At 48.6% G+C, this 57,671-nt stretch carries 46 protein-coding genes (2 of these 46 cut by a window edge); 19 read left to right on the top strand and 27 right to left on the bottom strand.

Translation table 11 applies throughout. The features are described from left to right. A protein-coding gene (gene recA, locus K0504_RS01805; RefSeq protein ID WP_220102420.1) for a recombinase RecA crosses the window boundary here: on the bottom strand, positions 1–258 show its 5' portion. 780 nt of this gene lie to the left of the window's left edge; only the first 258 of its 1,038 coding nucleotides appear in the window; the start codon lies at positions 256–258; its stop codon lies off the left edge, out of view. A gap of 300 nt (positions 259–558) precedes the next feature. Here recA and mutS point away from each other — a divergent pair, with 300 nt between their 5' ends. Continuing rightward, positions 559–3,105, top strand: a complete 2,547-nt coding sequence (gene mutS, locus K0504_RS01800) for a DNA mismatch repair protein MutS (protein ID WP_220102452.1) — start codon at positions 559–561, stop codon at positions 3,103–3,105. Positions 3,106–3,108: 3 nt separating this feature from the next. Here the strand turns inward: mutS and K0504_RS18530 are convergent, their stop codons facing one another. Then, positions 3,109–4,851 (bottom strand): HD domain-containing phosphohydrolase, encoded by a 1,743-nt coding sequence (locus K0504_RS18530; protein ID WP_220102419.1) that lies wholly within the window; start codon positions 4,849–4,851, stop codon positions 3,109–3,111. A 285-nt stretch (positions 4,852–5,136) separates the two neighbouring features. On the opposite strand from K0504_RS18530, the gene K0504_RS01790 reads away from it, so the two are divergent. Further along, a complete protein-coding gene (locus K0504_RS01790) occupies positions 5,137–5,799 on the top strand; it encodes a DUF1707 domain-containing protein (RefSeq protein WP_220102418.1) in 663 nt (220 codons plus the stop codon). A gap of 306 nt (positions 5,800–6,105) precedes the next feature. Here the strand turns inward: K0504_RS01790 and K0504_RS01785 are convergent, their stop codons facing one another. From K0504_RS01785 to K0504_RS01765, 5 genes are all read right to left on the bottom strand, one after another. Continuing rightward, positions 6,106–7,110, bottom strand: a complete 1,005-nt coding sequence (locus tag K0504_RS01785; protein ID WP_220102417.1) for an isoaspartyl peptidase/L-asparaginase family protein — start codon at positions 7,108–7,110, stop codon at positions 6,106–6,108. A 325-nt stretch (positions 7,111–7,435) separates the two neighbouring features. After that, positions 7,436–8,905, bottom strand: a complete 1,470-nt coding sequence (locus K0504_RS01780; RefSeq protein WP_220102416.1) for a glycoside hydrolase 5 family protein — start codon at positions 8,903–8,905, stop codon at positions 7,436–7,438. A 9-nt stretch (positions 8,906–8,914) separates the two neighbouring features. Further along, on the bottom strand, positions 8,915–10,153 hold the full coding sequence (locus tag K0504_RS01775; RefSeq protein WP_220102415.1) for an AGE family epimerase/isomerase: 1,239 nt from the start codon (positions 10,151–10,153) through the stop codon (positions 8,915–8,917). Beyond that, positions 10,153–11,337, bottom strand: coding sequence for a glycoside hydrolase family 130 protein (locus tag K0504_RS01770; RefSeq protein WP_318837908.1), 1,185 nt, complete (start codon positions 11,335–11,337; stop codon positions 10,153–10,155). Before K0504_RS01770 ends, K0504_RS01775 begins: the two co-directional genes overlap by 1 nt. 119 nt (positions 11,338–11,456) lie before the next feature. Next, positions 11,457–12,854 (bottom strand): MFS transporter, encoded by a 1,398-nt coding sequence (locus K0504_RS01765; RefSeq protein ID WP_220102414.1) that lies wholly within the window; start codon positions 12,852–12,854, stop codon positions 11,457–11,459. A gap of 383 nt (positions 12,855–13,237) precedes the next feature. On the opposite strand from K0504_RS01765, the gene K0504_RS01760 reads away from it, so the two are divergent. From K0504_RS01760 to K0504_RS01745, 4 genes are all read left to right on the top strand, one after another. After that, positions 13,238–14,239 carry a LacI family DNA-binding transcriptional regulator gene (locus K0504_RS01760; protein ID WP_220102413.1) on the top strand — a complete coding sequence of 334 codons (1,002 nt, stop codon included), beginning with the start codon at positions 13,238–13,240 and terminating at the stop codon, positions 14,237–14,239. A gap of 249 nt (positions 14,240–14,488) precedes the next feature. Continuing rightward, the gene (locus K0504_RS01755; RefSeq protein ID WP_220102412.1) at positions 14,489–15,655 is read left to right on the top strand and encodes an AGE family epimerase/isomerase; all 1,167 of its coding nucleotides are present in this window, start codon (positions 14,489–14,491) and stop codon (positions 15,653–15,655) included. Between the two features lie 9 nt (positions 15,656–15,664). Then, on the top strand, positions 15,665–17,005 hold the full coding sequence (locus K0504_RS01750) for a glycoside hydrolase 5 family protein (RefSeq protein ID WP_220102411.1): 1,341 nt from the start codon (positions 15,665–15,667) through the stop codon (positions 17,003–17,005). A gap of 137 nt (positions 17,006–17,142) precedes the next feature. Further along, positions 17,143–17,658 (top strand): NUDIX hydrolase, encoded by a 516-nt coding sequence (locus tag K0504_RS01745; protein ID WP_220102410.1) that lies wholly within the window; start codon positions 17,143–17,145, stop codon positions 17,656–17,658. Here K0504_RS01745 and K0504_RS01740 read toward each other — a convergent pair. From K0504_RS01740 to K0504_RS01715, 6 genes are all read right to left on the bottom strand, one after another. Next, positions 17,655–18,386, bottom strand: a complete 732-nt coding sequence (locus K0504_RS01740; RefSeq protein WP_220102409.1) for a substrate-binding periplasmic protein — start codon at positions 18,384–18,386, stop codon at positions 17,655–17,657. The two genes, K0504_RS01745 and K0504_RS01740, sit on opposite strands and share 4 nt — an antisense overlap. A 354-nt stretch (positions 18,387–18,740) precedes the next feature. Next, positions 18,741–20,021, bottom strand: coding sequence for a sensor histidine kinase (locus K0504_RS01735; protein WP_220102408.1), 1,281 nt, complete (start codon positions 20,019–20,021; stop codon positions 18,741–18,743). Further along, a complete protein-coding gene (locus K0504_RS01730) occupies positions 20,018–20,698 on the bottom strand; it encodes a response regulator transcription factor (protein WP_318837907.1) in 681 nt (226 codons plus the stop codon). Before K0504_RS01730 ends, K0504_RS01735 begins: the two co-directional genes overlap by 4 nt. 11 nt (positions 20,699–20,709) lie before the next feature. Then, positions 20,710–23,907, bottom strand: a complete 3,198-nt coding sequence (locus K0504_RS01725; RefSeq protein WP_220102407.1) for an efflux RND transporter permease subunit — start codon at positions 23,905–23,907, stop codon at positions 20,710–20,712. Next, on the bottom strand, positions 23,904–25,100 hold the full coding sequence (locus K0504_RS01720; protein WP_220102406.1) for an efflux RND transporter periplasmic adaptor subunit: 1,197 nt from the start codon (positions 25,098–25,100) through the stop codon (positions 23,904–23,906). The genes K0504_RS01725 and K0504_RS01720 overlap by 4 nt, the downstream gene beginning before the upstream one ends. Next, entirely contained in the window at positions 25,097–26,491 is a 1,395-nt protein-coding gene (locus K0504_RS01715; RefSeq protein ID WP_220102405.1) for a TolC family protein, read from the bottom strand. The genes K0504_RS01720 and K0504_RS01715 overlap by 4 nt, the downstream gene beginning before the upstream one ends. A 463-nt stretch (positions 26,492–26,954) precedes the next feature. On the opposite strand from K0504_RS01715, the gene K0504_RS01710 reads away from it, so the two are divergent. From K0504_RS01710 to K0504_RS01690, 5 genes are all read left to right on the top strand, one after another. Next, positions 26,955–27,437: a hypothetical protein gene (locus K0504_RS01710; RefSeq protein WP_220102404.1), complete on the top strand. Its 483-nt coding sequence runs from the start codon at positions 26,955–26,957 to the stop codon at positions 27,435–27,437. Between the two features lie 95 nt (positions 27,438–27,532). Continuing rightward, positions 27,533–27,874, top strand: a complete 342-nt coding sequence (locus tag K0504_RS01705) for a Fis family transcriptional regulator (RefSeq protein ID WP_220102403.1) — start codon at positions 27,533–27,535, stop codon at positions 27,872–27,874. Between the two features lie 120 nt (positions 27,875–27,994). Continuing rightward, positions 27,995–28,312, top strand: a complete 318-nt coding sequence (locus tag K0504_RS01700; protein WP_220102402.1) for an antibiotic biosynthesis monooxygenase family protein — start codon at positions 27,995–27,997, stop codon at positions 28,310–28,312. 112 nt (positions 28,313–28,424) lie between these two features. Further along, the gene (locus K0504_RS01695) at positions 28,425–28,715 is read left to right on the top strand and encodes a carboxymuconolactone decarboxylase family protein (RefSeq protein WP_220102401.1); all 291 of its coding nucleotides are present in this window, start codon (positions 28,425–28,427) and stop codon (positions 28,713–28,715) included. A 63-nt stretch (positions 28,716–28,778) separates the two neighbouring features. Further along, entirely contained in the window at positions 28,779–29,348 is a 570-nt protein-coding gene (locus tag K0504_RS01690; RefSeq protein WP_225917895.1) for a DUF7010 family protein, read from the top strand. A 241-nt stretch (positions 29,349–29,589) separates the two neighbouring features. Here the strand turns inward: K0504_RS01690 and K0504_RS01685 are convergent, their stop codons facing one another. Next, complete coding sequence (locus tag K0504_RS01685) at positions 29,590–30,603, bottom strand: LacI family DNA-binding transcriptional regulator (protein WP_220102400.1); 1,014 nt, start codon at positions 30,601–30,603, stop codon at positions 29,590–29,592. A gap of 257 nt (positions 30,604–30,860) precedes the next feature. Between K0504_RS01685 and manD the strand changes: the two genes are divergently transcribed. From manD to K0504_RS01665, 4 genes are all read left to right on the top strand, one after another. Next, positions 30,861–32,078, top strand: coding sequence for a D-mannonate dehydratase ManD (manD, locus tag K0504_RS01680; protein ID WP_220102399.1), 1,218 nt, complete (start codon positions 30,861–30,863; stop codon positions 32,076–32,078). Positions 32,079–32,152: 74 nt separating this feature from the next. Further along, positions 32,153–33,292, top strand: a complete 1,140-nt coding sequence (locus K0504_RS01675) for a Gfo/Idh/MocA family protein (protein ID WP_220102398.1) — start codon at positions 32,153–32,155, stop codon at positions 33,290–33,292. Between the two features lie 11 nt (positions 33,293–33,303). Beyond that, complete coding sequence (locus tag K0504_RS01670) at positions 33,304–35,085, top strand: sodium:solute symporter family transporter (RefSeq protein ID WP_220102397.1); 1,782 nt, start codon at positions 33,304–33,306, stop codon at positions 35,083–35,085. Continuing rightward, a complete protein-coding gene (locus K0504_RS01665) occupies positions 35,082–35,939 on the top strand; it encodes a hypothetical protein (RefSeq protein WP_220102396.1) in 858 nt (285 codons plus the stop codon). Before K0504_RS01670 ends, K0504_RS01665 begins: the two co-directional genes overlap by 4 nt. Before the next feature lie 123 nt (positions 35,940–36,062). Here the strand turns inward: K0504_RS01665 and K0504_RS01660 are convergent, their stop codons facing one another. Together K0504_RS01660 and K0504_RS01655 are read right to left on the bottom strand one after the other, a co-directional pair. Continuing rightward, positions 36,063–37,496: a hypothetical protein gene (locus K0504_RS01660; RefSeq protein WP_220102395.1), complete on the bottom strand. Its 1,434-nt coding sequence runs from the start codon at positions 37,494–37,496 to the stop codon at positions 36,063–36,065. Beyond that, positions 37,496–38,581: a hypothetical protein gene (locus K0504_RS01655; RefSeq protein WP_220102394.1), complete on the bottom strand. Its 1,086-nt coding sequence runs from the start codon at positions 38,579–38,581 to the stop codon at positions 37,496–37,498. Before K0504_RS01655 ends, K0504_RS01660 begins: the two co-directional genes overlap by 1 nt. Before the next feature lie 257 nt (positions 38,582–38,838). Here K0504_RS01655 and K0504_RS01650 point away from each other — a divergent pair, with 257 nt between their 5' ends. After that, positions 38,839–41,619, top strand: coding sequence for an AAA family ATPase (locus K0504_RS01650; RefSeq protein WP_220102393.1), 2,781 nt, complete (start codon positions 38,839–38,841; stop codon positions 41,617–41,619). A gap of 152 nt (positions 41,620–41,771) precedes the next feature. Here the strand turns inward: K0504_RS01650 and K0504_RS01645 are convergent, their stop codons facing one another. From K0504_RS01645 to K0504_RS01625, 5 genes are all read right to left on the bottom strand, one after another. Next, positions 41,772–43,175 (bottom strand): MATE family efflux transporter, encoded by a 1,404-nt coding sequence (locus K0504_RS01645; protein WP_225917894.1) that lies wholly within the window; start codon positions 43,173–43,175, stop codon positions 41,772–41,774. 188 nt (positions 43,176–43,363) lie between these two features. Next, on the bottom strand, positions 43,364–44,953 hold the full coding sequence (locus K0504_RS01640; RefSeq protein ID WP_220102392.1) for an ABC-F family ATPase: 1,590 nt from the start codon (positions 44,951–44,953) through the stop codon (positions 43,364–43,366). A 231-nt stretch (positions 44,954–45,184) separates the two neighbouring features. Further along, positions 45,185–46,225, bottom strand: coding sequence for a TRAP transporter substrate-binding protein (locus K0504_RS01635; protein ID WP_220102391.1), 1,041 nt, complete (start codon positions 46,223–46,225; stop codon positions 45,185–45,187). Positions 46,226–46,321: 96 nt separating this feature from the next. Continuing rightward, a complete protein-coding gene (locus K0504_RS01630) occupies positions 46,322–47,644 on the bottom strand; it encodes a TRAP transporter large permease (protein ID WP_220102390.1) in 1,323 nt (440 codons plus the stop codon). Then, entirely contained in the window at positions 47,641–48,150 is a 510-nt protein-coding gene (locus K0504_RS01625) for a TRAP transporter small permease subunit (protein WP_220102389.1), read from the bottom strand. Before K0504_RS01625 ends, K0504_RS01630 begins: the two co-directional genes overlap by 4 nt. Positions 48,151–48,705: 555 nt before the next feature. Here K0504_RS01625 and K0504_RS01620 point away from each other — a divergent pair. From K0504_RS01620 to ald, 3 genes are all read left to right on the top strand, one after another. After that, positions 48,706–50,106: an ethanolamine ammonia-lyase subunit EutB gene (locus K0504_RS01620; RefSeq protein ID WP_220102388.1), complete on the top strand. Its 1,401-nt coding sequence runs from the start codon at positions 48,706–48,708 to the stop codon at positions 50,104–50,106. Further along, the gene (eutC, locus tag K0504_RS01615; protein ID WP_220102387.1) at positions 50,106–50,912 is read left to right on the top strand and encodes an ethanolamine ammonia-lyase subunit EutC; all 807 of its coding nucleotides are present in this window, start codon (positions 50,106–50,108) and stop codon (positions 50,910–50,912) included. The genes K0504_RS01620 and eutC overlap by 1 nt, the downstream gene beginning before the upstream one ends. Before the next feature lie 278 nt (positions 50,913–51,190). Continuing rightward, positions 51,191–52,306: an alanine dehydrogenase gene (ald, locus tag K0504_RS01610; RefSeq protein ID WP_220102386.1), complete on the top strand. Its 1,116-nt coding sequence runs from the start codon at positions 51,191–51,193 to the stop codon at positions 52,304–52,306. A gap of 63 nt (positions 52,307–52,369) precedes the next feature. On the opposite strand, the gene K0504_RS01605 is transcribed toward ald, so the two are convergent. The 6 genes from K0504_RS01605 to parE form a co-directional block, all read right to left on the bottom strand. Next, entirely contained in the window at positions 52,370–53,032 is a 663-nt protein-coding gene (locus K0504_RS01605; RefSeq protein WP_220102385.1) for a sulfotransferase family 2 domain-containing protein, read from the bottom strand. 171 nt (positions 53,033–53,203) lie between these two features. Beyond that, positions 53,204–53,455, bottom strand: coding sequence for an RNA recognition motif domain-containing protein (locus K0504_RS01600; RefSeq protein WP_220102384.1), 252 nt, complete (start codon positions 53,453–53,455; stop codon positions 53,204–53,206). Between the two features lie 200 nt (positions 53,456–53,655). Next, entirely contained in the window at positions 53,656–54,042 is a 387-nt protein-coding gene (gene rraB, locus K0504_RS01595) for a ribonuclease E inhibitor RraB (RefSeq protein ID WP_220102383.1), read from the bottom strand. A gap of 25 nt (positions 54,043–54,067) precedes the next feature. Further along, positions 54,068–54,784, bottom strand: a complete 717-nt coding sequence (locus K0504_RS01590; protein WP_220102382.1) for a lysophospholipid acyltransferase family protein — start codon at positions 54,782–54,784, stop codon at positions 54,068–54,070. A 131-nt stretch (positions 54,785–54,915) separates the two neighbouring features. After that, on the bottom strand, positions 54,916–57,210 hold the full coding sequence (gene parC / locus K0504_RS01585) for a DNA topoisomerase IV subunit A (RefSeq protein ID WP_220102381.1): 2,295 nt from the start codon (positions 57,208–57,210) through the stop codon (positions 54,916–54,918). A gap of 81 nt (positions 57,211–57,291) precedes the next feature. Then, a protein-coding gene (gene parE / locus K0504_RS01580) for a DNA topoisomerase IV subunit B (RefSeq protein ID WP_220102380.1) crosses the window boundary here: on the bottom strand, positions 57,292–57,671 show its final stretch. It continues 1,510 nt past the right edge of the window; the window shows 380 of its 1,890 coding nt (coding positions 1,511–1,890); its start codon lies beyond the right edge, outside the window — the gene reads right to left on this strand; it ends in the stop codon at positions 57,292–57,294.

Below are 57,671 nucleotides of genomic sequence, written 5' to 3'. Positions count from 1 at the left end.
ACCTTGACGTTGTGCTTCTGCAACGACCTGTAGCGTTAGGGTCGTTTTACCACTAGATTCAGGGCCGTAAATTTCAACAACTCGGCCGTATGGCAAGCCGCCAATACCCAGCGCGATATCCAATGTCAGAGAGCCTGTAGGGACGCTATCAATGTCCAAAATGTTACTATCGCCCAAACGCATGATGGAGCCTTTACCAAACTGACGTTCAATTTGGCCTAATGCTGCGTCTAACGCTTTTTTCTTATTGCTTTCCATTGTTCTCTCCAACCGTTTTTGCTTTGGGCTGTTCAATTCAATTAACTTGAAGTTCAGTATACTGGTCATTCATACAGTATCAACCCCTGTATAAATAATTTTTCCCTAAGCTTAAAAACTTTCTTTGTATCTCATTTAGTTATCACAACATTTAGTTGTGTTTGGTTTTAGTGGTCGCAATCACTTGAAGGTGCTTTTACCAAGTTGATACCATCGTGCTCCGTTTGACATTTCAACATTTCCGAGGCTTGTGTGAGCAGCAATTCAGAACCCGTTCTTGATCTAGCATCCCATACCCCAATGATGCAGCAATATTTGCGAATCAAGGCGGAGCATCCAAATATTTTGCTGTTTTATCGGATGGGCGACTTTTACGAATTGTTTTTCAGTGATGCCGCCAAAGCGTCTGAATTATTAGATATTTCTCTGACCAAACGCGGTAAGTCTGGCGGTAATGCGATTCCAATGGCTGGCGTGCCCTTCCATGCCGTTGAAGGCTACTTAGCTCGCTTAGTGCAGTTAGGCGAATCGGTTGCGATTTGCGAACAAATTGGCGATCCCGCCACGAGTAAAGGCCCCGTCGAACGAAAAGTGACTCGTATCATCACCCCCGGTACGGTGAGTGATGAAGCTTTACTACATGAACGCTCTGATAATTTACTCGCCGCAGTGTACTTCCAAAGTGGCCAATTTGGCATCGCAACCTTAGACATCAGCAGTGGCCGTTTTCAGGTGATGCAGGCAAGTTCACCTGACGAATTAGCATCGCAGCTACAACGCGCCAACCCTGCTGAATTGCTTCACCCCGAAGATTTTCCTTACATGGCACTGCTCCAGCCCTATGCAGGGTTGCGCCGGCGTCCGGTGTGGGAGTTTGAAGCGGACAGCGCACGCGAGCAGCTTTGTCGGCAGTTCAAGACCTCGTCACTCGATGCTTATGAAATCGTGGACTTTCCGCTTGGCATCGCCGCGGCAGGTTGCGTATTGCAGTACATAAAAGATACCCAGCGCACTGCCTTACCGCATATCCGTAGTATCCAGCCTCATCACTCGTCAGACTCGGTACAGCTTGATGCCGCCACTCGGCGAAATTTAGAGTTAACCCAAAGCTTAAGTGGCGATGTTAGCCACTGTTTGTCGGCCGTCATCGACAAAACCGCCACCGCCATGGGCAGCCGGTTACTCAAACGCTGGCTGCACGATCCGTTGGCGGATCACGGGCGCTTGCAACAGCGCCAACAAACCATTGCCGAACTCATTGACCATGCTTTGCCGGAGCAATTGGCGCCGACATTAAAAAACATTGGCGATGTTGAACGTATTCTTGCCCGAGTTGCCCTGCAAAGTGCACGCCCCCGCGACTTCGCTCGCCTCCGACTCGCTCTGCAACAGCTGCCAGAATTACAACAGCAACTCGCTCAAGCCAGCAGCGTCAAGCTACAGGCATTGGCGCAGCGCTGCCCGGTTCAACCTGAGTTACAAGCGTTGCTAGAGCGCGCCATTATTGACAACCCGCCGGTCGTGATCCGCGATGGCGGCGTGATTGCACCGGGCTTTGATGAACAGCTCGATAAGCTCCGCGCGCTTAGCCAACATGCCAACAATTACTTGGTGGAGCTTGAAGAAAGAGAAAAACAACGCACCGGCATTGCTACATTAAAAGTCGGCTACAACAAGGTTCATGGCTACTTCATTGAAGTCAGCCGCAGCTATGCTGATCAAGTCCCTGCTGATTACATCCGCCGACAAACGCTAAAAAACAACGAGCGCTTCATTTTGCCTGAACTCAAGGCCTATGAAGATGAAGTGCTAACCAGCCAAAGCCGAGCGCTCGCACTAGAGAAGCGTCTTTATGAGCAGCTTTTCGATACCATACTGCCGCATTTAGAAGCGTTGCAAACACTGGCTGGCGCCATCGCCGAGCTGGATGTTTTACAATGCTTTGCCGAGCGAGCTACGACCTTAAACTACACCTGCCCGCAGCTCACTAGCGAACCAGGTATTCACATTGAAGGTGGGCGCCACCCGGTCGTCGAAGCTCTAAATGACGAGCCGTTTATCGCGAACCCTTTGATGATCACCCCCGCGCAGCGCATGTTGATTGTGACAGGCCCCAACATGGGTGGTAAATCGACCTACATGCGGCAAACGGCATTGATTGTATTGCTGGCTCACATTGGCAGTTACGTCCCAGCAGAAGCCGCCACTATTGGCCCAATTGATCGCATTTTCACCCGCATAGGCGCCTCGGATGATCTCGCCAGCGGCCGTTCTACGTTTATGGTGGAAATGACCGAAACCGCCGCCATTCTTAATCATGCCACGGCCAACAGCTTAGTATTGATGGACGAAATTGGTCGCGGCACCAGCACCTATGACGGCCTGTCGTTAGCCTGGGCCTGTGCTGAGCAGCTTGCACAACAGCATCAAGCCATGACCCTTTTTGCAACCCACTATTTTGAACTCACTAAGTTACCTGAGTTGTACCCAAGCATTTGTAATGTCCACCTCGACGCCGTTGAACATGATGATGGCATTGTGTTTATGCATGCGGTGCAGCAGGGCCCTGCGAGTAAGAGCTATGGTATTCAGGTTGCCCAATTAGCGGGCGTACCAAATCAAGTGTTACAACGGGCTAAGCAGAAGTTACATGAGTTAGAACAAGCAGGCAGTCAGCAAACAACCGACACTAACGATGCCAAGCCAGCTAATGTTCAGTTACCTATATTGCCAGAAGCATCGCCTGTGTTAGATGAATTGAAACAGTTGCAGCTCGATGAGCTAACGCCACGTCAGGCGCTCGCAGTGCTATATCGCTGGCAGCAATCAGTAAACGAAAAGGGCTAAGTGCTACAGGTATTGATTGCGTAAGGCTCGAATTTCATCGAAGTTGCTGAGAAAAACATCGACCAGCTTAGGTTCGAAAATGGCGCCGCGGTTTTCTTTGATGTAACCCAGCACTTCTTGCTCCGACCAAGCGGGTTTATAACACCGCTCCGATGACACAGCATCGTATATATCGGCCAGCGCGGTAATACGCGCAAAGGGATCAATATCGTCCCCCGAGCGCTGCTGCGGGTAGCCAGTGCCATCCCATCGTTCATGGTGCTGGTGAGCAATCTTGCTGGCCATCACCAACAATGGGCGCTCCGAATTAGACAAGATTTGGTAGCCAATCTGAGCATGCTGCTGCATCAGGTGATATTCTGCCGGAGTCAGCTTTCCTGGCTTATGTAAAATCTCTTCGGGGATGCCAATTTTGCCAACGTCATGCATCGGTGATGCCGCTTCCAGTAAGTCTAACGTCGGCTCGTCATAACCGAGTTTACCCGCTAAATAGCGCGATATTTTTGCGACCCGAATGACATGGTTGCGGGTTTCGTGAGAGCGTACTTCAATGACTTCACCCAGAGTTGCCACCAGCTCCTGCTGGGTTTCAATCACTTCTCGGTCCAAGGCCATCATTTGCTGATTGGTATGGTTAAGCGCTCGTTGCTTTTTAAGGTTCATCCAAACGAGCAACAATAGCAGCGACAAAATGGTGATCACGACCAACGCAGGCACAATAACTTGCTTATGCTGTTGCCAAAATGTTTGAGGCTGATTAATCACAATGGCATCGGGGGGCAAACGATGCAGGCTGAGACCAAAACGACGCAGCGTATCGTAATCGAAGACCGCTTCGCTCAGTGCTAAATTGGCCTGAAAGCTGGCCACATGCTCCGATCGAAGTAAGCGCAGTAAACTCATTGCCGACTGGCGCCCAATATTGGCTCCCGAGACCAACTGCCCGCCCATGACTCCGGTCACCATTTGAAAATTCCACGAGGCAAACAAAGCGGCTGGAGAGGTGGCTGCAACGGCCTTGGTCACTTGCGATTGTTGGTAGGTTTCACCATTGTTAGCACGAAAATAAGGGCCAATATAAACAATGTCGCGGCGGTCAAATTCAGCCACTTTCGCCATTAATTCGGCCATCGGTAAGCCATGCAAATAATGAAATGTTGCTGAGCCAGCCATATTCTGGGCAATGTCTTTCAGCTCTTCTTGCAGGGCAAGGCCAGTTGTTGAGTGGTCGGTAATGACATAAATATTGCTAGCATTTGGGCGCAATGCTAAGGCGTGCTGAAAAGTGCGTTCATGCTCTAGCACTTCCGCAATCACACTATTAACCGGAGAATGAAGCGGTGGCGGCATCGCTCGATTAATGCCACCTGCAACGACTTTTGCGTTGGGGAATAAATCGCGGCCATAACGGTTAAAAAAGGCCATGGCGTTATTGTCAGATAAGATCACGCCATCTGGTGGTTTGTCTCGGTATTTATAGCGGTAGAGTTCCGCTAAATAGGCTAGGTAATCAGCGTGATAAATATTCTTGGTATCCATGAATTCAACACGGATATGACTGCTAGGGGATTGTGTATCTAAGACGTCATGAATGCCGTGATGAATATCTTGGGTCCACTCGAAATCGGTGGAATAAGAATGAAGAACCAGAATCTCAAATTGTTCGTCTTGGTTTGCTTGGCTCGATGGCGCCCACCAAAACCAACACCACAGCACAGCGACGAAGCAAAATTTACAACTCCTCACAGAACAAGCCACCCTCACGAGCTACGTCTCATATAATTCATGATGATACCCTATCGAGTAAATTGCCCAAATAATACCCTTTTTGTTGATCTGCCCCCGACTCTAGCCAGCACCCAAAGCAGGTGCATTTGACTAACAATCGGCATAATTCACAATGAGTCAATAATGCAGCTTATTTAGTTTCATAAAAAACAAACAGTTACATTTTGGAACAATTTCTGCTTTACCTCATCGTTCGATCATCAATTACACTCATTTCGGACTACAGAGCACAAGGACAACGCGATGCCGGTAAAACTAGAAGACCGCCCGATAGAAAAACTACGACAAGAAACCATTGATCAGTTGATCATGAACTACAGTCACGGCGAAATTTCACTGGATGCCTTTGAGCGGCGGCTCGATGTGGCAAGTAACACCGACTCTCACCAGTCACTAGCTGCTCTGACCGAAGATCTCGAGTTACAAGTCGATCAGGATTTTAGCGAACAAAAAGCTGACTTATTTCATTCCAATTACAAGCCCGGCGAAGCGAAAGATAGCGAATACATGGTGAATGTATTTAGTGGCAGCGATAGCGCCTACAGTGGTGATTTGCCCAAGGAAATTAGGTCCATTGAGATTTTTTCCGGTTCGACGATCGATTTAACAGAAGCCTGTTTTCGTCAACATCGGTTGACCATTCGTACCATCTGCGTGTTCTCTGGGCCAACCATTTACATTCCTGAAAATGTTCGAGTGGTGTCCAAGGTGTTTAGTATTTTTGGTGCACTGACCAATAAATCAACATTGGGCCACACGTCGCCGCAAGGATCGGCTTTGGATATGCCGACCATTTACGTTGAAGGTATCATTCTGTTTAGTGGTCTTGATATCAAGCTAAAAAGAACAATCAAAGAGCGCTTTATTGGTTTTGCTGAAAACCTAAAGCGCAACTTAGGAATCTAACACTGGCAAACCAGTAACGGCGGTTGCTTGCTGACAACAACCGCCAATTTTTATCGTTTTATTCTTATTCCAACAGCGATAGTAATTCAGCTGTTTTATCAAGCACCTCACATCAAAGCTGCACTCGACCAAGCACAATTGGCCAACCACCGTGTGATTCAAATTAGCAACCCGAACCTAAGCGCTGCGACACCGTTAGACCATAAATAACTCTGGTTAGATATCAGTAAAACCATGTAGCGGAACCACTAAATTCTTTCCCCCAACATTTGCCCCTGCGCAATTATTGCCAGGGGATTTTTTTGGTTAGTGCTGCCAGATACGAACGTCAGCTTGCTCACCTTCGGAGCGCGAAGCGCGATACATGCCAGAGGTATTAAACGGCATAGTAATCGCGCCTTGATGATCAATCACAATGACGCCTCCAGTGCCGCCAGCAGGTAACAGCACATCGTGAATCACCTCAGCAGCGGCTTTCTCTACCGGTTTGTTCTGGTACTTCATGCGAGCACAAATATCCGCCGCAACCTGATAACGAATAAAATACTCGCCATGGCCGGTTGCCGACACGGCACAGCTATCATTGTCAGCCCAGGTACCTGCGCCAATCACCGGCGAATCACCAATACGGCCATAGCGCTTGGCTGTCATACCACCAGTTGAGGTGCCGGCAGCTAGGTTGCCATGAGCATCTAACGCAACGGCCCCCACGGTGCCATATAAATAGCTTTTCGGTAATGCGTCACGCGCAGCCTGTTCATCTTCAACGGCATTAATTTTTGCTTTGGCACGCTCTAGCGCTTTGAACCGACTCGGCGTATCAAAGCTGCTGTTGTCTACAAATTCAAATCCTTGGCGCGCTGCAAACTGTTCGGCTCCGGCACCTGACAACATCACATGCACGGATTCATCCATTACCTCGCGGGCTAAATCAATGGGATTTTTTATACGTTTTACACCAGCCACTGCACCAGCATTGCGAGTCGCACCATCCATGATCGAAGCGTCAAGCTCATGTTCGCCATCGAAGGTATACACAGCGCCTTTGCCTGCGTTAAAAAATGGGCTGTCTTCTAGTACGTTAATGGCAATGGTCACGGCATCAAGGCTTTTGCCGCCGTTAGCTAATACCGCATAGCCTACGTCCACAGCCTGTTTTAGCTTGGCGCGATAAGCGGCTTGTTGGGCTTCGGTAAGGTTGGCTTTGTTGATGGTGCCCGCGCCACCGTGAATGGCGATGCCGACTTTAGCTTGAGTGGTAAAGCTGATGGCAGCCAGCGCGATGGTGAATACTGTAGAAAACAAGCGCATGCTAAAACTCCGTTTATATTGAAGCGCTTATTAATACCGACAAACGACAGTCAAGAACAGCGCTTGGATCATTGCTGCTGTTATTTTTCAAAAAAAGCCCGCTCAAGGCGGGCTCGACTAAAACGTCGAAGGGAAGTTGGCTCATTGCCAACACGTTGCTCAAGAATTATCACCACTATTCCCAGCACTATCACCACCACAAGGCGATAACTGGCTGCTTCATGTGCAATGTTGCAGCCCCTGACAATCAATGACGCAATGTCAGGTACACCACCATCCTTGGCGGCAGACGCACACGGAAATACACTCGCTAATTACGGGCAAACTAAGGCTCTAGGTACTGCTCGACATTTGATGGCGCAGAATTACCAGACTCATTAAAGGCGATGACGCGATAGTAATAAGTTTGACCCGATTGGCGCGCATGTGGGTCGGCAAACAACACATCACTTGCCGGATCAAAGCGATTTCGACCATCAGAGATCCCCTCCCCAATAACCTGCCAAGGCCCGATTGGTTTGGTCGCACGTTCAAATCGATACCAACGCGCAACGGGAGCCCCGAGCCACCTGATGTTATTTGGTGTTTCAATGACGCGTAAGGTCGGCGGCTGCGGCGCCGGCAATGGCGCCATCGATTCGTCTCCATCCATTTGCGCCATGGCTTTGCGCACCAAGTCAACCACAGCTAATTCTTCGTTGGCATCATTTTCAGGGAACCCCGGCAAGTGGTAGCTATAGTTGCCTGTGTATTCACGGTGCCAATAAAAACCACCATTGTGGCGGCGGCCACGAAAACCCCAGATAAAAGTGCCGGCAGCTTGGGCACCATTGTATTCTTCATGCACCGCGGCTTGCATTACCGAGTCCAAAAATGCGGCGGGCTCTAGGCCGAATTCACCCACAAAGTAAACTTTTTTACCATCGATAGCCTTTAGGTTATCCCGTACTTCTTGCGGAGAATTGTTGTTGTTTACCGTATAGAAGTGATTGGAAATGATATCGACGTTGGGGTCAGTCTTTGAAAACTCGTTAATCTTCAGATAAGTGCCATCCATCACCAATTGGTTGGGAGCCAACGACTTGATATGGGCCGCAGTTTGGCGAACGAAAGCCTCGGTCGACATTTTCAGTTCATTGCCCGATTCCCATGCCATGATGGCTTTTTCATCTTTGTATTGGCGGCCAGTATAGGTATTGGTGCGATTGATGACTTGCTCAATAATATTTAAGTAAGCGGCAAACGTTTTGCTGTTGCTGTCATAAAAATCATCTTCATGCTCGCCATAAAACGCAGCTAACTGTTCGCGTCCCCCCCACCACTGCCAGTGATCGATGAATGGCAAAATCAACCGCAAACCATGTTGGTGTGACAAGGCAATCATACGGTCGTAATGCACCATCGCAGTTTCATTTAAGCGCGGCATGCCGCCCTGCTCTAAGGGCGGCAAAATATGGGTTTCCCGCTCACAAGCTTGGTCATAAGGCGTTGCCACTGACAACACGTAAACGCGCATCGCTTTATGGCCTGTCAGCACTAAGGATTGAATCCAATTATCTTGCTCATCGGCAGTTGGCCATTTGAAGTATTGGCCCCAGCCACGTGGGTCCTCTTTGCAAGTGCCGCGGGCATCATCTTCAATTCGATGGAGCTCTGGCGCATGAACACCTGCAAATCGAAAGACTTGTTCGCCATCTTTAAGCTGATGGCCATCGCGACTGATGAAGTGCTCAAAAGCCATTGCAGGCACGGAAATCAAAGTCGCCAAAACACAAACAAGCGTCAACTGTTTCATGAGAGCACCTTAATGTTGGTTGTGAGTGGTGTTGAGGATCCGGTCAACTAATTTGCTGACCTCCATCATGGCTCGCCCATTGTGATAGGGGGCTTTCCAGCCTCCGGCTTTATAAACCGGCGGATGATTTGGCTGATCAACCGTTGCAAGCCAATGCCATTCACCAAACTCCACATCCTTGTGGAAGTTGCAGATAAACTGCCAAATGCCTTCATAAAGCGGCAATAACGCCTCTTCGCCATTGAGATAGAACGCATTCAAGAACCCCACCATTGCTTCTGCCTGAACCCACCAATGGCTTTCTGGGTGATTGAATTTTCCGACACGATCATATTGATCAAAGACTTGACCATGCTGACCAATACCTTCTTTGAAGGTGGTGTCGGCCAGCTTAAGTACCACCGGCGTGAGTTGTTCTAATCGCGTTTGATCACCAAGAGCTTCTAATGCTTCAAACAACAACCAACTGCATTCGATATCGTGACCGTATGACCATAGGGTCGATTTATCGGTCCAATCCATTTCCATGAACAAGCGCAAATGGCCACTTTTGTGATCGATAATTTTGTCATTAAAAATGTCAACCAAATTGGCCAGAGCTTCGGTGGTTTGCTCGGTCGGCGCCACCACATGCAAGGCTGTATAGGCTTCAAGCACATGCAAGTGGGTGTTCATTGTTTTGGGGAGATTGTCATCTTTATCACTTAAGCGCACATCATCCATCGGCTGCCAATCTTGACTCAACGCCTCGATGTAGCCGACTTGCAAGTAGTCACGCGCATGTTTTTCGAGTAACGAAAAATAATCCTGCGCTTTGCTCAATGCCTGCGGATCTGCGGTGAGCTTGTAGTAGGCCGACAGCGCATAAATGGCGAAGCTAATGGCATAGGTTTGCTTCTTGCTATCGGTTACTTTGCCTTGATGATCGAGCATCCACACCACGCCGCCGTGCTGAGGATCATCAAAATATTGAAGTAAGTATTGATACGCGCGCGTGGCTAACTTTTGGTATCGCTCCGATCCTGAGAACAGCGCGTATTCGGCAAAGAACCATAAAATTCTGGTGTTCTGAATAATGCATTTTTCAGACTCAATGACCGGCACATTATTACGCCCGACTTCACCGTAGAATCCGCCGTGATGCTCATCGACCGTATAGTTTGCCCACCAGTCAGCAATCGCTTCGGCCTCTTGATGAGCACTTTTCTGCCAACTTAATAAGCGCGTTGAAAGAGTCTGATTCATCATTATTTACCGCCGTTCAGGTATGCCAAATTGGCATCAATGAGTTCATTGCGAACGGCAACAGAATGCGCTGACCGCAGTCCGTCTTCTGGCGTGTTTTGACAATAATCAACCAACTGATCGACGGTAGATGTAGCCACGTGCATACGCGTATCCGACGAGGCGTAGTAAATGAAAACATCGTTGTTTTCGTTCACGACCCAACCATTGGCAAATGCCACGTTAGAGACATCACCAACGCGCTCGGCACCTTCTGGCGCAATAAAGTGGCCAGCTGGCATATGAGTGACTTTCCATGGTTGGTTTAGGTCAGTCATGAACATATACAATACGTAACGCAAACCCGCGGCAGTGTTACGAACACCATGTGCCAAATGTAGCCAGCCGTGAGCCGTTTTAATTGGGGCGGGGCCTTGGCCATTTTTGATTTCTTTGATGGTGTGATACACCTTGCCATCAACAATCTGCTCGTTTTTTACCTCGGCATTTTCCATGCTGTCAGTCAGCCCCCAGCCAATACCACCGCCGCTACCAACGGAAATGAATCCGTCTTGCGGGCGAGTATATAAGGCATATTTGCCGTCAACGAATTCAGGATGCAAAACCACGTTGCGTTGCTGGCCTGAATAGGTAATCAGATCAGGCAAACGTTCCCAAGTCACTAAGTCTTTGCTACGCGCAATACCGCATTGAGCTTCGGCCGCTGATAGGTCATTTGGTTGCGCTTCATCTTTACGTTCGGTGCAGAACAAACCATAGATATATCCGTCTTCATGAGCGGTTAAGCGCATGTCGTAAACATTAGTATCAGGGCGATCGGTTTCCGGCATGGTGACGGGATGCGACCAAAATTTGAAGTTATCAACGCCGTTGGGGCTTTCAGCGACAGCAAAGAAGGATTTACGATCATTGCCTTCAACCCGAACCACCATCAGGTACTTACCATCTTTATAAATAGCGCCAGCGTTGAGAGTCGCATTAATGCCCTGACGTTCCATCAAAAATGGATTGGTTGCTGGATTCAAGTCATAGCGCCATGTCACCGGGACGTGGGCACGCGTCACAATTGGATTTTGCCAGCGCTGATAAATCCCGTTGCCCTGTGTTTTGGGCGCATTGGGTCGCGCCAACAACTCATCTTGCTGGGCAAACAATTCATTAACTAAGGCTTTGTAATCACTCATCATTTGTATCTCTATGTTTGATATATACGTTCACCAACCAGGCGGAAAACGTAACCGTTTACATTTTAATCTAAATTTTGTTGTTCGCTAGGAGTTCTAGCCCACAAGTTTAGTCTTTCACATTAGGAATTCTGCGATGCCCGCCGAGCATCAAGCTCTTCACTCACCGACAACATGTAGTGATCGGTAAGTTTGTAGAAAATCATGAACAAGCCAGATAATGCCGCGCCAATCGCCGGCAAGAAGCTCACCATGTAACGTAACCCTTCTTTGGCAAACTCGGTTTGTTCAGCATTGGCCTCATATCCGAAAAATGCCAAGGTCCAACCCGTTAGAGCGCCACCAAGAGTCCAGCCCATTTTTTGCGAGAACGACGATGACGAGAAAATCAGGCCAGTAGAGCGTCGCCCCGTTTCAAATTCAGAGTAATCGGCAATATCTGCATACATCGACCACAGCAACGGGAATACAATCCCAGCACAGGCACTGATCACAACCTGCAACACCAACATCATCATGATTTGATCTTTGGTGAGGAAAAAGAACACACCGCTCAACGCCGCTGCGGCGAACATGGCCAACATAAAGGTATTACGCTTGCCAATTAATAATGAAATAGGTTGAGCAAGCACCACGCCTATGATGTTGGCAGCTTGGCCAAGTACCAAATAGGCAGTCGTCATCCCAACGGACATGCCAAGAATTGCCACGTCATCGGCTTGCACAAAATACTTAAAATAGAATACCGCTGCGCCATCGCGCATGCTGTTGAAAATAAGTGTCGATAACGCAGCACCAAGCAAAATAAACCAAGGTTTATTCGTCGCTAGGTTTCGTAAATCTTCTTTCAAATTGGTTTTCTGAGTCGCCGGCGGCGCAATCCGTTCGCGGGTCCACGCAAAGGTCATGTAGAAGAAAAATGCAGCAATGCACCCGTATACCATCATGGTGAGCATCCAGCCCATTTGCGGGTTTGGCGTATCAGAAATATTTGTAAAGTAACTGGTTAACGGATCCACTAAAACAAAGGCGAAAATACTTCCGACAAAGGCAAACACCATACGGAAAGACGCCAATGACGTACGGTCAGCGCTGCTCGATGACATCACCCCGAGCAACGACGCATACGGCACATTCACTGCGGTATAGGCCATCATCATCAAGGTATAAGTTACGTAGGCGTAAACCAGCTTACCCGTTGGTGACCAATCTGGCGTCGTGAAAGTCAGGACGCCAATCACCGCAAAGGGAATGGCTCCCCATAATAGGAAAGGACGAAATTTCCCCCAGCGTGTGTCTGTGCGATCGGCCAGCACGCCCATCACGGGATCATTCGCGGTATCCCAAATACGGGTCAGCAAAAACATCGTACCAACTGCAGCAGCGGAAATGCCGAACACATCGGTATAGAAGATCAGCAAGTAAACGGAAAACATCTTCCAAAACATGGAGGATGCGAAATCACCGAAACCATAACCTACTTTCTCTTTAAATTTTAGTGGCTTAATTGCTGAAGTCATATCACTATTTACTGCCAAGCAAAGTTAAATAAAGACCGTATAAACTCATCGGCCGACGATGACGCAGAGACTCCGAGCAATTTTGAGAGTTTCATCACAAAACAATGAAACAACAAGCCCCTCGATTGTTACCCTATGCCAACTTCCTTGCTGCATCCAACAACAACAGAAAAACAAACATATAGATTAATATCAACAAGTTACCTTTTCTACCAGCATTACCCCACGTGCATTACTGGCAAACCTTAACCGGTTACATTTTTAATTTCTAGCCTTTTCAGGGCAGCGAAACGGAAATTTGTGAGATCGGTGTAATATGTTACATTCTGTGGTTATTAGCGCCGATTTAATCTAACTCATGGCTTTGTCAGAGAAGAGAATTTATGTCCAATATTCGTGATGTAGCAAAGGTTGCAGGGGTCTCCATCGCAACAGTTTCACGAGCCCTTAGCGCACCGGAAACGGTTTCAAAAAAGAGCTTAAAGAAAGTCCACGAAGCCATTGAACAAGTCCAATATAAACCCAACATGTTGGCCCGTAACTTTCGTCGCCACCGCGCCTTTACTATCGTCGTTTTAGTTCCCAACATGGCCAACACCTTTTTTGCCAACGTGGTTCGCGGTATTGAAGACATCATGCAGCAACATGGGTTTGGTGTTTTGCTAGGTGACACTCGCGATCAACGGAAGCGCGAAGAAGAGTATTTAAAGCTTGTCGAAACACGACAAGCCGATGGCGTGATTCAGCTACGCCCTTATCTGGAAGGCGATTCCATTCTGCCAAAAAACGACATCATTGCGGTTAATGCTGCAGGGTGCGAAAACACCCCCTACCCTTGCGTTCGAATCGATAATGCCGGTGCGGCCAAGACAGCGACGGATTATTTGATTTCTCTTGGCCATCAACGTATTGGCGTCATCACAGGTTTGGCAAACAACCCGCATACCGTCGACCGACTAAAAGGCTACCAGCAGTCCTTAACCGCTGCCGGAATTGAGTTTTGCGAAGACTGGGTAGCAGAAGGCGAATTTACCATGTGGTCTGGTTTAAACGCCGCCCAGCATTTTGTGCGACTGCCCGAAGACGAACGACCCACAGCGATTCTGTCGATGAATGACGAAATGGCCATTGGTGCCATTAAAGGCTTCCGGACTGCAGGAATAAACATACCGGGCGACCTATCGATTGTCGGCTTCGATGATATTGAAGTATCTCGCTATACGGAACCCGCGTTAACCACCATTGCTCAACCCGCTGAAGAAATTGGCAAAGCGGCAGCCAATATGCTGCTTAAGTTGCTCGATGGTAATGAGCTGCGCAATCTTGATTACGTCTTGCCGTATGAGTTTGTTGTGCGCTCCAGTTCAGTTCCTAAATCTAACTAACTGAATCTAAATACGTTCACTCCTTACCCGTGCAACAAGGAGTGAACGCCTCATGACTGATCTTTGTGATCTCCAACACGCCGACCTGTAAAGTTGTTTGATTCAAAAACGTAACCGTTTACAATAAACAAAACTGTAAACGGTTACAGTTTTGTTTAGATGATGATTTTTGAGTTGATTAGGCCACCACCTTGCAGCTTAAAACGTCGATGTCATCGCAGCTCATTACCGTTTAAACGGAACAAACACATGCAACAGCAACGTTCACTAGAGCAGCAAGTCGCCCGATTCCAAAGCTGGATGACCGATCAAGCCCTGCCACTTTGGACCACCAAAGGTATTGAACCCAATAGTCACGCCGCTTACGAGCGACTGACCTTTGCCGGCGAGCCCGACGCGAACGTGACCAAGCGAGTCCGAGTACAAGCGCGCCAAATGTTCAGCTTTTGCGTCGCCGAAGAATTTGGTTGGAGCGCTAACAATCGCCGCATCGTCAATGATATTTGGCGATTTTCACGGTTGTACGGCAAGCATCCACAACACCCCAACACCTACATCCATTTGCTAGCAGCCAACAACGAAGTGGCCGATGCGAAACAAGATCTATACGACATCGCCTTCCACTTGCTAGCTGCAGGGACTCGCTATCGCCTGTATCGGCAAGAACGAGATATTGAACACGCGAAGCAATTACTGCATCACCTAGATACAAATTTTGCGGCCGACAACGGCGGCTGGTTTGAAGGTGATTACGACGCGCCCGTTCGGCGCCAAAACCCACACATGCATTTGTTTGAAGCCTTTATGACCTTATACGAAGCCAGCGGCGATGGGCTTTGGTTGGCAAAAGCAGGGCAGATCTTCAGTTTGTTTCAGCAAGTATTTTATGATCATGACAACGGCGTATTGCTGGAGTTTTTTGATAGCCAATGGCAACCCACATTGGTTGATGGCAACACCGTTATAGAGCCCGGCCACCTGTTTGAGTGGGTTTGGTTACTCGACTGGTACAGCCGCCTGACCGGCATTTCAGTGCGCCACTTTTGTGAGCGTTTGTATCGAAACGGGCTACTGATAGGTAAAGAGTCGAGCACTGGCCTGATTTACGATGCAACCACACCGCAAGGCGAAATTATTCACGCCACCAAACGCAGTTGGCCAATGACCGAGCTCATCAAAGCCAGTCTTGTGATGGCCCAATGGCAGCCGGAAATTTATGAATCAAAAGCGGCACAAGCCATCGATCTTTTATTCACCTATTACATTGAGCCAGCAGCAAGCGGCGCTTATGTCGACCAACTCGATGACAGCAACGCCATTTGCTCTGATGTAGCGCCAGCAAGCACCTTTTATCACCTCATTGTGGCACTGGCAGAATCCGTTCGTTATTTAGATCGCTCCGGTATCGCGGCGTAAGGACTTACGATGAAACGTTCCATAACACTATTGGCAAGCCTAGCCTTGGCGAGCCTGATGGGCTGTCAAAGCCAACCCACTCAAATTCAAACCCCCGATGATCGCTATATTCGCGTTGAACAAGGCGAATTTGTACGCGATGGTCAGCCCTATCAATTTGTGGGTTTCAACTACTGGTATGGGCCACTACTTGGTACCAGTGATGAAGGCAAAGCGCGAATGATTCGCGAACTCGATCTGATGCAGCAATACGGCATCACTAACTTGCGAGTCCTCGCTGGCGGTGATGGTGGCCAAACCGATTCGATGGTTAACCCGGCATTGCAATATGAGCAAGGTCAATACAATCAAGACTTGCTGCAAGGGTTAGACGTACTACTTGCAGAAATGGCCAAGCGCGACATGGTTGCGGTGCTCTATTTAACCAACAACTGGATCTGGTCTGGCGGTTTTGCTCAGTATTTGGAATGGAATGACTATGGCGATATTCCCAATCCGTTTGTAGCCCCTTATGACTGGGATAAATTTCAGGACTACACCATGCAGTTTCACACGTGTGAGCCTTGTATGGATTCATTCGCTAATCATGTTGAGTTTATTGTTGGCCGCACCAATAGTGTTACCGGCGTAAAATACACCGACGATCCAACCATTATGTCGTGGCAAATCGCCAATGAACCGCGAGTAAGAAACGCCGAGCATGAACCCGCCTTTACCGCTTGGATTAACCGGACCGTGGCCCAAATCAACAAGTTAGCTCCCAACCAACTGATTTCCACTGGCGCCGAAGGCGAAGCTGGCACTTTTCGCGAAGACCCAAATGCCAAAGGCACTTATGGTGACATCAATGTATGGAAACGCATCCATCGCAATCCTGATATTGACTACCTGACCATGCACGTTTGGCCAAAGAATTGGTCTTGGTACGATCCCAATGATGAACAGCCATCAACCCAGTTGGCCATTAACAACGCCAAAGATTACATCCAGCGTCACTTAGACGTTGCCAAAGCGCAGCAGCGGCCAATTGTGTTGTCAGAGTTTGGTTTTCCTCGTAATAAGGAATCACTCAGCCGAACCGCCGAAGTTACCTATCGTAATCAATTTTTCCGCGCTGTTTTTGACGAGCTGTTGGCCACTCAGGACCGCACATTTGCTGGCGTGAATATCTGGGGGTTTGGCGGCGAAGCGCAGCCAGCACAAGATATGAACACAGGTAAATGGCAAACTGGCGATGACTTTTCAGGCGATCCACCACAAGAGCCACAAGGGTTAAATTCGGTGTTTTCCACCGACACCAGCACCTTGGAATTGATCCGTGAATTCAACCAAAACATGCAGCAACGCTAATTCAATGATGACATGTTACATTCGCGCGATTTTACTCGCCGCTGCCGCCCTGCTATTCATTAGATGAGTTTGCATCCCAGCAACCGAAGGCGTTACAGTTTGTTGAACCGGTAACGCCTTCCAACTTGGTTTGTCACATGCAAGAGTTCTCCCCAACCTATTGCCCACAGTGCGGCGCTGCGAGTTTCGCTTGCAAGCAAGGTACTTGCTACGTCTGTACGTCTTGCCAATTTGAGTATTTCCACAATACCGCAGCGGCGGTAGCCGGGTTAATCGAATGCAATGGCGAGTACTTACTGACGCGCCGCGCCAAAGAACCGGGGAAAAATAGCCTTGATTTACCCGGTGGCTTTATCGATCCCAAGGAATCACTGGAGCAAGGCTTGAGCCGCGAAGTGTTTGAAGAGTTGGGCATTCATGTCGAACATTGGCAATATTTTGCGTCTGCGCCGAATCAATATTTATATAAAAACGTCCGCTACAACACCCTGGATACACTGTTCGGTTGTTCATTAAGCCAAAAGCCAACCTTACAACTAGAACAAGCAGAAATACTTGAAGCCGTGTGGGTCTCCAGAGACGACTTTGATCCACAAATTCTTTTCTTCGACTCACTTAAGCGCTTGGCCAAACAGTATTTAGCTGCCAACTAGTGAGCTGTGTTGTCAGTGGCGCAGTCGATCTGATATTCGGGAATAGAATCTGACAACTGCCATTTTTGGTATAAGGCGTCGAGTTCGCCCGAGCAATAAAGGCGTTGGATACCTTGATCAAACAACCTACGAATATTTTCACCACGTTCAGAGCGATGAAATCGCCAATAGGAATCGACGGTGTACAGCCGCTCTATTTGGTAGTGCTGTGCTAAATCTGGCGCAATCGTCATGGAAGCAATGGTCTGACGCATTTGCGGTTCATTGTCCAAGTAATAATCGGCGCCATGATCCCGCGCCATAATTAACACCGCTTGTTTTCGCGTCTCAACACCTCGCCCATGGAGGATGCCAGTAAAGGCCTTAGGAATGGTGTAACCACGAACCCATACGCCTGATTTGTCGCGCAAACTATCAACACCGAGCCATGGTTCAATCTTATGCGGCTTAAACAACACACTCTCAATATCCTTGATTACAGGGTAGCTTGATAGTAAGCATTCCGAGGAATAAACCACCGCGCCAGTCATGTCTGCCGAACCGGCTTCAACGCTGGCCAATGCGCGCTTCCAGGGCATATATTGACGAATGAGGGGGATGCCTAGCGGATCAAATATCCGATCCAGAATCTCGTGATACAAACCAGAGCCGTCCCTGTCGGTATAATCTGGCCATGCAGGCGTCGCCCACACGATTTGTTCAATCGGCTCGGCTTGAGACGAAGTCATTAGCAACAAATTAGCCATCAGCCAAAAGAGGCTTCCCCTAGGCGGGGTGAAGCTCATCAATTACGCCTCCTATCCTTTGGTACGGCATCAGTATCGAATTGGCTATTATTGAATCAGAGTAAGGCTTGTGGTTAATAATGTCGAATTTACCAATAAGTTCCCCCTAATGTGATGATGCTGCTAGCTCCCTAAGCTGATTCACAATTATTGGCTGGTGTCTTGGATTTGCCGCGTTCCTTTGTCTCAGCATAGCCCCAATGACGGCTACCTAACGCCTGCAATAACAGCGATTCATCGCACGTTCCGTGTTGGAATGTGCTCGGTAAAAATGCTTCCGCGGCAATTCAATAACTGTTAGAGGCTGGTATCTGGGCCATTATCAAACACCACTTCAACGCGGCGGCCATCTTCCAGCTCAGTGGTGCGATAGTGCCAACCAAAGCGTTGAATGAGTCGTTCGGCCAGCTGTAAGCCCAGCCCAAATCCTAATTCTTGCTGACCGGCATGTTCCTCACTGTGGTTGGTAATAAACACACTACCACCAAACTGAGTAATAATGATTTCGCCCTGATTGGTGTGCTGAAAGGCGTTGCGAATCAAATTGGCAAGCACCACTCGGCAAGCGGTTAAAGGCAATGCCATGGCAAACGGCTCAAATGTGCGGGTCACTCGGCATGACTTGCCTTGCAACAGGTATTCATGCTCTTCAACCAGATCCTTCACAAACACATCCAGTTGCACGTCCTCAAATTCAATATTCGCCTGATCGTTACGGCTTAGCCACAGCAAGGTTTCGGTAAGGTTTGCCATGGTCAGGCTTGCGCGTTCGATGCGCTCTAACACTTGTCGCTGCTTGTCGCTCATGGGCTCTTTTTCATCGAGCCGCTTGAGTAACTCAACGTTCGTTTTGGTCACCGCAATCGGCGTTCGTAACTCATGGCTAGCATGGCTTAAGAACTCTTTTTCACGAGCAAGGCCTTGCTGCACTTGCTGCAAGCTCGATTGAATCATGCCCGCTAGGCTGTTGAGCTCGGAATATTTAAAATCAGGCGGCGGTTGTCGCAGCGATTCGGCCGACAAGGATCTGGCCCACGTGCGCAAGCGCTCAATCGGATTGGCAATTTGCCGCATCACCAACAATAGCGAGCCAATAAACGCCACCAAGGCCAACCCGCCGATAATGGCAATGGTCTTGACCATAGACGGCTGTTTCGCTTCTTCATAGCGGCTAAAGCTAGGCGGCGGACCAAATGAGCGTGCGACGAAGCGAATCTCACCATCGATGGTTTTAGCTTTCACCAAAAAGTGAACCATCTTAGGCCGAGCTAAAAAGCCACCCGACACCATTTCCTTGTTGACCTGAAACAGTTTGGTTGGCGGTTGTTGGAAGATTTCTCGGATATCCTCCGGCAGATCTTGCCAACGCGACGCGATATGAAAACTCAACACTTCGGCCGGTTGACCATCAGCCACCGGTGTATTGTCTACCACATCTTGCGCGGTGCCCTGCAAGCTTTTGTCGAGCCCTTCAATAAAGTAATAACCGCTTAAAAATGAATAACCAACGGTCATGCATAAGGCTAAAAAGAAAACCGTCGCAATGATGTATAAACGCAAGCTCGCGCGGATCTTCATGGGCAACTCTTCGCATCAGTTAACGCGAACCCAAAGCCTACAACCGTGGTCAGCAACTCAGTTTGGTTCGGTTTGTCGATTTGTTTGCGCAGGTTATGAATATGAACTTTGAGGGCGTTGCTATCAGGTTGTTCATCGCCCCAAACATGTTGTATCAGCGCTTGCCGCGACACCGCCGCAGGGCTTTGACGCATGAGTAGCTCTAACAGCTTTAACGCAATGGGCGACAACTTAAGCGGCTGTCCGTCGCGAGTCGCTTGTTTGAGTTGTAAATCCAATTCAAGATCGGCCACGTGTAGCTTTTTCACCTGGCCGCTGCGACGTTTGGCCAGCGCTTGCAAACGAACAATCAGCTCAGCCATGGCAAATGGTTTCACCAAATAGTCGTCTGCGCCAACACCAAAGCCTGTTACTTTGTCATCTAAGGTGTCGCGTGCAGTTAGCATGATCACGGGCGTATCATTGCCCTCGCTGCGCATTTCATTGCACACCTTCAGGCCATCCATTTTGGGCAAATTTAAGTCGAGAATGATCACTTGGTAGGCATGGCTTTGAATCAGGCTTAAGCCTGCAACGCCATTGGCAGCATGATCGCATTGGATATCTTCCAGCGCTAAATAATCCACCACCGCGGTTGCCAAATCGATATCGTCTTCAACCAATAAAACCTGCAACATCAGCCTTTGCCTTATGCCATTCCTAGCAATCTAGTTTGCGCCCGCTGCCAACCGTTTTGCAACGCCGCTTTGCATTCCAGTTGAATGGTTAGTAGCGCCGGGATCAACACCAAGGTGATCAACGTAGCGAATAAAATACCATAGCCTAAAGACGCCGCAGCCGGAATTAGGAACTGAGCCTGCATCGAGGTTTCACTCAGCAATGGCGCTAAGCCAGCAAAGGTAGTGACTGACGTTAGCAAGACCGCCCGCAATCGACCACGACAAGCTTCAACAATGGCATCGTGAATCGAAATATCTCGCTCGCGACGGATCTGATTAAACCGCGACACCAACAACAAACTGTCGTTCACCACCACGCCGCTAAGCGCCAAAATGCCATTTAATGACAAAATGCTAATGGTCAGATCGTTTAACCAGTGGCCCAAAATCGCACCAACAATACCGAACGGAATGGCCAGCATGATCAGCACCGGCTGAATGTAAGACTTCAGCGGAATAGCCAGCAGCACATAAATAGCCAACAAGGCCATCACAAACATCTGTGACATGGAGCTTGTGGCTTCCTGTTGATGTTCTGCTTCACCGGCAAAGTCGATGGTTAAATCTGGATACTGCGCCAGCAATTCCGGCACCAGCGATTGTTGCAAGCGATCAACTAATTCATTGGACGCGAGAACCGAACTATCAACCACCGCACTGATATAGGCGGCGCGCAGGTTGTCGATTCGAGTAATGGAATCTTGTTGGTATTCGGTCGAAATACGAGCCACCGTATTCATCGACACCACGGTGCCGTCGGTTAACCGAATATGCGACTGTTCAATATCCGCCAGCGTCTGGCGCTTTTCTTGCGGCAGCCGAACCCGAACTTTGACTTCATCTTTATTGCGTTGATAGCGCTGAACAATGTCACCACCAAAGGTGCGCAACAAGTGTTGTGACAAGGTCGCCGTGTCCAGCCCTAACGCTCGCCCCTGCTCGGTCAGTTCAAATTTAAGTTGTGGTTGCCCTGGGTCTAAATTGTCATCAATACCACTGATGCCATTCATGCTCGCCAACACGTCTTTAAAACGTTCGCCGGCTGCCGTCACGGTTTGTTCATCCCACGACTTCAGTTCGACTTTGAAGTTATCGACCATTTCTTTTTTCGACAAAAACTTAAGCTTACGCACGCCTTCTAGCGAACCGGTGAGTTGTTGCCAAACTTTGCCGTATTCACGCGAACTATAAGCAGAGTCGCTTGCCAACTCGACTTTCACTTCGCCCTCCAAATCGCCGGTTGCCAATACTTGTAAGCTGGTCAAAGAGCTTTCCTCAAGCTGGTATTTGTCCATCAGCTGAGCGTCGGCTTGCAAGGCGGCTTGTTCAATCCGACCCAAGTTGGTTTCGGTTTGGCCAAAGCTGGCATCGTTTTGCATCGACACCGTTGCCACCACCAAATCACCAGCAATGTCGGGAAAGAAGCCAACCCGCACTGCGCCAGTCATCGGCATGCCAACCACCAGAATGAACAGGGTCACAAATGCTAGCAGTACGGCGTATCGCAACCGTAACGACCATTCAATGATTGGCCGATAGACACGATCATTAAACCACTGCAGGCCGGCATCGGCGCCGTGTTGGATCTTGCTCCAATACCCCAAAACGCCTTTTTTAATGGTGCGGTGAGTGTTCAGGTGGGCTAAATGGCACGGCAAGATCAACTTAGATTCAACCACCGACAGCAACAAACAAATGGTCACTACCGATGCAAATTGGGCATAAATCTGCCCCAACCGGCCAGTCACATTAGACAACGCCACAAAAGCAGCCACGGTGGTTAATACGCCAAACAAGGTAGGCACAGCCACTTGCATGGTGCCGCGAATGGTATTGGCGAGCGAGTCGCCCTGACGTTTACGCGAGTCGTAAATACTCTCGCCCACCACCACGGCGTCATCCACCACAATGCCTAGCGCCATGATAAAACCAAAGGTGGTCAGCTCGTTGATGGTTAACCCAACAAAGCTGTCGCCCATAAAAAACAAGGTGCCGCAGAAAATGAATGGCAGTCCGGCCGCCACCCAAAACGCGACGGTAAGGTTGAGAAACAACGCCAGCACAATAAAGACCAAGGCAATACCGGTGATGGCATTTTTACTCAGCAACGACAAGCGTTCTTTAATCAAATCGCTTTGATCATACCAAGTCAGCAACTCAACGTTGTTGGGCAAAATGCCGCGCTCGTTCCAGTTATCAACCACCTCTTGTGCTTGTTGCACAATGTCGATGACATCGCTTTGCTCATCCATCACGATCTGGATGCCCATACCGTTTTGCTGGTTGTAGTGCGACAGCGAGTACACATCATCTTCAAAGGTGTCGGTCACTAACGCCACATCGCCCAACCGGATCACGCTGCCGTTGGCCGTGGTGAACAGTGGAATATCGGCAAACGCCTTTTGCCGATAGGCTTGCTCGGATGCTTTTAAGCGCAGCACTTTTTCTTGATAGCGCAGGCTGGTGCTCAATGGCGTTGACGATTCAGCATTAACTGCATCGGCCACATCGCCCATAGTCAGGCCATAAGACAGCAATTTAGCTTCATCAATTTCTATAGAAATGAGCGGATCTTGCTTGGCAGAAATCGATAAATCACTAATGGCCGACTTGGCCAACAAGTCTGATTTCAATCGCTCGGCCAGCTCTTGCAAGGTGCCCATGTCGGCATCACCGTACAACTGAACCCAAATGGCATGATCCTGACGGCGGGCTTTTTCAATGACGGGGTTTTCCGCGTCCACCGGCAAGTTGTAAATGGCATCGACTTCGTTTTTGACATCGGTCAGCAAAGTATCGAGTGAGTAATCGGTTTTCTTTTCGATCATCACTGTACTGCCATAGGCATTCGAGGTAGACGTAATGCGCTTAATACCGGGCACAGTTTCCAGTGCTTCTTCAACTTTGAGGGCAATGCCTTCTTCAGCCAATAAGGCATCGCCGCTGTCGTAATTCATCGACACCGTAATGCGATCAGGCTCGAGCGACGGAAAGGCTTCTTTGCGCAGCTGGCCAGCCGCCAGCACGCCTAAGATCAATACACTGATCAGCAACAAATTAGCGGCTACTGGGTTTTGTGCAAACCAACTGATGAGTCCGCTGCCAGCAATGGCGTCATTCGTTGAGGGTAAAGGCCCGCTTGAATGGGGCGGTTGCGACTGGCTCATAAGGTAGGCTCCACTTGGGCATGAACACGCATTCCAGCAACATAAGTAATTAATGGGCGAGCAACGACAAGCGCTTGTGTTAAGCCAGCAACAGGACGGACATACACATATTCGCCATGAGCAAATTGCTGCTCGGCTTGGGTATTTGCCAACAACTGCTCTTTGCCATCGGCGCTAGTTTGCACATACCAAATCTCGCCAGCTTGCGAAATGGCCGATGCCGGCAGCTGCCACAGCCCGTCAACTACTCGGCCTTCAATCTGAGCAGTTACAAATTCGCCTGCCATCAACGGCGTGGGCTGACTTAACGGCTCGTCTACGACCACAACAACAGAGCGCTGACGACTTGTTTCATCCAAGTGCAATTCAGTGCGTTCAATATACCCCTGCCACTGACGCTGCTTGTCATTGCTCAATAGCGTCACTGCAATCAGAGCATCGCTTGGCGCCGATTCATTGGCCAATACCGGTAAGTTTTGCCATTGCTGCTCCGAGAGCGGCACCGCCACTTCAATACGGTCGGTGCTGTACAGCGTAGCGATGGTTTCGCCCGTTTGCAGATAGCGACCAGGTTGGACTTCTCGTGACACCACTACGGCATCAAATGGCGCGCTGATGCGCGTTTGCGCCAAGTCGTATTCGGCGCTCGCCAGTTGCTTTTGAGCCAACTGCAAGGTGGCTTCTGCAGCAGCCAATTGTGGCTTGCGTAATACCAGTGGCGAATCAGGATCACCTGTCATGCCCGAGCGCTGCCATTCAAGTTCAGCTTGCTCGCCTAATCGTTGTTCTTCCAATAGCGCTAACTGCGCGTCGGCCAATGCAACTTGGGCATCGGCAACGGCTTGTTGGTAACTTAGCGGATTGATTTGTGCTAATTGCTGCCCCTTCGCAAATACAGCGCCGGTTTTAAAATGATTGCTCAGTGCCGTCAGTTGGCCACTCACCTCAGCCACAAGCTCAAGTTCAAATTGTGATTTGGCTTCACCGTAGCCAACAATCATGGCTTGATGGCGCTGAGCAAGCGCCTCAATAACCGACACTTCTTGCAACTGTATCGGGTGTTTGTCGTTTGCCATTGATTCCATATGGTGTGTTCTGGCAGCGCGCATTTGTGCGCCGTTAAATAAAATGGCCGCAACAATAGAAACAGCCGCAACCAAGGTTGCAACGCGGGTTAGCGTTTTACGATTCATGAAGATACTCCGAGGCCTAACGCCAATCCTAAATCAATGCGATTTACCAAACGGTTATAAGTGGTTTCAATCAGTTGAGCTTCTAAATCAAAGGTTTGCTGCTGAACAGTGAGCAAATCTAGAATGTCGACCAAGCCCTGACGGTATTTAACTTGGTAGTTGTCAAAACTGCGCTCAGCGCTATGCAGCGATACCGTTAAATGTTCTTGTTGACGGCTAAGTGAGTGCTCTTGGCCCAACGCGTTTTCAACTTCGTACACAGCGTTCAGCAGGGTTTCTTGATAGCCCCAAAACGCTTGTTCTGCGGTCAGTTCGGCAATTTCAGCTTGCGCTCGCAAAGTGCCGCCTTGAAACAGTGGCGCGGTGATCTGCCCCAATAAGCTCCACGCGGGGCTTTTGAACAAGGCATCACTCGGGTTTGACGCAACTTCGGTTAACGATGCCGACAAGTTAAATGATGGCAACAGCGCCTTGTACGCCACATCGGTACGATATTGTTCGGCCACAATGCTGTAGTAGGCATTTTGCAGGTCGGGACGGCGCGCTAAATCTTGCTCCGGTAGGGTCGAAAGCGGCTGTATAACGTCTGGAAAGCCTGCGTCCACCTCAATTGCCTGTGGCTGTTCGGCACCTAGCAGCAGGGTTAAACTGCGCTGCGCTTGCGCCAATTGTTCTTGATAATTCGCTAACGTTGCACGAGCACTGGCCGACGATGATTTGGCGGTATCTAGGGTTTCTAAATCGCCCAGCCCCACGCGATAACGCTGCACAATAAAGGCTTCATTATCTTCGAGCGTTTTTAGCCGCTGGGACTCAACCACAAGCCGTTGTTTCAAATAATTAATTTGTAGCCAGTTGCGCATGATACTGGCGGCCAGGGCATCTTTTGCCGCCTGCACACTAGCCTGACTGCTGGCAATGTCCATTTCGGCAGCACTGGCGTTGTCGCTGAGCTTTTGCCACAAATCCAATTCCCAGCTCACGGTTAAATCGGCGCTGTAACTGTCATCGGCATCTTCTGCGCGTTCACCGCTAAAACCGGCATTGACCTGTGGCCGAGAATCACCCACGGTTGCTGCATGTTGGGCATAGGCAATTTTTAGCGCAATGACGGTTTGCTGAAGGTTGGGGTTATTCGCCATAGCCTGCGTCACTAACTCGGTCAGCGGCTGCAGCTCAATTAAATCGGTGATTTGCTGGGCAGTGCTGGCACCTACTTGCTGTTGCTGCCAACGCTCCTGCGTTTTCAACTGCTGCTCAGCTTGCTGATTAAAGTCGAGTTCGGACGTTGTTGTACAACCGAGTAAGCTTAAGCTAATGCACAAGCTTAACGGCAACAACACAGCCGAACGACGCGGGCGCCGAGCTTTATTTGGCAAGGAATGGGTCATCTAAAAACGGCTCAAAGTAATGGATCTGGCGGCAGCATACACAGCCGCAGGTTAAGGCTGGGTTAAGAGCCAATTGCCCGCAGTGAACTGGCTAAACTGAGCGAGTGCCGGAGATGACAGAGAATACTTAGCAGATGATTTAAAACAGTTTTTAGGATTAAAGGTAAGCATATGAGCGAGTGGCAAGCGCGTTTGAAAACGCAAACTAACCACGCTAAAACGCTAACATATTGATTAAATAATGAAAAACTTTCCCTTTAGCATTTAATAGGAAACAAACTTGGTCTCGATACATCAGGTCTCGCTTGGTTTTGCAGAGGTTGTTCATAGCAAAAATAGAAACATGATCTTAACCACTTAAAATCAATGTGTTAGGTTCAACATGAAAGAATTTGGTTTAGCGAATGCTGATTTACATATGCTGCATTCTCGATAATAAGCGTTAAGTGTCTAAGGAGAGAATGTGCGTTTACTCAGTTTTGTGATTGTGCTTCTGCCATTTTTTTCCTTTGCAGGTGATGATGCTAGTGGTCCTATTCCTTACGAGATGGACCTGTCGAAACCTTATTCAGCATATGAGCTCAACCAAAAAGATATACGCTGGTCTAGCTCTTTGGTTACTAACTTTGGGTATAAAGGCAAAGTCTTTCACTTCGTCAGAACCACCGTAAAGTTGGTTACTCCGGACGGAGTCAAAAATACGAGCGTTTATCAATGCATAGAAAAGCCAAGTAAGTTCTACGTTGTAGATGGCGATCTAATGTTTACAATAGGCGACGAGTACCCACTAAGCCCCGGTGTAGGAGGCTTTTCTATGCACAGGCCCAGCTCGGGTAACTTCATCGTTTGTCTTAATTGCTTTTCCGGAGGCGTTCCTGCAACCAGAAGCACTCCTGTAAAAATGGGCCTTATTAGGTGGCATGGTGGCGAGTTTGCTAGGTTTTAAAACAACACTTAACAAGTGACTGTGGTCTTCCGTCAATCTAATTTTAGCCAATCTTTACCAACCCCTTATTTAGGTACAAGGCAACATTTCAGATTATGCGTAAATCAGATAAAAAAATAGATAACCAACTTCGCATTATTTTAACAGGAATTTGCGAAACAGCTTTGACGGACATTAAAGGGTTTCAATGGCTAACTCACACAGTGAATTACTCAAATTTCCCTAAGAGTCTAAAAGTAGTATGCGTATTTGATACAAATGAAAACCTAGATAGCTATTTAACATCGGTAAACAACAATCTACTTCAGTCATTGGTTAAATCTGAACTTAGTGAAATTGGAATTAATTTTAAAAACATTGTAAATCATGTTTTATTTGATACCGAAGAAAACTGTGACAATCAACATAATGGTAACTGGGCTAGTAGGCTTAGTTAAATGGATCCTAATAAGCCGCTTAAGCGGGACTTAAAACAGTTTTTTAGTTCACTTTCACTCACCACTTTAGCCAACTATTAATCAGCCTAGTAATAAGGCGTCATAAACCTAGGAGCTCCAATGTCACTTATCGCAAACACTCCTGCCCCTCCATATTTTGCAGTCATCTTTACATCGACTCGAACAGAGGGAGATAACGGTTATAGTGAAATGGCAACTCGTATGGTTGAGCTCGCCGCGCAACAACATGGATTTTTAGGAATGGAATCGGCTAGAGAAGATGTAGGTATAACGGTTTCATATTGGTCTGATTTAGAGTCAATTAAAAATTGGAAAGCGAACGCTGAGCATATAGAAGCTCAAAAGACGGGACGTAAGTCGTGGTATGACTCATTTAAAGTTCGCATCTCAAAAGTAGAGCGAGAATACGGTATATAACAATAAAATTGAGCGGGATTGGTAACAGTTTGCTCGGTTCCGCTTCGATACACATTTTAGCAAGCTATTATCTGCTCCTTCGTAGGGGCGTTGATTCAACAAAGGTTTCCCCATGCTAGGAAAGCATCAGAAGCACTACCAAGATTTCTATCACTCGACTCATGAAAACGATCATTTGGATTCCAAAACGGAGCTTTTGGTGGGGCTTGCGGCGGCCATGGCGATGAACTGCTTGCCGTGTATCAACTATTACCTTAATCAGGCAAAGCAAGCGGGCATAACAAAGGGCGAGGTTTCCGATGTGACGGCCAAAGTCATGGCGGTAGCTGCCGGTCAGAAGAAGCTTCAAATGCAAGAAGTTCTCGCTAACTACAAAATCGACCTAGACTCATTTGATCAATAATTTCAAACAATAAAAACAATTAAGCACTCGCCCATATGTTGGGCACCACGTAGCTAAATAATAATGAGCATCGCTCAAATCAAGGAGAGAAATATTTTGACATTAGATGATTACAGACGTGAGTTTGAGCAGTCTTCAAACCGCTCGGTATCCATGCCAATTGCAGGGACGATAATTTGGGCTGTTGTCGCAGTTTTAAGTACACAACTTAATGAAGGAACGGCTGTCTACATTTTGCTTTTCGCTACGGGCGCCATTTTTCCTACAGCGTTAATGATTGCTAAAATTCGAAATGAAAACTTAGTTTCCCCCTCAAATCCCCTCGCAAAACTGATGGGGCTCTGCATTTTAATGGTTAACCTGCTTTGGGTTGTGCACATTCCATTACTTTTAAATGCGCCTGAATTTGTTCCATTGAGTTTGGGCGTTGGCTTGGGGCTTCATTGGGTCGTTTATTCATGGATTGTTAACCATCCTGTCGGGTTAATCCATGCAATATTGCGAAGTGTTCTAATCGTAGCGGCTTGGTATCTATTTCCTAATGACGGAATTTTGGCTATTTCTTGCGCCATTATTTTTGCTTATTTAATAAGCATTTATCAAATGTTAACGCGAGAACTAAAGCCCGCATAACTTGGCCGTTGGCAGCGAATGCTTCGTCGTTGGCGCGAGCAACTATTCGTGATTATTGCTAAGCAGTGACCCGTCTCTAAGTGACTCGCCTGTAAATGAGGCGAGTCATCAACGTATTCGACTCCAAGTCGCTGCCTAGCGTCTGTCAGGACGCGGAGTTTGCAAGCTCAGATCCCCTCTCCTCCGGCTTGTTTTATTCTCACCGTTTTTTATCGCTCAGCCTTTGCAGGTAGCGCTAGACCTAACCCAACTGCCTGCACGATTGCCGCTTAATCAGCTCACAGCCAACGGTGATCCGTTGTTGGGTTTGGGTTTTATCCTGCACTTGCTTAAGAAGTAATTCCGCCGACTGGTAGCCAATTTGGTAGGGCTGCTGTTTCACCACTGTTACCGGCACTTTGAAAAATTCAGCCATGGGCAATTCGTCAAACCCAATCAGTGACACATCTTCAGGAATACTGAGCTGCGCTTGTTCAAACGCTTTGAGTAAGTCGGTGGTTACCGCTAAGTGTTGGCTGAAAATGGCAGTGGCACCGCTGGCTGTTATGAGTTGCTGTGGCGTTTGCTGCAAGCCGCCATCGCGCTGCCAATATAAAATGAGCGCCGGATCAACGGTTATATCATGTTGTGCCAACGCAGCTTGGTAACCCAGAAAGCGCTCGTTGCGCGATTTCACATCCTGAAAGTCTTGCGTGGCAAAGCAAATTCGCTGGTGACCAAGTTGAATTAGATAGTCCGTCGCCTCATAAGCGGCTTGGTAGTAATCCGACAGCACAATGTTTTTAGCGCGTTCATTGTGCTCTAACTGAAACTGCACAACCGGCAGACCTTTACTTTCGTAATCAGCAATCAGCGCATCATTCTGCCCTGAAGAGGCGATAATCAAACCGTCCACCCGCAATTCACTTAACGATTTAAGCGAGCGCGCTTCAACCTCAGGATCAAAGTCTGAATTGTAAATAATGACGTTATAGCCACTGGTTTTGCAGTAGTCGTCTATGCCCCGAATAGCGCGGCTGGTGTAGTGGCCGGTCACATCACGCACCACCACGCCAATGGTTTTGGTGGTATCGGTTTTGAGGCTCCGCGCAATGGGGTTTGGCGCGTAATTGAGCTCTTTTACCGCCGCTTCAATCCGTTCTCGAGTTTTACTCGACATGAATTCGAAGCGCCCATTGAGGTATTGCGACGCGGTACTTTTAGACACGCCAGCTAACTCGGCAACATCAATTAGTCTTACTTTGGCTTTGGCCATAACTTCTTCAAATCTGTGATCGTCGGAACATTCTAACAAGACTGGCGCGGGGATCGATTGACAGTCTCCATTTGCGTGGTATTTTAAATAACTAAACCGGTTTAGTAAACCGTTTTATATAATCAGAAATGATTAGCCCTTTGCCTTATAGGCAGGTGTATGAGGGGCATGAATTGAGTTAAGCAACAGCAGCGTTCGGATCGGAAACCGCTTAAAAGTCGTCCGGCATGAAATGCCTGTGAAATTGAGGTGTTCAGTTGAAAATCAAACAGATTAAAGTGTTTGTCTGCAGTCCAGGACGGAACTTTGTAACGGTCAAAGTCATCACCGAATGCGGCATTTACGGTGTGGGTGATGCCACCTTAAATGGCCGCGAGCAGGCCGTAGCAACCTACTTGCAAGAACATGTTGCGCCCTGCCTGATTGGTCGTAGCGCACACGATATTGAAGATATTTGGCAGTATTTATATCGCGGCGTTTACTGGCGCAAAGGCGCGGTGAACATGGCTGCAATTGCCGCCATTGATATGGCGTTATGGGACATCAAAGGCAAGGCCGCAGGCTTGCCGGTATACCAATTGTTAGGTGGCAAAAGCCGCAAAGGCGTGACCTTGTATGCTCATGCCAACGGCGAGAACATTGCAGATACCCTCGACAAAGCCGAGCAACTCAAAAATGCAGGCTTCAAAGCCATTCGCCTGCAGTCGGCGATCCCTGGGTTAGCTGTCACGTATGGCGTGCTTGGCGATAAGAAAGATTACTTTGAGCTGCAAGGCAATCGCCCGCTGCCGCCCGAAGAAGAATGGTCAACGCAAAAGTACTTTGCCATGGTAGGTGATTTGTTTGCACAGGCTCGCGCTCGTTTAGGCAATGATGTTGAATTGCTGCACGATGTGCACAGCCGCTTAACGCCTATTGAGTCGGCGCGCTTGGGCAAAATGCTTGAACCCTACAACCTGATGTTCTTAGAAGATGCCTCTATGGCAGAAAACCAAGACAACTATCAGGTTATTCGCCAGCACACCACCATTCCACTGGCCATTGGTGAAACCTACAACACCATCTGGGATTGTAAGGATCTCATTCAGAATCAATTGATCGACTACATCCGCGTGGCGGCAACTCATGCTGGCGGCATTACATCGCTGCGTCGCATTGCCGATTTTGCCAGCTTGTATAACGTCAAAATGGCGCCTCACGGTGCGCCTGATTTGTCCCCCATCTGCTTTGCCGCGCACAGCCATTTGAATATTTGGGCACCTAATTTTGGTATTCAGGAATTTGTTGGGCTTGGCAATGAACAAAGCCAGCAGCTATTCCAGCAGAGCATTACCGTTGAAAACGGCATGGCTTACGTTAGTGATGCGCCGGGCTTAGGCGTCGATTTTAATGAAGAAGCTGCCGAACAATTCCCATACAAACGTTCTTATCTGCCGGTCAGTCGGCTCGAAGATGGCACGCTTTGGAACTGGTAATAAACAACGACATGGCTGGCACTAAATGCCAGCACTACAGTCAAAACGATGAATCAATTTAGTCAGGTAACACGATGAGCAATAAAGTAAAAGTTTTAGTACACGGAACAGGTTTTGCGGGTCAGGGTCATGCTGAAGCATTTCGTTATGCCGGTGCCGAAATTGTCGGCATTGTCGGTCGTACCGAAAGTGTGGTGAACGAAGTGGCCAAAAAAATGGGCATTCCTTATGCGGGCACCGATTGGCAGCAAGCACTGCAAGATTGTAAACCCGATGCCGTCACCATTGCTACGCCGGGCGGTGCGCACTACGACCCAATTACTCAAGCAATTGAATTTGGCTGCCATGTGTTTTGCGACAAACCACTAACGCAGAGCGGCGAAACCGCCAAAGCACTGCACGATCTGGCGGTGGCCAAGGGCGTTAAAACGGCGTTTGCTGCCAGCTTCCGTTATATGCCCGATGTGATGCATGCCAAACGGTTAGTGGCCGAGGGAGCCATTGGAGAGCCGCTGGAAGTGGAGTGTATTTCACATTTTAATCTTGAGCGCGATATTCCATTTGGCTGGTCACATCGCAAAGAAGATGGCGGTGGCCGCCTGAACAACAACTTCACCCACAAGCTGTCGATTGTCACCTCCGTAATCGGTGAGAAAATCCTCTCGATCAATGGCGAAGTACGTGACGATTTAGGCAAAGCGCCCATCGTTGAAGGTGTTCATAACTTTAAAACCCGCCGTGATTTCATTCCAAAAGATCTTAACGATCCCTCGCTGAAATGGGGCGAATCGAACGTTGAATGGTCCTATACGGTGCTGGCTCAACTGGAATCAGAAATGGCCAAGCAGCCTGTTTCTGTGCTGTTTAAACACGGCGGCTTGCACCCGCGCTTTAACGAAGACTACATCGCGTTTTATGGCAGCAAAGGGTCTATCTACATCAAAGGCCATTACGGTAGCGGCCCACTGTATTTATACGGTGACAATAAAACCTGGCAAGAGCTGCCTCTCCCTGCCGACATTGCTGCAGATATACCGGATGTGGACGGTGATACCGAACGCAACTGGCGCTATCTGATCCGCGAATTTGTGAAAGACATTCAAGGCCAATCGGTTGCGCCTTACCAAACCTTCAAAGAAGGTAGCCAATATCAGCAACTCATTGACTTAATTCGTCAAAACGACAACTGGGTTGACGTGACACACCTGCAATAAGAGGTACGCTCATGCAGTATGAGTATTTAGTCATTGCCGGGTATTTTGTGATGATTGTAGGCATTGGCTTTGCGTTTAAGCGCATGGCCAAGCACTCCACCAGCGATTATTTCCGCGGTGGTGGCCGCATGTTGTGGTGGATGGTTGGCTCCACCGCATTTATGGCGCAATTTTCAGCTTGGACGTTTACCGGTGCAGCGGGCAAAGCCTTTACTGACGGCTTTGCCGTGAGTTTAGTGTTCTTCGCCAATACCTTTGCATACTTCTGCGGCTGGGCGTATTTCTCGCACCGCTTTCGTCAAATGCGGGTCGACACGCCAAGTCAGGGCATTAAGCGTCGTTTCGGTTCGCAAAATGAAGCGTTCTTTTCTTGGGCGCTGATTGTCTTCAGTTTGATTAATGCTGGCGTCTGGCTCAATGCGCTAGGCGTGTTTGCCAGTGCCGTGTTCGATGCCGATATCAGCGTCACCATTATTGCCACTGGGCTCACCGTGTTGTTTGTGTCGGTGCTCTCAGGCGCGTGGGGCGTGGTGGCCTCCGACTTTGTGCAAACCCTAGTGGTGGCTGTGGTTTCAATCGCTTGTGCCATTGTTGCCTTGGTGATGGTCGGTGGCCCCGGTGAACTGGTGACTCAATTCCCGAGTAACTTTTTCATTGGCCCAGACATGAACTACCCGCTGTTGTTAGTCGGCACGTTTGTGTTCTTCCTCGCCAAGCAGATGATCACCATTATGAACTTGAACGACTCGTTTCGGTTCCTTAACGCTAAAGATACCCATAACGCCCGAAAAGCGGCTCTGCTGGCCATGGGATTAATGGGCTTTGGTAGCATCATTTGGTTTGTGCCGCCTTGGGCTTCTGCCATTTTGTACCCAGATGCAGCCTCGGCTTATTCCTCTTTGGGCAATAAAGCGGCGGATGCGGTGTACTTAGTATTTACCCGTAATGCGATGCCGCTGGGCACCGTTGGCTTGCTCATGGCCGGTTTGTTTGCTGCCACCATGTCGTCGATGGATTCAGCGCTGAACAAAAATGCGGGCATTTTTGTTCGCAGCATTTATCAGCCACTGTTGGCACGCAAACAGCGCAAAGTAGATGATATCAAGTTGCTGAGCATCAGTCGTTTGGTCAGTTTCGTTAGTGGTTTGCTGGTCATTATGGTGGCGTTGTTCTTTGGTTCACTAAAACAACTGAGCCTGTTCGATCTGATGATGCAGCTGTCCACCATGATTCAGGTGCCGTTGCTTATTCCACTCATCGTCGGTCTGTTTATTCGTAACACGCCGAAGTGGGCACCATGGGCAACCGTGGCGCTGGGCTTGTTTATCTCGTGGCTGATGATGAATGTGATCACGCCGCAAGTGGTGGCCGATTGGTTTGGTTTAGGTGAGTTGACCCGTCGTGAGTCGGTGGATATGAACCTGATGCTTACCATTGCTGCACACTTGTTTGTAACCGCAGGCTTCTTCTGCCTGACCAGCTTGTTTTATGTCGAGTCGAAGGACGAGCACAAAGCCGAGCGAGAGGCCTTCTTTGCCGATCTGCAAAAGCCAGTGATTGCCGGTGACGAACAAGATGATTACGACTGCCAGCAACGCAATAAACTAGGCACCATGGTGATGATTATGGGGTCGGGCATGATGCTGATGGCCTTAATCCCGAATCCGTTGTGGGGCCGGCTCGTGTTCGTTGCTTGCGCCGCCACAATTTTGTTGATTGGCGCTCTTTTGAAAAAGAGTGCCACACCAAAAGAAGCATTGGTCGCCGTATCAGAGGTGAAAGCCGAGTCATGAAATCAACCATCAAACGACTAACAATAACTGCTGTCGCGCTAATGGCAGCCTCCCATGTTTGGGCCAACCAAGACAGCGTTCAATTGAGCCACGGGGTTGATGAGTCGGCGGGTAAACTGCCGGCGTACATCATCACCCTTGCTGATGCGACCTTCTATTTGGAAAAGCAAGGCGGTGGTCTGTCGTCAATTGTCGACAGAGATGGCGTCAATTGGCTGGGGTTCCACAACAAAAAAGGTTCTGGCCACCAAGGCGAATATCGTGGTTTTCCTAATGCCGTGCACAAGCAAGATGGCAATTACTTTCATGCGCAGAACGCCACTACCGACTTTTCAAGCTCAGAGGTAGCCATCAATTCAGCACAGCATGTGCGGATTGTGTTCACATCTGGCAACACTAAGTGGCAAGGCGTATACGATTTTTACCCTGATCGTTGTGATTTCACCATGACGCGCGTGAGCCCCGGTTTCCATTACTGGGTGCTATACGAAGGCGTGCCAGGTGGCAGCATGGACAAAACTGATTTCTGGTTTGCTTCTGTGGATGACAAAAAGCACCCGATTGAAGAGTCTCACCACGGCGATTTACCAGCACCGGAATGGTTTGCCTTTGGCGATGCTGACAGCTCTAGAATGCTTTATGTTGTGCAACATGACGATGATGCGTTAGCCGATAGCTACGAGCACCGACCGTTTATGACGGTGATGGGCTTTGGCCGCCTGCACAAAGATAAGTTTTTAAATACGCCCAATACCTTTTCCATTGGGTTTGTTGAGTCAACTCATTACTCGGATGTTCAACAGCGAATTCACGATATTGTGGGGATGCCAGTTGCCACCGAAAGTAGCGAATGAGTTTGAGTTAAGCGCCCTATTCGGCAGTATTGCTGAATAGTAGCCTGCTCGCTTTAGGGCAAAGCGAGCAGGCAGTTCAACCTTCAATACCAGTTGAATTAGCGCAAAAGGTTTGCTGGAAGGTTAGCTCTTTTTATCGGATCGTTGCTGCCCTCGGTTGCTACCACCTTGCTCAGACGCCGCTTGATTTCGCCCCCCGCGCAAGTTTGCATTGTCCGACCCGCCTTGAGAGCCAATATTGTATTTTTCTTCGTAAGCAGCACTAACCGCAGTACTTTTTGTAAGTACATTCAGGTAAGCAAGGTTGTTACTACACTTGATGATCAAATCAGCAAGCTCTGACAACTCCTCTCCTTTCACGTAATAAAGTTGTTTCGATAGTTCTTCGATTTCTCGAACCATCAGGGCTTTACCAACTTTTGAATACGTCTTTTCAGATTCTTTAAATTTGCTACTCAAGTATTGTTCAATGGTTTCTTCTGTCGGTAACGAACCGAGTAACAGAGCGATGATCACAAAGCCGTCGTTTTGGCTAACAACTGAGTTATCGCGCTTTCTGCGAGAAAGTAATAGTCCTAAGAACAGCCAAGCAGCTTCTGCAATTTCTAGATTGTCGTCAGCAGATTTGCTCTTCTTCTGTTGAAACGAAGAAATACGCAGTAGGTCTTGCCGAAAGTGGTCAAACAACGGCATCGCCCGCAATTCCATGAGACCAATCCCAAAGTTTCTCACGCCCTTGTTAAGGCCACTGATCACGTTAAGTACATTAAAGAAGTCGTCATCTTCGCGAACGATACGCTCTACCGCGATACGTGCTTCTTCAGATTCAAAAAAAGTATCAACATAGTTCTCTTGCTGATGATTACTTTCTGATTCTGAAGTAGATTTTGACGCTTTACTGAAATTGGGCTTTCGACTGAGAGATTCTTGTTCTTGTTGCGCAGTGAAGTACAACACGGAACGAAAGATAGAGTCTTTGAACGCCTCTTCGATCGTTTCTACAAGCACCTCAAGTTTATCTTCTAGCTTTTCCTGCAAACGGCTTTCCGGATCATGATTGAGCTGAGACTTAACCGTGCTCTTAGGTTTGCCCGATAAGGTATTGGTCAAAAAAGCGGGAATGTTTTCTTCGTGGTAGATCTCTTTTGCGTGTAACAGTACTGCGGCACTGGCTCGCTTGGCGTCAGAAATTGAACGGGTCAGCCGAGAGTTCAGGGTCGAAATACGGTCAACGTGTTCAGCCCACACTTTGACTTGCTCGCGGATGGAATCGTTTTGCTGAATGCTGGCCGTCAGACCTGCAATACGGATGGCGACTAATGCGCCTGCAAATCCTAATGCCCAGCCACCAAGCGCATCAAAAATGCCAGTGTCTTCCTGTGAGATGTAAGGCTTCACAAGGGCTGCAGGCATCAGCTGCCACTTTATCGTGAGCCAAAACAGGATAAATGTGACGGCGCCAAAAAACAGCGTCCAGACAATGAGTTGGCTTTCAGGGCTGAACAGTGTCCGTTTCAACCAGTGATGGGAGTAAGCCTTCTGAGCCTTATCTGCCATTAGATGCCATCCCGATTGCTTTCACTGTTTTGTTGCTCGAGTATGGCCTCAATCGCTTGCTTCTGATCCTCAGTTAAGCTTTGCATCTTATCTTTTACTGATTCGACCCAGCGGCGATCGTCGACTTTGTCTTTGTAGCCGTCAAGCAAGCCTTTAAGCTTTTTGCCGGCAGCTTGGCTGTCAGATAGCAGCAGCGAGAAAAGCTCTTCATAAGTGGCTTCTGTGAACTGGATAATAAAAGTCACAATCCGATGAATTTGGGTGGTGTGTAGTGTCCCCTCGCCCAGCGGTATGTCGATGGATACTTTTAATTCGCCGTCGGAGGGATCGAGCGACATTGCCAAAAACTTGTACTCGAATTGAAACCAGGCAATGGCAGTAGCGATTAAACTATATTCGGTTTTATCCAAATCAAACTGGTACAGCCACGGTGTTTCAAGACGCAGTAGTTCTTTGTCTGAATAGTTGATGACAACATTAACATTCTGGTCGCCCTTTGGATTAATGTATTTTGTAGTCGAAAAACCGAAAACATAGCGCTCTCTTTCTTCTTGATGACTGTTTTTGTACTCTTTTTCCGCAAAGTACTGCTCAAGAACTTTTGCTAACGGCTGAGCATGCGCTTGTGACGCTTCGTTGGTTTGTGGCGCCGCCTCTTCGCTTTCTTTTATCGCGTTTTGGGCACTGGTGACCACTTTCATCAACAAGGAATCAGCCGTCTCAACAAGGCTATCAAACTGTTTAGTAAAATCTTCGATACTGACGTCGGTTGCATCGTAAGCCACAGCAAAGCCATCTGAATCAATAATGATAAACAGACCTGAATCGTCATCTTTCTTTTGAATTGTCTCTTTTTGTTGCGCCTTTAATACCTTCGCTGCCAACTCCGTTAAGGCGTCGTCGTCATATAAATTGAAATAAAGGTGGGCCTTGGTCTCACTGCCATGAGCACTAATTGACAGTGCTAGCTGGCTTTCGTCAATTTCGCGGGAGATGGTAAAGGGAGACTTTGTTTTAACAGACCAACCATCATTCTGCGCGGCAATAACGGAAAGGAGGTCGGAATAGGCTTGCAATAAATTCATAAAGGATTCCATTCAAAATTCTGAGTAGGTCGGCAAGTGGCTACAATGGATGGGCAATGTTCGCGGAAAGCAATGCACTGTAGGCTTTAGTTATGGTCTCATTTAACGTGAAAAATATCGCCAATTCAATAGAGTAAGGAAAGTAACAAATTGGTTTCTACTAGCATCACGAACCGTAGAACCACATGTTGTAAATAAATCCCGAGGCATGACAGAATGGCGCCCCACTCGTCAGGTGCTTAACAGGGAACGTCTACTTGAGAACACTACTTCTTTTTGCCAAACATATCGCGATCAGTGAAAAATCTGACCAGCTCACCCCCGAACATGTTTCCGCCGCTTTTTTCTGTTTAATTTCTCATGCATACAATAAAGACAGTGAGCCCTATCAAAAGCTGGCATCGTCAATTTTGCGCAGTGCCACGATCACAGTGTTGTCGGCTAGATATTGCTCTGATTTAAGTAAGTCATTGATCAAACAAATGGAAGAACGTCGTTTTATACCGTTCTCCCCTGAGCTTAAAGAATTTATCGATGAGCTTACCTCCGACGACGCAGGCCGTGAGTTGAAAAACATGGTGGATTTGTTCGACGTGCCCGACGCGCCATCCGATTATATTGACCAACTCAAAAGCTTTGAACAACTCAAACAAACGCTATTGGATGAAGTGTACGGCCAAGATCACGCCGTAGAGCTTTTAATCGATAGCATGGTAAAAGGGCTCTGGCAGCCACGGCAAAATAGACCGCAAGGCCTATTTTTATTTGCTGGCCCTGCCGCCTGCGGAAAAACATTTTTGGCAGAACGCTTTGCTCATCACCTCGGTAATGAGTATTCGTGCAAAGTATTTGATATGACCCAGTACACCAACGCCAATGAAAGTTTTGGTTTGGTGGGCGCCAAAAAAACCTACGATGATGCGGCACCAGGTGTTCTCACAACTTTTGTTGAGAAGCATCCAAAATCGGTGATCGTATTTGACGAGTTTGAAAAAGCACATACGCAAGTATTGTTAGCCTTACTCCGTATGCTTTCAGCCGGATTAGTCACCGATGAATACACGCAAAAGGAAGTCGACTTCCGCAAAACCATTGTGGTGTTCACCTCGAATTTGGGCAGTGCGGTTTACAATAAGCAGGGCTATCTGAGCAGTATCGAAAGCCAGCCGGAACAAGCGCGTGCAGCCATGCTCAGCCAACTGCGCAACGAAACAAAAATCGAGCGGGATCGTGAAGTCAAAGCTATTCCCCCCGAATTCCTGTCTCGGTTGTCTCAGGGAAGTATTGTACTTTTCAAAACGCTCGGCGTACCAGAGCTAACCCAAGTTGCAAACAAGCAGGTCACCACAGATCTCAAGCACTTTACCAAGAAAAGCGATATCTATTTCGAGCCGCTCGAAGACGATGTTTTAAGACTGCTACTCACCACCTTTGCGCCATTTTTTGATATTCGCGATATCAAGGCAAATATTGCCGGCAAAGTGCTTGATCCCATTACCGACTTTATGCGACTCAACCCGGAAACTAATTTTTCCAAGATCGCGCTCTCGCTCGGCGATGAAATCCTTAACTTGTTAGCAAGTGAAACCTTTGACAGCCAAGTTCAAGCGCTGAGGCTTCGGCACGAAGTGCTGTGCGTGGAAACATCGTGCAGCTTAGCTGAAGACATTCTCACAGTTAACTTTTCTCATGCCTCTCGCAAGCTGTTACTCAGCACAGAAGACGTAGGAGAAAGCGGTGGCATTGTTCTGGATATGCCAACAATTCAGTTCAGTGATATTGCTGGCCATGACGTCGTAAAAGCTCGGTTGAGAGAAACCATTAATATTCTTAGCCACGGCGATCAACTGGCTCAAGCTGGCGTATCACCGCCCAAAGGTATGGTGCTTTACGGCCCGCCAGGAACCGGTAAAACCACACTCGCTAGGGCATTAGCCAGTGAAGCCGGCATGCCGATCGCCACCTGTTCCGGTAATGAACTTCTCTCTGATAACTTTATGAAGTCTTTGTTTCAGCGGGTGAGAAAATACGCGCCATGTATCTTGTTTATCGACGAAATCGATGCGCTACCCAAACGTGGTGACGCAGGGCCGAAAGCCGATGCACTGATAAACCGACTGCTAACCGAAATTGACGGCTTTACTCAGGCCCGCGAGCCGGTATTCATTGTTGCTGCCACCAATCGATTAGAAAAGCTTGATGAAGCATTGTTGCGCTCTGGACGGCTTGACTTGCACGTGCACGTGCCGTGTTTAGACAAAGACGCGCGCCGCTGGTTTATGGAAAAGTTTTTGCGTTACGACGGCTATGAAACCGACATCAACATCGATTTAATCGTGTCATTAACGGCCGGAATGAGTGGTGCCGATTTAGAAAAAATTCACCGTGAAGCGGTATTGCGCGCACTCAGTGAAGACAATCGAAAAATCGATCAAAGCACCTTGGTTGAGGAAATTAATATTCTCAAATACGGTGCCAAGCGCTCGCTTGATAATAGTGAAAAAACGCTTGCAGAAACCGCTTATCACGAGGCCGGACACGCCGTTATTTCCAAGGTGCTGTTGCCTGAACAGGTTATTGAGCAAATTAGTGTGGTGCCTCGAGAACAAACCTTGGGCATGGTTGCGTACAGTAACGATCAACACATTTCGACCACCAAGTCGTTCTGGTTTTCTAGAACTTGCGTGGCGTTAGCCGGTAGAGCGGCACAAGTAAAACAATTCGGTGACGAAGGACTCGATACCGGAGCCAGTAGCGATCTCAGAAACGCGATGTGGTCGGCATGGTCAGCCATTGCCAAACACGGCATGCACCCAGATAGCTACAACATCGACGTTACAGCCTTGAACCAATGCTCCGGCGAGAATTATTTCCAACAGCACACCGAAGCGCTGATTAAACAATGGCTAGACGAAGCAACAGCCAAAACAGCGCAACTCGTAGCGCAGCAATGGCATCAAATTGACACGGTTGCAAAGGCGTTACTTGATAAAGAAGTGTTGTCTGAAGCTCAGTTTGAGGCGCTTCTCGCTCAGTAACAAATCTCTGTAAGGCAGACTCAGCCGCACCAAGTATCGCGCGCAAACCCCAAAGGTTTTATGGAGAGCGTTGGATATCTTGATGTGGTTGAGTTGTATGACCGTTGTGACATGCGTTTTGAGCTCGTTGCGCTGTATTGTGTTCACGGTTTCTATTTCGAACAATCACGTCCATCAATCAACTGATGGCGCAGTAATCGGTAGAAGGGAATCGCTTTGAGTAGCTCTTCGATCGGCAACAACGCAAACGCCCACACCAAGCCCCAATCAAAATACAAAATAACTAAGCCACAGAGCGGCACACCCACCAGCCATTGCGTAACAAAGTGTATTTTAAGCACTTGCACACTACGCCCCATTGCTCTGAGCGAATTGCCAGCAATGGTGTTAAAGGTGCGTACCAATGGCAGCGCAATATAGAGCGGCGCAATGCTTGCCAGCGCAACATAGGTTTGCTCGGTCACGTTGGGGTAGACCACTTCCACCAGCAAACTAAAGCCAAACAAGGCGGCCGACACCGCACAGGCCATTAGCGCACCGAGTTTGATACAAGCCCGCACAATCAGTGCTAAATGATTATGCCTGCCTTTGCCAATGGCTTGGGTGATGCTAATAGAATTAGCCTGCGCCCACGCCACAATGAATTGGGTGGCAATACGTAGCCAAGGAAAAATCAACGTGATGGCGACATAGGAATAAATATTTAGCTGGGCAAACAACAGTTGATAAACCGTATTGCCAACGGATAAGACAATGAAATTGGTGGCCACCGGCCAGATCTCAGCAAAGTGTTGTGTCAATTCAGAGCGGTTAAATTTAAGCGTAAAGGCGGGTAAATCCGTTTGTTGAGCAAGCCGCCACAACAAATACAACAGCCGCACGGTAATGGCCGCTAAACTACCAAAGGCGGCTCCAACAAACCCTAAACCTTCCCAGCCAAGGTTTTCCCCTCCTAAACCTTGCCAATTCAAACCAAGCGCACTCACCCCAAAAATCAGCACAAAGCTAACGACGGCGTTAAACGGCAGCTCTAGTAAATAAGCCTGAAAAGGCGTTTTGGTATCACCGCGGCCATTGAGCAGCGCAATAATAGTTTGCGCCAGCGCGTTGAGAAGCAGGATGTATTGCCCCACAGCCAGATACTCTTGTACCTTGTCAGCAATGTCCTGGCGATCGGTTAAGGCATTCACCGCAGGCTCTAACCAGAGATGAAAAATCAGCAAAAACAAAAACGCGGCGGCTAGATTAATCAGCAGTCCGTTGATCACGGTTGAAGCCAACCCTTGCTGATCATTCGCGCCAAACACCCGCCCAACAATAAGCTGGGTGCCGTTGGCCAATGCCAATTGCACGCCTAGCGCAAACGCTAATATGGTTGACGCAATCCCCATAGCTGCCAGCGGTACTTCACCCAACGGCGAGACCAACAAGGTGTCGATGATTAGCATCGACTGCATCAGCAAGGCATTGAGAGCAAGAGGCCAAGCCAACGCAAGGTTCTTACGCAGGTAAACCCGACTTAATCGATGTGAGGAATGCTGAGAAAACGCCGACAATCAAAGGCTCCGAGGCTACCAAAATAGTTGTTCTGAACGACTAGCTATTGTGCCAAAAAGTGACAATCAAATCAGTGTTATTGGTAGTGTTGATGTATCGGTGTGATGAGTGGGGCAACAAACAAAAGTGTGCAGTGCCCGTCATCAGGCACTGCAATAAACGCACAGGCAGCCAACGCCGCCAATGGTTAGGCGTCTTGACTCGCTCGGTACTCGTCGTAGGTACCTTGGAAGTCGATCAGCTTACGATCTTTGATTTCTACCACGCGAGTTGCCAGCGACTGGACAAACTCTCGGTCATGGCTGACAAAGATCAGGGTGCCTTCATAGTGCTCAAGAGCCAAGTTGAGTGCTTCAATGGCTTCCATGTCGAGGTGGTTGGTTGGCTCATCCATCAGCAAGACATTGGTCTCTTGCATCATTAACTTGCCGAACAACAGTCGGTTTTTCTCACCACCAGAACACACAGTGACCAGTTTTTTGTAATCATCAGCTGAGAACAGTAAGCGGCCAAGCATGGCGCGAACAATTTGATCATCATGGCCTGGCTTACGCCATTGGCTCATCCAATCAAACACATTCATTCCTTCAGGGAAGTTGCCTGCATGATCCTGTGGGCAGTAACCCAAGCTGGCATTTTCAGACCACTTGATAACCCCTTCATTGGCGCTCAACTGATCCATTAAGCAGCGCAAGAAGGTGGTTTTACCGGCACCATTGTCACCAATCACAGCAAGTCGAGTACCGGCTTCAATGATCATGTTGCCGTCACTAAACAAGGTGTCACCATCAAAACCATGGCTTAAATTTTCAAGGATCAGCGCTTGGCGGTGCAGCTTCTTCTCTTGGTTAAAGCGAATAAACGGGCTAACGCGGCTCGACGGTTTGATATCGTCCAGTTTGATTTTGTCAATTTGACGCGCTCGCGAAGTTGCTTGCTTCGCCTTTGACGCATTGGCAGAGAAACGACTAACAAATTGTTGCAGCTCGGCAATTTGAGCTTTCTTTTTGGCATTGTCCGATTGAAGCTGTTCACGCGCTAACGTAGACGCCCGCATGAAATCATCATAGTTACCCGGATAAACACGCAGCTCACCATAATCAATATCAGCCATGTGGGTGCACACCGCATTGAGGAAGTGACGATCGTGCGAAATGATCACCATGGTGCTTTTACGTTCGTTCAACACCTTTTCAAGCCAGCTGATGGTTTCAATGTCGAGGTTGTTGGTTGGTTCGTCGAGTAGCAGAATATCGGGATCCGAGAATAACGCCTGCGCGAGCAAGACTCGCAATTTCCAACCCGGTGCGACTTCGCTCATTGGGCCAAAGTGCAATGACTCTTCGATACCAGCACCAATTAAAATTTCACCGGCGCGGCTCTCGGCACTATAACCATCCATTTCGGCGAACTGAGTTTCTAGCTCGGCAACGATCATGCCTTCTTCTTCAGACATTTCAGGTAACGAGTAAATACGGTCACGCTCTTGCTTCACTTCCCACAATTCTTTGTGGCCCATGATGACCGTATCAATCACCGTGTACTCTTCAAACGCAAACTGGTCCTGATGGAGCTTGCCTACGCGCTCATTAGGCGTGATGCTGACGTTTCCAGCACTTGGGGCTAGGCTGCCATCCAAAATTTTCATGAAGGTAGATTTGCCACAGCCATTGGCGCCAATTAGGCCATAGCGATTGCCGTCAGAGAACTTAACGGAGATATTTTCGAACAATGGTTCGGCACCAAACTGCATGGTGATGTTTGCGGTTGAGATCAAAAGAGCGTTTCCTGAGCTAGATGGGTATTTATGCTTAACGCGCGCACTATAGGGATCTCAGGCCTAAAAATCGAGTGAAACTGTGTGAAATTTATTCGCTGGTAATTTTTACCGGTTAGATTCACTCAACAAACTGACCCTATATTCGGCCAAAAGCCCGCCGATATTGGCGAGCTTTTGGCAATCAAAACCATTGAGCTGATAAGCCGGAGCTTCAGCTTTAATGGCTCATTAGCTGTAGCGATAGGGGCGACCGGCCTTGGTCATATCAGCATTGTATTTTTTGAAGATCTCCACCACCTTGGCTTTGGTCGGGGATTCTTTGGCAATTTCATCCCAGAACTTATGAGCTTCCGCTTCAACCGTCGCCCACTCTTCATCAGGAATGGAAGTTAGCTTCATCTTACTTCCATCAACCCGCAAGGTAGCTTCACCTCCCCAGTACCACCACTGACGGTAATAGTGCGAACTATCCATGGTCAGTTGCAGTAAATCTTTTAAATGAGCAGGCAGTTCGTTGTAGCGATCCATGTTGGCAAAGAAAGAGCCAATCCAAGCGCCAGAAATATTGTTGGTCAGGAAGTAGTCGGTCACATTAGCCCAACCCACCGTGTAATCTTCGGTAATACCAGACCAAGCGATACCATCAAGCTCGCCGGTTTGCATCGCCATTTCTACGTCTTCCCAAGGAATAGATACGGGTACGACACCAAATTTCGACAGGAATCGTCCCGCCGTTGGGAAGGTGAAAACGCGCAATCCTTTAAGATCATTCAAACTGGTGATCGGCTTTTTAGTGGCGAAGTGGCATGGATCCCAAGCCCCTGCAGACAAGTGCTTCACACCCACTTTGGCGTATTCTTCTTGCCAAATTTTGCCCAGACCGTATTGGTTAAACAATACAGGCACGTCCAACGAATAACGGCTACCAAATGGGAAATAGCCGCCAAACGTGGTGACTTCGGTGGGCGATGCCATGGAATCATCGTCAGACTGAACGGCATCGATAATCCCTTTTTGCATTGCGCGGAATAGCTCACCCGTTGGTACCAATTGATCGGCAAAGTACAGCTCAATTTGCATCTCTTCACCGGCAATGCGGTTGAAGGTTTCAATGGCCGGCTTAATCACGTGTTCGGCCAGCGCTGGGCCTGCATAGGTTTGCATGCGCCACTTGATCTTCGGCTTGGCGGCAAAAGTACGGGCGGGAGCCAGTGCTGTTGCACCAGCCAATGTTGCGGCAGACGTTAAAAACTTGCGTCTTGATGTCATGGTTAATCCTCCGATTGGCTATAGGGTGACGAGATCGACCCGCCGTTAGTTCGAGCTTTATTGCTGTATGAGCAAGCAGCCAGCACAATCAGTGCGCTAGTTGCCGTAAACTTTTTCCGGTAACCACATGGCAAGATCAGGAAACACCATGATGAGAATGAGCGACACCAGCATGATGACCACAAAAGGGGCAACCGAGCCGTAAATATCTCGCAAGCTGATTTCTGGTGGTGCCATCGCGCGCATCAAAAATAAGTTGTAGCCAAACGGTGGTGTCATATAAGCAATTTGCGAGGTCACCGTGTAGAGCACGCCGTACCAAATCAAATCGAATCCCAACGCATTCACGAGCGGCACATAGAGCGGCGCCACAATCACCAACATGGCGGTGTCGTCAAGGAAGGTTCCCATGATCAGAAATGACAGCTGCATCAAAATGAGGATGGTCCAAGGGCTAAGGCCTAATTGATCGGTAAACAGATGCTCAATGGATTTCACGGCACCAAGGCCATCAAACACAGCGCCAAAACCAAGAGCAGCCAGGATGATCCACATGAACATGCAGGAGATGCCCAAGGTACTGCGCACGGAATTTTCAAATACTTTGCGGGTTAATCGACGTTTCAGAATGGCGGCTAACAATGCAGCCATGGCGCCAATGGCCGAGCTTTCAACTAGGCTGGTCCAGCCATTAACAAATGGCACCATCATCACCGCAAAAATAGCCAATGGCAGCATGCCTGCGCCGAGCAAGCGCAGCTTTTCTGCCATCGGTACAGCGCGTTCTTCTTTTGACAGCGTAGGCCCTAGGCTTGGGTTCATGCGGCAACGTACGGCAATGTAAATAATAAATAACGCCGCCATCACTAGACCAGGAATGATACCGGCCAACCACAGTTGCCCCACCGGCTGACGGGCGATCATGGCGTACAGCACCAACACCACCGACGGCGGTACCAAAATGCCCAGGGATGAGCCCGCCTGAATGACGCCTGTCACCATTTTCTTGTCGTAGTTGCGCTTTAGTAACTCGGGCAAAGCAATGGTGGCACCAATGGCCATGCCAGCAACCGACAAACCATTCATTGCCGACACCAACACCATCAAGCCAATGGTGCCAATGGCCAAACCGCCGGGCATGGGCCCCATCCAGACGTGGAACATCTTGTATAAGTCATCAGCAATTTTGGATTCCGACAAGATATAGCCCATGAAAATAAACATGGGGAGCGTCAACATGGGGTACCAATTCATCAACTTCATGGCCGCGGTAAATGGGATCTCCGCACCGCCGGTTCCCCACAACGCCATCGCCGCAATAGCTGCCACTGCACCAATCGCGGCAAACACTCGCTGACCCGTTGCCATGAGTAACATCATTAATGAAAACATCGCCGCGGCGATCACCCCATAACTCATTTGAGTTCAACTCCCTTGATTAATGCGATGTCTTTGAACAACTGCGAAATCGCTTGCAGAATCATCATCAAGAACCCAACGCACATGACCGCTTTAATTGGCCACAAATAGGGGCGCCAAGCCGTGCGGCTCCGTTGGCCATATTCGAGGGAATACAACATGCTTTCTAAGCCGCCATAAAGCAGCACGATGAGGTAGAAAATCAAAAAGAACACGGTAAAGGCGTCAAACCACGCGCGTTTGTGCGCAGACCAGTTTCCGTAGAACAGATCCATGCGCACATTGGCATTGAGTTGGATAGCGTAGGCACCACCAAGAATGTAGTAGGCCACCATCACGAATTGGGCGGATTCGAGAGTCCACAGCGACGGCATAAAGAAGGTTTTGGAAATTGAAGACCACATAAGTACGCCAACCATCAGGAAGATCCCGTACATAGCCAGCCGGCCAATGCGTCGATTAAACGCATCAACATAGGTGACATAGGCGCAGATAAAACCCGGCATTCAAATTTCCTTTCGTGAAGAGCGTCGTTGCATAGCCACGATTGTCAGCGATTGGCACCTTGATTAGCACCAACAACGCATTGTGAATTAAAGGAAAAGCAACAACCGAGCCAATAGCTATTGGCGACCTAAAGGAGTGCTTTAAAAGCGCTTAAGATGAAGGGGTAAATAGAAGTAATCAGTACGCTAGAGCGAATTTTTAAACAACTTAACGGCTATCGCTGTTCGCTCATTCAGGCTCTTGAGCATGTTCTGTTTAAGCGCACTTGTATACAATCTGCACAGATACAGTGCTGAATAACCACACAAATGGTGCAACTACTCTAATGAGATTCAACCGCTTACGGATGAAGTTCGTTGACAGTGCAGTTGATGGTCGAGCTTGCATCAAACTAATTCATGAGTCAGGGCAGCTAATAAACGAATGGCCACTGCCCTTGGCACTAGCCTTGCTACAACAGTTAATCTGTGTTTGAGCCACTAACAACTTGCCTCAACACTTAGGCGAATCACTTGTGACGAGTGACAGTGACTTTTCGACATTGGGAAAACTTCATGTCGCAATTTGGGACGACCTTAGGCTACCAGCGCTACAAGTTTGACGACCTGGCAACCTTATTGGCAAAAGCTTCACCATTGCGCAGCGGCGACCAACTAGCCGGACTGGCGGCCAGTAATATGCAGGAGCGTGTCGCTGCACAGCTCACCCTCGCCGATTTACCGTTGAAAACCTTTCTCCAACAACCCGTTATCCCCTATGAAAGCGATGAAGTGACTCGTTTGATCATCGATTCGCACGATGCCAAGGCTTTTGCTGCCATTAGCCACCTCACCGTTGGCGACTTTCGAAACTGGTTACTGCAATACCAGACGGATGCGGCAACGTTAGCCGCTATCGCGCCCGCAGTTACCCCTGAGATGGCTGCTGCGGTGAGTAAAATCATGCGTGTGCAGGATCTGATTCTGGTCGCCAGTAAATGCAATGTGGTGACCAAATTTCGCAACACCATTGGCCTTAACGGCACCCTATCCACACGGCTCCAGCCCAATCACCCGACGGATGATCCAGCCGGCGTTGCCGCCAGCGTGTTGGATGGATTGCTTTATGGCAGTGGTGATGCGGTGATTGGAATCAACCCAGCAACGGATAATCTGCAAGCAGTCACCGGCCTAATGTCGATGCTGGACGAAATAATTCAGCACTATCAAATCCCAACCCAGTCTTGCGTTTTAACCCACGTCACCACGCATATTGAGGCAATAGGTCGAGGCGCTCCGGTGGATTTAGTATTTCAATCCATTGCCGGCACCGAGAAAGCCAACGATGGCTTTGGCGTGAATCTAGCCATATTAGATGAAGCGTGGGATGCCGTTAAAGGTCTTAATCGAGGCACGCTTGGCAACAATTGTATGTATTTTGAAACCGGTCAGGGCTCTGCACTCAGCGCGAATGCTCATTTTGGTGTTGATCAGCAAACCTGCGAGGCTCGCGCCTATGCGGTTGCCCGCCGCTACCAACCATTGTTAGTCAACACAGTGGTTGGTTTCATTGGTCCAGAGTACTTATACGATGGCAAACAAATCATCCGAGCCGGCTTAGAAGACCATTTCTGCGGCAAGCTACTTGGTCTGCCCATGGGCTGCGATATTTGCTACACCAACCATGCAGAGGCTGATCAAGATGACATGGACATGCTGCTAACCCAGTTAGCGGCCGCTGGGGCGAATTTCATTATGGGGATCCCTGGCTCCGATGACATCATGCTCAATTACCAAACCACTTCGTTTCACGATGCTCGCTATGCTCGCCAATTGCTGGGGTTAAAAGCCGCCCCTGAATTCGAGCAATGGCTGATGAAGCAGAAGATCGCTGATGAATCCGGCGCGTTGACTGTTACCGATCAACTGCCGCCGGCCTTTTCCAGCCAGTTGACCGATGTAATTGGAGGCGACTGATGTCAGATAAGCCTGCTATTGTGCAACACAATCCCTGGCAAAAATTGCGCCGTTATACCGACGCTCGCATTGCTCTTGGCCGGGTTGGCGACAGCTTGCCCACGCAAGCGCATTTGGAATTTCAATTGGCTCATGCCAAGGCGCGCGATGCCGTTCACTTGCCTCTTGATTATGAGCTATTGCAGCAACAGCTAAGTGTATTTCGTTTACCCATTCTAACGTTAGAAAGCCAAGCATCAGACCGCGCTTGCTACTTACAGCGGCCCGATCTGGGTCGGCTTCTCAGCGAACAGTCGCTCAAAGCGGTTGCAGATTTCAGCGAGGGCTCAAAGCAGGGCTACGATATTGCTATTGTGATTACTGAAGGGCTGTCCTCATTAGCGATCGACAAAAATGCCAGCCCCCTACTTGCGCAACTCTTACCCGCTTTAGCTGCCCGTCAGTTATCGATTGCACCACTTTGCATGGTCAAACAAGGTCGGGTTGCGGTTGCCGATGCCATAGGAGAATCGTTACAGGCGAAGTTAGTACTTATTTTGGTGGGGGAGCGGCCAGGCCTCAGTTCGCCCGATAGCATGGGCGTTTATTTGACCTATCAACCACAAGTCGGCACTGCTGATTCAAAACGCAATTGTTTGTCCAATATCCGAGAAGGTGGACTAAGTTCGGAAGACGCAACCACCCGGCTACTGTATTTAATTGACCAAGCCCTAAGCAGAGCCTATACCGGCGTTGATTTGAAAGATGAAACAGAAGTTGAGCAACATCGTTTAGGGCAAAACTTTTTACTCCCCTCTTCTAACTAAAACAATAAGCCCGACACAACTTCTAAACTACGCCAGAAGTATGCAGTTCAATTGGGGTTGGCCTGTGTCGCTAAAGCCCACGATTCAACACGGCTGAAAATCATCAATCACTCTAGTCATTTAGCCAACCCTGCAACAAAATAACCATAGATTATTCTTTTTTGATTAGACAAAACAAAATTTCAACCAACAATTAACAGCAAGTTCAGTCACAAACACTACAAAAACGAACTTATACTTCCTTTCGTGACTAGGCATCAATTTATAAAGGAGTGATCATGTTAATCGGTGTACCTAAAGAGATTAAAAACCACGAATATCGCGTAGGAATGACACCTGCCAGCGTTCGTGAATTGACCCAACAGGGCCACGATGTGATGGTTGAGCACAACGCCGCTAATGGCATTGGTTTTACCGATCAAGACTACATCAATGCTGGCGCGACCATAGCCGCTGATGCAGCGAGCATTTTTGCCAAAGCCGACATGATTGTAAAAGTGAAAGAGCCACAAGCGGTTGAACGCGCCATGCTGCGTGACAGCCAGATTCTATTCACTTACCTGCATTTGGCACCCGATCTGCCGCAAACCGAAGATCTGATTAAATCGAAAGCGATTTGTATTGCTTACGAAACCGTGACTGACGATCGTGGCGGTCTTCCGTTACTGGCTCCAATGTCAGAAGTTGCTGGCCGGATGTCGATTCAAGCTGGCGCACAAGCGCTAGAAAAATCACAAGCGGGTCGCGGTATGCTGCTCGGTGGTGTACCCGGCGTAGCACCAGCCAAAGTCGCCATTATTGGTGGTGGCATGGTGGGCGCGAATGCCGCTCAAATGGCCATTGGTATGGGCGCAGATGTCACCATTCTCGATCGCAACATTGATGTATTACGTCGAATGAATGCGCAATTTGGAAGCCAAGTAAAAACCGCGTTCTCAACTGCTGATGCCATCGATCAGAATGTCCTAGACGCGGACTTAGTGATTGGCGGTGTACTGATTCCAGGTGCTGCAGCACCGAAATTGGTGACGGCTGACATGATCAAGCGCATGAAGCCAGGTTCTGCTGTTGTTGATGTTGCGATTGACCAAGGCGGTTGTTTCGAAACCTCGACCCCAACGACCCATGATGAGCCAACTTATATCGTTGATGATGTTGTTCACTACTGCGTGGCTAACATGCCAGGTGCGGTGCCGTTGACCAGTACCTTTGCGCTCAACAATGCCACGCTGCCTTTCATCATTCAGTTGGCAAACAAAGGCTATAAGAAAGCCTTGGCAGACAACCAACATCTGCTCAATGGCTTGAATGTCTACAAAGGCCAAATCACTTGTGAATCGGTGGCCGAAGCACTGAACTTTGATTATGTCACACCAAGCGTTGCGCTCGCATAATTAGACTTTCAGATACAAAAAAGGGGCGAAAGCCCCTTTTTTTATTCGCTCATGATTAGCGTTTTATGCCTTATCATCAAACTTGTAATTCAAGATCTCAATGTCTCGTTTAAAGTAATTAGCCACTAGCTCGGCGGTCTCATCGGTGTAGTAGCTGTGATAGGTCGAACGATCCGTCGCTTTACGCTTGTGTGGTAATGCAATGCGTTCAATGCCTATCTTGTCACAAGCTTGATCAAAGTCTTCCTGAAGTGATTCGTAATGGCCAATAAAATCAACGATAACATTGCCATGTAAATCGACCACATAATCAGACTGAAACTCCAATGAAGTATCAATGTGGTATTGGTATGGCCGTTCAGGATCAAACTTCCACTTTAGAAAGCTTTCGAAATCGTCATGCCCTTGCATCACTTGAGGCCGTTCACGTTTAATGTGGTGAAATGAACTCACCTGCAAATCCCATGGATTGCGGACAAACACAAACTTAAATAAGCCTTCAAAATACTCATCCGGCAACATTTCTTTTGCTGCAATCACTTTTGAGTGACGTGGGAACTTGGCACCAATGCGATGACCAGTGAAGCTGCTCAGTTTGCTACAAACAAACTGCGGCAATGAATATTTGTGCCCCCAGCGATATTTAGACAACGCCGTCCGCACGCTGGTGCCACCCGTTTTGGCGATGTGAACAAATAAGAATTGATGCTTATGGGATAACAGCATGATTAAGCAGCCTTTAAGCGGGGCCAATGAATGCGCGTATAGTAATGCTATTAGCTGCTTCGTGCCAGCAGTTGCACGGTAAAGACCAACATCGGTAGGCTAAAATATTTCAACAAGAAGGGAGTCACAGGCAGGCTTAACCTGCCTAAAGGCAATCGCAAGGTGCGTTCACTATCGCGCGGTGCGAGGGCGAGCCTTGTTCACTACTAAGTTGCGGCCGGCGAGTGGCTGACCGTTCAGAGCTTCAATAGCAGCTTGCGCCGCAGTGTCGTCTTGCATGTCAACAAAACCGAAGCCTTTCGAGCGGTTGCTTTCGCGATCCATAACAATATTGGCTGACACCACATCGCCGAATGGCGCGAAGGCGTCGTTCAACCCATCGTCGGTTAACTGATACGACAAATTACCTACATAAAGTCTCATCGAAAAAATCTCTTCCAAATTCGCCGCTACAATCGAGCGGACATATCCCTAACGGTCAAACAGCCGTATCGCTGAATGAAGTCCTTCGTTAGGATAACGACGAAATATGGCAAAAGCATGACGAGTGTTAACCCATGAATAGGGCTAAGAAGAGAGTGCAGCGAAGGACTGGCTCGCGCTCACGAGCCAGTCACAAAAGGTTATTCTTCGTCGTGAACAATTTGTTCTTCGGCGGCGTCGGGATCCACAAAATAGGTGCCCCAGCCATCGTAATAGATGCCCCATTTTTCAGCATTAGCTAGCATGGCTTCGCATTCATCATCGAGCACTTGTAGTTCCAGTGGCTGCTCAGTGACCAAATCAAAACTAAAGACACTTTGGCCTTCGTCATCTTCAATCTGTTCGGCATCGGTCACTTCAAAGCCCGCTTTAAACGCAGCCATGGCGGCCGTCTCTAGCACCGAAAAGTCTTCGGCTGAAAAGTGGTGTTCAATCACATACAAACCATCTGGGTCGCTGCCATCGTCAATCAATGCTTGGCGAATTTCGCGATTGAATTCTTTGAGGGATTCGAGTTCTTGATCCATGATGATCCTTTGACAGTTAGTCGGTTTAAGCGCTGCGTTTAGCCTGCTCAGTGAGCTCGGCAATTGTAGCAGTCATTGTTTGGTGAAGCTCGTCAGCAACCTGACGCACATCATCATCTTTAGTTAATAATCGTGGTGGCAAAATTTTTACTGGCACTTGGCCATTGTTGAAGCGCCCTAGCTTCACTAACGCCGCGGTATCGGCCACGCACACCGGCACAATCGGAACCTTGGCCAATTTGGCTAAGCGAAAAGCGCCCGTCTTGAACGGCAATAAGCCTCGACCATAGCTGCGAGTGCCTTCTGGAAACATCCACACGCTGAGCTGTTTTGATGCCATCTCGTTGGCGGCTTGACGCAAGGTATCGTTCGCCCGACCCGAGTGTTTTCGGTCAATTAAGATGTTGCCGCTCAGCCAGTAAAACAAGCCGAAAACGGGTAGCCAGACTAGGCTCTTTTTGCCAATGGTGACGGTATTTCGGGGCATTGGCGCGGGGCAGACAACCAGATCTAACGTACTTTGGTGATTACATACCAAGACGCAAGGGCCCAGATCGTCAAGGTGTTGCTTGCCGCTCAGTTTAATGCGAAATCCAAGCAATGGGCTGAGCCACATGAATGGCCGAGAAACCCAGTAGACGGCATTTCTATGAAACGGTCGAGCCAAGCACAGCAGCAGCAAGGGCAATGCAGCCACGAGCAATAAACCTACACTCAGTACAACTCGAATCAGGTATAGCATAAACATGCCTCAGCAAATCAGTCGCGGCAGTATAGCCGCTCAACTTCGACAGTCCACTGTCATCACAAGAGCCGACACAAATCAGCCAGCAAAACTGCTGGCTGATTTAGTTTCCACTGGCAGTTTAATCGTTAATCGCCATCCGATTCGGTGGTTGGCGCCTCTGCAACTTCAGGCTGTTCTATGAGGATTTCTTCAACCCGCTGCAAGCCTCGCGGTAGTTTGTTACCGCGGCGTCCGCGATCACCTTTGTAGTGCTCTAAATCTGATGGTTTTAGCGTCAGTTTACGTTTACCCGCTTTTAGCACCACCGATAATCCCGGTGGTACCAAGGCAATTTGCTTAACGTATTCTTCGCGGCTTTGAACACGTGCAGGCGGTACCTGAATGATCTTGTTGCCTTTGCCTTTACCTAGTTCCGGTAATTGATCAATTGGAAATACCAACATGCGCCCTTCGGTTGTTACTGTCACTACCAAGACATCATCCGAAGGCACCAGCTTAGGTTCAAACACTTTGGCGCCAGCGGGTTTGTTGAGTAATGCCTTACCAGCTTTCTGTCGGCTCAGTAGATTTTCATATTTACAAACGAAGCCATAACCCGCATCAGAGCTAATTAGGTACTTCTGATCGTCAGTCCCCATCAATACATAATCGAGGGTCTCGCCGGCAACCAAACTGAACCGGCCGGTCATGGGTTCCCCCTGCGAGCGAGCAGACGGTAACGTATGAGCGTCAGTTGAGAAACTACGGCCAGAGGAATCAAGAAACACTGCTGGCTGATTACTGCGCCCTTCAGCGCTGCCCTGATAAGCATCTCCTGATTTGTAGCTTAGGTTCTGGGCGTCAATGTGATGGCCTTTCGCGGCACGTGCCCAGCCCTTTTGCGACAACACAACGGTAATGGCTTCCGAGGGTAATAAGTCTTTTTCGGTGAGGGCCTTGGCTTCAGAGCGTTCGACAATCGGGCTACGGCGATCATCACCATATTTTTCTGCATCCGCTTGCAGCTCTTTTTTCATTAGTGTTTTTAAACGACGATCGGATGACAACAATTGCTCAAGCTTCTGGCGCTCGGCATCCAGCTCGGACTGTTCGCCGCGAATCTTCATTTCTTCAAGCTTGGCCAAGTGGCGCAATTTGAGATCTAAAATCGCTTCTGCTTGCCGCTCAGAAATGCCGAAGCGGGCAATTAATGCTGCCTTGGCGTCTTCTTCGGTGCGAATGATTTGAATCACTTCATCGATGTTGAGGAACGCAACTAACAGGCCTTCCAATACATGCAAGCGATCGAGCACTTTATCAAGGCGGTACTGCAATCGACGAACGATGGTGTCTTTGCGATACACCAACCACTCGTTTAGTAATTTGTTGAGAGCCTTAACTTGAGGGCGGCCATCAAGCCCTAACATATTGACGTTAACCCGGTAGGTTTTCTCTAAGTCGGTCGAGGCAAATAAGTGCTGCATCAGCTGCTCACAATCAACTCGATTAGAGCGCGGAATAATCACCAAGCGGGTCGGGTTTTCGTGATCAGATTCGTCACGCAGATCGGCCACCATACTCAGCTTTTTGGCCTGCATTTGACCGGCAATTTGCTCTAAGACTTTGCCGCCTGATGCTTGATGCGGCAGGGCTGTAATCACTATGTCGCCATCTTCACGGCTCCATACCGCACGCATGCGGACACTGCCTCGGCCTTTTTCGTAAATCGACAATAAGTCTTGTTTAGGCGTGATGATTTCAGCTTCGGTGGGGTAATCTGGCCCTTGCACAAACGTCATCAGTTCTTCAACGGTGGCTTTGGGATTGTCCAGCAGATGAACACAAGCCGCGACCAATTCACGCACGTTATGCGGTGGAATATCGGTTGCCATGCCGACCGCAATACCCGTTACGCCGTTGAGCAGAATATGCGGCAAACGTGCAGGTAATACCGACGGCTCCTTCATCGTGCCGTCAAAGTTTGGGACCCAATCAACAGTCCCCTGCCCTAGTTCACCTAACAGTACTTCACTAAAGCGAGTTAATTTCGACTCGGTGTAACGCATCGCGGCGAATGATTTTGGATCATCCGGCGCACCCCAGTTGCCCTGACCATCGACCAACGGGTAGCGATAGGAAAATGGCTGCGCCATTAACACCATGGCTTCATAACAAGCGCTATCGCCATGCGGATGATACTTACCCAGTACGTCACCGACGGTACGAGCTGACTTTTTGTATTTAGCCGCAGCCGACAAGCCCAGTTCGGACATGGCGTAAACAATGCGCCGTTGCACGGGCTTGAGGCCGTCACCAATATGCGGCAAAGCGCGATCCATGATGACGTACATGGAGTAATTCAGGTAAGCCTGCTCAGTAAAGCTGTGCAGTGGCAATCGTTCGACGCCTTCCAGACTTAGGTCGGCTGCATCATCAGTCATAGTTGTATTTCGTCGTTAGCTTATTATTAGGTTGTGGTGCCAGCAACAACACTGAAATCACCACCCCATCTTATTCTTCGGTTAGTCGATACTGGCTAGGTTGCCTTTGGTTTCTAACCATTCTTTACGATCACCCGAGCGCTTTTTCGCTAACAGCATGTCCATCAGCTCTTCTGTGTATTGCAGCTCATCAATTGTTAACTGCACTAAACGACGGGTATTCGGATCCATAGTTGTTTCGCGCAGCTGTAGCGGGTTCATTTCACCCAAGCCTTTGAAGCGCTGCACATTCACTTTGCCCCTTTTCTTCTCGGCGGCAATGCGATCTAAGATGCCTTCACGCTCTGATTCATCCAACGCGTAATAAACATCTTTACCGATATCAATACGATAAAGCGGTGGCATGGCAACGTACACATGGCCCTGCTCCACCAATGATTTGAAATGCCGCATAAACAGCG

The organism is Neiella holothuriorum, from assembly GCF_019457915.1.
Taxonomy (GTDB): Bacteria; Pseudomonadota; Gammaproteobacteria; order Enterobacterales; family Neiellaceae; genus Neiella; species Neiella holothuriorum.
This window is presented reverse-complemented; position numbering and strand designations above follow the sequence as displayed.

Bases quoted from the DNA above. Each gene is read 5' to 3' on its own strand.
- K0504_RS01715 (WP_220102405.1), bottom strand. From the start codon at position 26,491: ATGACCCATTCCTTGCCAAATAAAGCTCGGCGCCCGCGTCGTTCGGCT.
- K0504_RS01730 (WP_318837907.1), bottom strand. From the start codon at position 20,698: ATGTTGCAGGTTTTATTGGTTGAAGACGATATCGATTTGGCAACCGCG.
- K0504_RS01630 (WP_220102390.1), bottom strand. From the start codon at position 47,644: ATGAGTTATGGGGTGATCGCCGCGGCGATGTTTTCATTAATGATGTTA.
- K0504_RS01740 (WP_220102409.1), bottom strand. From the start codon at position 18,386: ATGACTTCGTCTCAAGCCGAGCCGATTGAACAAATCGTGTGGGCGACG.
- K0504_RS01770 (WP_318837908.1), bottom strand. From the start codon at position 11,337: ATGATGAGTGATTACAAAGCCTTAGTTAATGAATTGTTTGCCCAGCAA.
- ald (WP_220102386.1), top strand. From the start codon at position 51,191: ATGTTAATCGGTGTACCTAAAGAGATTAAAAACCACGAATATCGCGTA.
- K0504_RS01660 (WP_220102395.1), bottom strand. From the start codon at position 37,496: ATGGCAGATAAGGCTCAGAAGGCTTACTCCCATCACTGGTTGAAACGG.
- K0504_RS01735 (WP_220102408.1), bottom strand. From the start codon at position 20,021: ATGAAGATCCGCGCGAGCTTGCGTTTATACATCATTGCGACGGTTTTC.
- K0504_RS01775 (WP_220102415.1), bottom strand. From the start codon at position 10,153: ATGATGAATCAGACTCTTTCAACGCGCTTATTAAGTTGGCAGAAAAGT.
- eutC (WP_220102387.1), top strand. From the start codon at position 50,106: ATGTCAGATAAGCCTGCTATTGTGCAACACAATCCCTGGCAAAAATTG.
- K0504_RS01705 (WP_220102403.1), top strand. From the start codon at position 27,533: ATGCGTAAATCAGATAAAAAAATAGATAACCAACTTCGCATTATTTTA.
- K0504_RS01670 (WP_220102397.1), top strand. From the start codon at position 33,304: ATGCAGTATGAGTATTTAGTCATTGCCGGGTATTTTGTGATGATTGTA.
- K0504_RS01760 (WP_220102413.1), top strand. From the start codon at position 13,238: ATGTCCAATATTCGTGATGTAGCAAAGGTTGCAGGGGTCTCCATCGCA.
- K0504_RS01790 (WP_220102418.1), top strand. From the start codon at position 5,137: ATGCCGGTAAAACTAGAAGACCGCCCGATAGAAAAACTACGACAAGAA.
- K0504_RS01685 (WP_220102400.1), bottom strand. From the start codon at position 30,603: ATGGCCAAAGCCAAAGTAAGACTAATTGATGTTGCCGAGTTAGCTGGC.
- rraB (WP_220102383.1), bottom strand. From the start codon at position 54,042: ATGGATCAAGAACTCGAATCCCTCAAAGAATTCAATCGCGAAATTCGC.
- K0504_RS01720 (WP_220102406.1), bottom strand. From the start codon at position 25,100: ATGAATCGTAAAACGCTAACCCGCGTTGCAACCTTGGTTGCGGCTGTT.
- K0504_RS01755 (WP_220102412.1), top strand. From the start codon at position 14,489: ATGCAACAGCAACGTTCACTAGAGCAGCAAGTCGCCCGATTCCAAAGC.
- K0504_RS01745 (WP_220102410.1), top strand. From the start codon at position 17,143: ATGCAAGAGTTCTCCCCAACCTATTGCCCACAGTGCGGCGCTGCGAGT.
- K0504_RS01675 (WP_220102398.1), top strand. From the start codon at position 32,153: ATGAGCAATAAAGTAAAAGTTTTAGTACACGGAACAGGTTTTGCGGGT.
- K0504_RS01725 (WP_220102407.1), bottom strand. From the start codon at position 23,907: ATGAGCCAGTCGCAACCGCCCCATTCAAGCGGGCCTTTACCCTCAACG.
- K0504_RS01605 (WP_220102385.1), bottom strand. From the start codon at position 53,032: ATGCTGTTATCCCATAAGCATCAATTCTTATTTGTTCACATCGCCAAA.
- K0504_RS01780 (WP_220102416.1), bottom strand. From the start codon at position 8,905: ATGAAACAGTTGACGCTTGTTTGTGTTTTGGCGACTTTGATTTCCGTG.
- parC (WP_220102381.1), bottom strand. From the start codon at position 57,210: ATGACTGATGATGCAGCCGACCTAAGTCTGGAAGGCGTCGAACGATTG.
- K0504_RS01590 (WP_220102382.1), bottom strand. From the start codon at position 54,784: ATGCTATACCTGATTCGAGTTGTACTGAGTGTAGGTTTATTGCTCGTG.
- K0504_RS01665 (WP_220102396.1), top strand. From the start codon at position 35,082: ATGAAATCAACCATCAAACGACTAACAATAACTGCTGTCGCGCTAATG.
- K0504_RS01700 (WP_220102402.1), top strand. From the start codon at position 27,995: ATGTCACTTATCGCAAACACTCCTGCCCCTCCATATTTTGCAGTCATC.
- mutS (WP_220102452.1), top strand. From the start codon at position 559: ATGATGCAGCAATATTTGCGAATCAAGGCGGAGCATCCAAATATTTTG.
- K0504_RS01655 (WP_220102394.1), bottom strand. From the start codon at position 38,581: ATGAATTTATTGCAAGCCTATTCCGACCTCCTTTCCGTTATTGCCGCG.
- K0504_RS01600 (WP_220102384.1), bottom strand. From the start codon at position 53,455: ATGAGACTTTATGTAGGTAATTTGTCGTATCAGTTAACCGACGATGGG.
- K0504_RS01750 (WP_220102411.1), top strand. From the start codon at position 15,665: ATGAAACGTTCCATAACACTATTGGCAAGCCTAGCCTTGGCGAGCCTG.
- K0504_RS01620 (WP_220102388.1), top strand. From the start codon at position 48,706: ATGTCGCAATTTGGGACGACCTTAGGCTACCAGCGCTACAAGTTTGAC.
- K0504_RS01765 (WP_220102414.1), bottom strand. From the start codon at position 12,854: ATGACTTCAGCAATTAAGCCACTAAAATTTAAAGAGAAAGTAGGTTAT.
- K0504_RS01635 (WP_220102391.1), bottom strand. From the start codon at position 46,225: ATGACATCAAGACGCAAGTTTTTAACGTCTGCCGCAACATTGGCTGGT.
- K0504_RS01690 (WP_225917895.1), top strand. From the start codon at position 28,779: ATGAGCATCGCTCAAATCAAGGAGAGAAATATTTTGACATTAGATGAT.
- K0504_RS01785 (WP_220102417.1), bottom strand. From the start codon at position 7,110: ATGCGCTTGTTTTCTACAGTATTCACCATCGCGCTGGCTGCCATCAGC.
- K0504_RS01625 (WP_220102389.1), bottom strand. From the start codon at position 48,150: ATGCCGGGTTTTATCTGCGCCTATGTCACCTATGTTGATGCGTTTAAT.
- K0504_RS01695 (WP_220102401.1), top strand. From the start codon at position 28,425: ATGCTAGGAAAGCATCAGAAGCACTACCAAGATTTCTATCACTCGACT.